The organism is Rossellomorea sp. NPDC077527, assembly GCF_044542955.1.
Lineage (GTDB): Bacteria > Bacillota > Bacilli > Bacillales > Bacillaceae_B > Rossellomorea > Rossellomorea aquimaris_E.
Genome location: NZ_JBITVL010000009.1, coordinates 35,276 through 88,222 on the forward strand (window position 1 = coordinate 35,276; position 52,947 = coordinate 88,222).

At 42.1% G+C, this 52,947-nt stretch carries 54 protein-coding genes and 1 other RNA gene; 5 read left to right on the forward strand and 50 right to left on the reverse strand.

Translation table 11 applies throughout. The annotated features are described in order from the left end of the window. Window positions 1-485: 485 nt before the first annotated feature. The 11 genes from ACIGG7_RS21540 to ACIGG7_RS21590 all read right to left on the reverse strand — a co-directional run bounded on the left by ACIGG7_RS21540 (window position 486) and on the right by ACIGG7_RS21590 (window position 12,294). Window positions 486-953, reverse strand: a complete 468-nt coding sequence (locus ACIGG7_RS21540; protein WP_397551000.1) for a GyrI-like domain-containing protein — start codon at window positions 951-953, stop codon at window positions 486-488. A 22-nt stretch (window positions 954-975) separates the two neighbouring features. Beyond that, complete coding sequence (locus ACIGG7_RS21545) at window positions 976-2,490, reverse strand: carboxypeptidase M32 (RefSeq protein WP_397551001.1); 1,515 nt, start codon at window positions 2,488-2,490, stop codon at window positions 976-978. A 221-nt stretch (window positions 2,491-2,711) separates the two neighbouring features. Continuing rightward, entirely contained in the window at window positions 2,712-4,637 is a 1,926-nt protein-coding gene (locus ACIGG7_RS21550; RefSeq protein WP_397551002.1) for an ATP-dependent DNA helicase, read from the reverse strand. Between the two features lie 197 nt (window positions 4,638-4,834). Then, window positions 4,835-5,008, reverse strand: a complete 174-nt coding sequence (locus tag ACIGG7_RS21555) for a hypothetical protein (RefSeq protein WP_224940424.1) — start codon at window positions 5,006-5,008, stop codon at window positions 4,835-4,837. A 97-nt stretch (window positions 5,009-5,105) separates the two neighbouring features. Continuing rightward, entirely contained in the window at window positions 5,106-6,242 is a 1,137-nt protein-coding gene (locus tag ACIGG7_RS21560; RefSeq protein ID WP_224940423.1) for a THUMP domain-containing class I SAM-dependent RNA methyltransferase, read from the reverse strand. 154 nt (window positions 6,243-6,396) lie between these two features. Beyond that, an RNA gene (rnpB, locus tag ACIGG7_RS21565) (RNase P RNA component class B) lies at window positions 6,397-6,782 on the reverse strand. A 60-nt stretch (window positions 6,783-6,842) separates the two neighbouring features. After that, on the reverse strand, window positions 6,843-7,151 hold the full coding sequence (gpsB, locus tag ACIGG7_RS21570; protein ID WP_224940422.1) for a cell division regulator GpsB: 309 nt from the start codon (window positions 7,149-7,151) through the stop codon (window positions 6,843-6,845). Window positions 7,152-7,264: 113 nt separating this feature from the next. Beyond that, window positions 7,265-7,846: an SLOG family protein gene (locus ACIGG7_RS21575; RefSeq protein WP_397551003.1), complete on the reverse strand. Its 582-nt coding sequence runs from the start codon at window positions 7,844-7,846 to the stop codon at window positions 7,265-7,267. Window positions 7,847-8,069: 223 nt separating this feature from the next. Beyond that, window positions 8,070-8,399 (reverse strand): CotD family spore coat protein, encoded by a 330-nt coding sequence (locus tag ACIGG7_RS21580; protein WP_224940420.1) that lies wholly within the window; start codon window positions 8,397-8,399, stop codon window positions 8,070-8,072. A 354-nt stretch (window positions 8,400-8,753) separates the two neighbouring features. Continuing rightward, window positions 8,754-10,010, reverse strand: coding sequence for a ribonuclease H-like domain-containing protein (locus ACIGG7_RS21585; protein ID WP_397551004.1), 1,257 nt, complete (start codon window positions 10,008-10,010; stop codon window positions 8,754-8,756). Between the two features lie 19 nt (window positions 10,011-10,029). Next, window positions 10,030-12,294, reverse strand: a complete 2,265-nt coding sequence (locus ACIGG7_RS21590; RefSeq protein WP_397551005.1) for a DEAD/DEAH box helicase — start codon at window positions 12,292-12,294, stop codon at window positions 10,030-10,032. A gap of 268 nt (window positions 12,295-12,562) precedes the next feature. Here ACIGG7_RS21590 and ACIGG7_RS21595 point away from each other — a divergent pair, with 268 nt between their 5' ends. Then, complete coding sequence (locus ACIGG7_RS21595) at window positions 12,563-13,015, forward strand: Hsp20/alpha crystallin family protein (protein ID WP_224940417.1); 453 nt, start codon at window positions 12,563-12,565, stop codon at window positions 13,013-13,015. 46 nt (window positions 13,016-13,061) lie between these two features. Here the strand turns inward: ACIGG7_RS21595 and ACIGG7_RS21600 are convergent, their stop codons facing one another. Continuing rightward, window positions 13,062-13,577 (reverse strand): YppG family protein, encoded by a 516-nt coding sequence (locus ACIGG7_RS21600; protein ID WP_397551006.1) that lies wholly within the window; start codon window positions 13,575-13,577, stop codon window positions 13,062-13,064. 212 nt (window positions 13,578-13,789) lie between these two features. Between ACIGG7_RS21600 and yppF the strand changes: the two genes are divergently transcribed. Further along, window positions 13,790-13,972 carry a YppF family protein gene (gene yppF, locus ACIGG7_RS21605; protein ID WP_224940415.1) on the forward strand — a complete coding sequence of 61 codons (183 nt, stop codon included), beginning with the start codon at window positions 13,790-13,792 and terminating at the stop codon, window positions 13,970-13,972. 27 nt (window positions 13,973-13,999) lie between these two features. On the opposite strand, the gene ACIGG7_RS21610 is transcribed toward yppF, so the two are convergent. From ACIGG7_RS21610 to ACIGG7_RS21620, 3 genes are all read right to left on the reverse strand, one after another. Next, window positions 14,000-14,356: a YppE family protein gene (locus ACIGG7_RS21610; protein ID WP_224940414.1), complete on the reverse strand. Its 357-nt coding sequence runs from the start codon at window positions 14,354-14,356 to the stop codon at window positions 14,000-14,002. Between the two features lie 72 nt (window positions 14,357-14,428). After that, entirely contained in the window at window positions 14,429-14,683 is a 255-nt protein-coding gene (locus tag ACIGG7_RS21615; RefSeq protein ID WP_224940413.1) for a hypothetical protein, read from the reverse strand. 479 nt (window positions 14,684-15,162) lie between these two features. After that, on the reverse strand, window positions 15,163-16,197 hold the full coding sequence (locus ACIGG7_RS21620) for a DUF2515 family protein (RefSeq protein ID WP_224940412.1): 1,035 nt from the start codon (window positions 16,195-16,197) through the stop codon (window positions 15,163-15,165). Window positions 16,198-16,311: 114 nt separating this feature from the next. On the opposite strand from ACIGG7_RS21620, the gene recU reads away from it, so the two are divergent. Together recU and ACIGG7_RS21630 are read left to right on the forward strand one after the other, a co-directional pair. Continuing rightward, entirely contained in the window at window positions 16,312-16,920 is a 609-nt protein-coding gene (gene recU / locus ACIGG7_RS21625) for a Holliday junction resolvase RecU (RefSeq protein WP_397551007.1), read from the forward strand. A 103-nt stretch (window positions 16,921-17,023) separates the two neighbouring features. Further along, window positions 17,024-19,711, forward strand: a complete 2,688-nt coding sequence (locus ACIGG7_RS21630) for a transglycosylase domain-containing protein (protein WP_397551008.1) — start codon at window positions 17,024-17,026, stop codon at window positions 19,709-19,711. A gap of 42 nt (window positions 19,712-19,753) precedes the next feature. Here ACIGG7_RS21630 and ACIGG7_RS21635 read toward each other — a convergent pair whose 3' ends face one another. The 19 genes from ACIGG7_RS21635 to ACIGG7_RS21725 all read right to left on the reverse strand — a co-directional run bounded on the left by ACIGG7_RS21635 (window position 19,754) and on the right by ACIGG7_RS21725 (window position 37,042). Further along, complete coding sequence (locus ACIGG7_RS21635; RefSeq protein ID WP_397551009.1) at window positions 19,754-20,269, reverse strand: YpoC family protein; 516 nt, start codon at window positions 20,267-20,269, stop codon at window positions 19,754-19,756. Further along, entirely contained in the window at window positions 20,266-20,922 is a 657-nt protein-coding gene (gene nth, locus ACIGG7_RS21640; RefSeq protein WP_224940408.1) for an endonuclease III, read from the reverse strand. Before nth ends, ACIGG7_RS21635 begins: the two co-directional genes overlap by 4 nt. Before the next feature lie 89 nt (window positions 20,923-21,011). Next, entirely contained in the window at window positions 21,012-21,722 is a 711-nt protein-coding gene (locus tag ACIGG7_RS21645; protein WP_397551010.1) for a DnaD domain-containing protein, read from the reverse strand. Between the two features lie 137 nt (window positions 21,723-21,859). Further along, window positions 21,860-23,152: an asparagine--tRNA ligase gene (gene asnS, locus ACIGG7_RS21650; RefSeq protein WP_224940406.1), complete on the reverse strand. Its 1,293-nt coding sequence runs from the start codon at window positions 23,150-23,152 to the stop codon at window positions 21,860-21,862. A gap of 130 nt (window positions 23,153-23,282) precedes the next feature. Next, complete coding sequence (locus ACIGG7_RS21655) at window positions 23,283-24,473, reverse strand: pyridoxal phosphate-dependent aminotransferase (protein ID WP_397551011.1); 1,191 nt, start codon at window positions 24,471-24,473, stop codon at window positions 23,283-23,285. Window positions 24,474-24,490: 17 nt separating this feature from the next. Continuing rightward, complete coding sequence (locus tag ACIGG7_RS21660) at window positions 24,491-24,967, reverse strand: cell wall elongation regulator TseB-like domain-containing protein (RefSeq protein ID WP_224940404.1); 477 nt, start codon at window positions 24,965-24,967, stop codon at window positions 24,491-24,493. Window positions 24,968-24,979: 12 nt separating this feature from the next. Next, window positions 24,980-25,150 carry a YpmA family protein gene (locus ACIGG7_RS21665; RefSeq protein WP_082051082.1) on the reverse strand — a complete coding sequence of 57 codons (171 nt, stop codon included), beginning with the start codon at window positions 25,148-25,150 and terminating at the stop codon, window positions 24,980-24,982. 146 nt (window positions 25,151-25,296) lie between these two features. Further along, window positions 25,297-26,130, reverse strand: a complete 834-nt coding sequence (locus tag ACIGG7_RS21670) for a hypothetical protein (RefSeq protein ID WP_397551012.1) — start codon at window positions 26,128-26,130, stop codon at window positions 25,297-25,299. A 76-nt stretch (window positions 26,131-26,206) separates the two neighbouring features. Beyond that, on the reverse strand, window positions 26,207-29,005 hold the full coding sequence (gene dinG / locus ACIGG7_RS21675) for an ATP-dependent DNA helicase DinG (protein ID WP_397551013.1): 2,799 nt from the start codon (window positions 29,003-29,005) through the stop codon (window positions 26,207-26,209). A 108-nt stretch (window positions 29,006-29,113) separates the two neighbouring features. Continuing rightward, complete coding sequence (panD, locus tag ACIGG7_RS21680) at window positions 29,114-29,497, reverse strand: aspartate 1-decarboxylase (protein ID WP_224940401.1); 384 nt, start codon at window positions 29,495-29,497, stop codon at window positions 29,114-29,116. Continuing rightward, entirely contained in the window at window positions 29,490-30,359 is an 870-nt protein-coding gene (gene panC, locus ACIGG7_RS21685; protein WP_224940400.1) for a pantoate--beta-alanine ligase, read from the reverse strand. Before panC ends, panD begins: the two co-directional genes overlap by 8 nt. Beyond that, on the reverse strand, window positions 30,356-31,195 hold the full coding sequence (gene panB / locus ACIGG7_RS21690; protein WP_224940399.1) for a 3-methyl-2-oxobutanoate hydroxymethyltransferase: 840 nt from the start codon (window positions 31,193-31,195) through the stop codon (window positions 30,356-30,358). Before panB ends, panC begins: the two co-directional genes overlap by 4 nt. Window positions 31,196-31,477: 282 nt before the next feature. After that, window positions 31,478-32,461 carry a biotin--[acetyl-CoA-carboxylase] ligase gene (locus ACIGG7_RS21695; RefSeq protein ID WP_224940398.1) on the reverse strand — a complete coding sequence of 328 codons (984 nt, stop codon included), beginning with the start codon at window positions 32,459-32,461 and terminating at the stop codon, window positions 31,478-31,480. Continuing rightward, window positions 32,446-33,636, reverse strand: coding sequence for a CCA tRNA nucleotidyltransferase (locus tag ACIGG7_RS21700; RefSeq protein WP_397551014.1), 1,191 nt, complete (start codon window positions 33,634-33,636; stop codon window positions 32,446-32,448). Before ACIGG7_RS21700 ends, ACIGG7_RS21695 begins: the two co-directional genes overlap by 16 nt. A 42-nt stretch (window positions 33,637-33,678) precedes the next feature. Next, window positions 33,679-34,803 (reverse strand): N-acetyl-alpha-D-glucosaminyl L-malate synthase BshA, encoded by a 1,125-nt coding sequence (gene bshA, locus ACIGG7_RS21705; protein WP_224940396.1) that lies wholly within the window; start codon window positions 34,801-34,803, stop codon window positions 33,679-33,681. 4 nt (window positions 34,804-34,807) lie between these two features. Next, the gene (gene bshB1 / locus ACIGG7_RS21710) at window positions 34,808-35,509 is read right to left on the reverse strand and encodes a bacillithiol biosynthesis deacetylase BshB1 (protein WP_224940395.1); all 702 of its coding nucleotides are present in this window, start codon (window positions 35,507-35,509) and stop codon (window positions 34,808-34,810) included. Between the two features lies 1 nt (window position 35,510). Further along, the gene (mgsA, locus tag ACIGG7_RS21715; RefSeq protein WP_224940394.1) at window positions 35,511-35,918 is read right to left on the reverse strand and encodes a methylglyoxal synthase; all 408 of its coding nucleotides are present in this window, start codon (window positions 35,916-35,918) and stop codon (window positions 35,511-35,513) included. 13 nt (window positions 35,919-35,931) lie between these two features. Next, a complete protein-coding gene (dapB, locus tag ACIGG7_RS21720; protein WP_224940393.1) occupies window positions 35,932-36,702 on the reverse strand; it encodes a 4-hydroxy-tetrahydrodipicolinate reductase in 771 nt (256 codons plus the stop codon). Next, on the reverse strand, window positions 36,689-37,042 hold the full coding sequence (locus ACIGG7_RS21725; protein ID WP_224941302.1) for a nucleotide pyrophosphohydrolase: 354 nt from the start codon (window positions 37,040-37,042) through the stop codon (window positions 36,689-36,691). The genes dapB and ACIGG7_RS21725 overlap by 14 nt, the downstream gene beginning before the upstream one ends. 161 nt (window positions 37,043-37,203) lie before the next feature. Between ACIGG7_RS21725 and ACIGG7_RS21730 the strand changes: the two genes are divergently transcribed. Beyond that, entirely contained in the window at window positions 37,204-38,073 is an 870-nt protein-coding gene (locus tag ACIGG7_RS21730) for a YitT family protein (RefSeq protein ID WP_224940392.1), read from the forward strand. Window positions 38,074-38,129: 56 nt separating this feature from the next. Here ACIGG7_RS21730 and ACIGG7_RS21735 read toward each other — a convergent pair whose 3' ends face one another. From ACIGG7_RS21735 to aroC, 16 genes are all read right to left on the reverse strand, one after another. Further along, on the reverse strand, window positions 38,130-38,810 hold the full coding sequence (locus ACIGG7_RS21735) for a zinc metallopeptidase (RefSeq protein WP_397551015.1): 681 nt from the start codon (window positions 38,808-38,810) through the stop codon (window positions 38,130-38,132). A gap of 60 nt (window positions 38,811-38,870) precedes the next feature. Next, a complete protein-coding gene (gene ypjB / locus ACIGG7_RS21740; protein ID WP_224940390.1) occupies window positions 38,871-39,662 on the reverse strand; it encodes a sporulation protein YpjB in 792 nt (263 codons plus the stop codon). 63 nt (window positions 39,663-39,725) lie between these two features. After that, window positions 39,726-40,325 (reverse strand): lipoprotein heptaprenylglyceryl N-acetyltransferase LhaT, encoded by a 600-nt coding sequence (lhaT, locus tag ACIGG7_RS21745; RefSeq protein WP_483880681.1) that lies wholly within the window; start codon window positions 40,323-40,325, stop codon window positions 39,726-39,728. Between the two features lie 59 nt (window positions 40,326-40,384). After that, window positions 40,385-41,155 carry a menaquinol-cytochrome c reductase cytochrome b/c subunit gene (locus tag ACIGG7_RS21750; RefSeq protein WP_224940388.1) on the reverse strand — a complete coding sequence of 257 codons (771 nt, stop codon included), beginning with the start codon at window positions 41,153-41,155 and terminating at the stop codon, window positions 40,385-40,387. A gap of 35 nt (window positions 41,156-41,190) precedes the next feature. Then, window positions 41,191-41,865 (reverse strand): menaquinol-cytochrome c reductase cytochrome b subunit, encoded by a 675-nt coding sequence (qcrB, locus tag ACIGG7_RS21755; protein WP_032087896.1) that lies wholly within the window; start codon window positions 41,863-41,865, stop codon window positions 41,191-41,193. Window positions 41,866-41,878: 13 nt separating this feature from the next. Then, window positions 41,879-42,388, reverse strand: coding sequence for a QcrA and Rieske domain-containing protein (locus tag ACIGG7_RS21760; protein ID WP_224940387.1), 510 nt, complete (start codon window positions 42,386-42,388; stop codon window positions 41,879-41,881). A 140-nt stretch (window positions 42,389-42,528) separates the two neighbouring features. Next, the gene (locus ACIGG7_RS21765; protein ID WP_224940386.1) at window positions 42,529-42,993 is read right to left on the reverse strand and encodes a YpiF family protein; all 465 of its coding nucleotides are present in this window, start codon (window positions 42,991-42,993) and stop codon (window positions 42,529-42,531) included. Between the two features lie 272 nt (window positions 42,994-43,265). Then, window positions 43,266-43,805, reverse strand: a complete 540-nt coding sequence (locus ACIGG7_RS21770; RefSeq protein ID WP_224940385.1) for a ReoY family proteolytic degradation factor — start codon at window positions 43,803-43,805, stop codon at window positions 43,266-43,268. A gap of 127 nt (window positions 43,806-43,932) precedes the next feature. Continuing rightward, window positions 43,933-45,192, reverse strand: coding sequence for a tetratricopeptide repeat protein (locus ACIGG7_RS21775; protein WP_224940384.1), 1,260 nt, complete (start codon window positions 45,190-45,192; stop codon window positions 43,933-43,935). A 35-nt stretch (window positions 45,193-45,227) separates the two neighbouring features. Continuing rightward, entirely contained in the window at window positions 45,228-45,683 is a 456-nt protein-coding gene (locus tag ACIGG7_RS21780; RefSeq protein ID WP_224940383.1) for a hypothetical protein, read from the reverse strand. 562 nt (window positions 45,684-46,245) lie between these two features. Continuing rightward, entirely contained in the window at window positions 46,246-47,541 is a 1,296-nt protein-coding gene (gene aroA, locus ACIGG7_RS21785; RefSeq protein WP_224940382.1) for a 3-phosphoshikimate 1-carboxyvinyltransferase, read from the reverse strand. Window positions 47,542-47,553: 12 nt separating this feature from the next. After that, the gene (locus ACIGG7_RS21790) at window positions 47,554-48,657 is read right to left on the reverse strand and encodes a prephenate dehydrogenase (protein WP_224940381.1); all 1,104 of its coding nucleotides are present in this window, start codon (window positions 48,655-48,657) and stop codon (window positions 47,554-47,556) included. A 64-nt stretch (window positions 48,658-48,721) separates the two neighbouring features. Then, window positions 48,722-49,822, reverse strand: a complete 1,101-nt coding sequence (hisC, locus tag ACIGG7_RS21795) for a histidinol-phosphate transaminase (RefSeq protein WP_224940380.1) — start codon at window positions 49,820-49,822, stop codon at window positions 48,722-48,724. Between the two features lie 42 nt (window positions 49,823-49,864). Continuing rightward, window positions 49,865-50,230: a chorismate mutase gene (gene aroH / locus ACIGG7_RS21800; protein ID WP_224940379.1), complete on the reverse strand. Its 366-nt coding sequence runs from the start codon at window positions 50,228-50,230 to the stop codon at window positions 49,865-49,867. Window positions 50,231-50,292: 62 nt separating this feature from the next. Then, the gene (gene aroB / locus ACIGG7_RS21805; RefSeq protein WP_397551016.1) at window positions 50,293-51,375 is read right to left on the reverse strand and encodes a 3-dehydroquinate synthase; all 1,083 of its coding nucleotides are present in this window, start codon (window positions 51,373-51,375) and stop codon (window positions 50,293-50,295) included. A 3-nt stretch (window positions 51,376-51,378) separates the two neighbouring features. After that, window positions 51,379-52,551: a chorismate synthase gene (aroC, locus tag ACIGG7_RS21810; protein WP_397551017.1), complete on the reverse strand. Its 1,173-nt coding sequence runs from the start codon at window positions 52,549-52,551 to the stop codon at window positions 51,379-51,381. Window positions 52,552-52,947 lie beyond the last annotated feature (396 nt).

Here is a 52,947-nt window from a genome sequence, read left to right on the forward strand (position 1 = left end):
ACCTCGAGCCTCTAGCCGCCGGAGCTGGACAACTCGAAAAGCGTAGGCGGCTCGTTCAGAGGCGACAAGCATAAGACGAACCAACCGGAAAGGCGCTCTTGGCCTTTTTGGTTGGTTTGACTTATGACCTCGAGCCTCTAGCCGCCGGAGCTGGACAACTCGAAAAGCGTAGGCGGCTCGTTCAGAGGCGACAAGCATAAGACGAACCAACCGGAAAGGCGCACTTGGCCTTTTTGGTTGGTTCGTCTTATGACCTCGAGCCTCTAGCCGCCGGAGCTGGACAACTCGAAAAGCGTAGGCGGCTCGTGCAGAGGCGACAAGCATAAGACGAACCAACCGGAAAGGCGCACTTGGCCTTTTTGGTTGGTTCGTCTTATGACCTCGAGCCTCTAGTCGCCGGAGCTAGACAACTCAAAAAGCGCAGGCGGCTCGCTCAGATGCGACATCACTAAAAAGAGGAGACTTCAACAGAAGCCTCCTCTTTACTATTTCTCTTTAATTGGGACAAACAACTCTAATTTCCGTTTATCTTCCGATTCGTTGATTTCCCTATCCTGAAATAAATATTTCTCTACACTCAATCTGGAGTAATCTTTTTCAAATCCATTTTCTTTAATCCAGTTGAAGATAGAGAAATAAGCTTGCTCTACTTCCGTTGACAATCCTTCATACAGGGCATGGGCATACTCACCTGCAGGCAGTGACAACTCAACCAACCCCGGGGGAAGCTTCTCGACCCAATCCACTTCTACGGTACAGTAATACGTAAAATCAGTCGCTCGATCATGAAAAGGTGCGTATAGGCATTCATCTCCATTGATGTGGTGAATGGATGGGATCATTTGTTGAAACTTCGTAAATAGTCTGGGGATCTCGCCCCCTCTTCCATAGGGACCTGTCCAACCAATTCCAACAAGGAGTTTATCCTCAAGTGACGCTACTTTAATTTCCATGATTTTGCCTCCAATATATTTGTTAATTCAAGGAATAGACCGTTGAATACTTCTCCAGTAAATAATCGGCTAAGTATTGGGCGTTTAGCCCTTCTCCAGTTACTTCCTTGATGATTTCCAGCGGTTTTTTCATTTTTCCCCACTGATGAACGTTTGTTGTTAACCATTCTTTAATAGGAGCTAGATCCCCTATTTCCAACAAATCCTCATAGTGTGGCAAATCCTTCAACATGGCACGTTTAAACTGGGCTGCATACATATATCCCAAAGCGTAAGATGGGAAGTAACCAAAACTCCCCCCTGCCCAGTGGACATCCTGAAGAACACCTTCCCCGTTATTGGAAGGGCGAATACCCAGATAGTCTTCATATTTTTGATTCCAGATTTCCGGGAGATCTTTCACTTCGAATTCATCATTAAATAATCCTTTCTCTATTTCGTAGCGGATGATGATATGAAGGGCGTAGGTTAATTCGTCCGCTTCAATCCGGATCAAGGAAGGCTTCGATTCATTGATCGCCCTGTAGAAATCGTCCAGTTCAATGGTATCAAACTGTCCTGTCGCATATTCCTTCAGTAATGAATAATTCTGTTTCCAGAAAGAATGATCTCTCCCGACAAAATTTTCATAGAACAATGATTGAGATTCATGAATGCCCATCGATGTTCCCGTACATAATGGAGTACCCACCAAATCCTTGGAGATATTCTGTTCGTACAGAGCATGACCACCTTCGTGAATTGTTCCAAAGACGGCTGTTCTCCAATCCTTCTCATCATACTTAGTTGTTACCCTCACATCACCAGGGTTTAAACCAATTGCAAAAGGATGGACCGTTTCATCTAACCTCCCTGAATCGAAATCATATCCCATTTGATTAAGGATTTTCAGACTAAACTCCTTTTGCTTATCCTTTGGAAAATGTTCAAAAAGGAAATCCGTATGTGGCTTATTATCCGATTCGGAAATTTTATGTACAAGTGGAACGATTTGATCCCTAAGGTCGCCAAATACTTTATCCAACACCTCAACGGTTACACCTGGCTCATACATATCAAGTAACGTATTATACTTGTTATCTTCGTAGCCCCAATAATCAATGAATCTCTTCGTAAATGCCACCAGCTTTTCTAAATAAGGCTGGAACATATCAAAATCAGCCTTCTCCTTCGCCTCTTCCCAGATGCCTTCAGCTTTCGACTGCAAAACCACATACTCCCTGTATTCAAAGGCTGGAATTTTTTTATTTCGATCATACTCTTTTTGACATTCTTCTAGTAATTTTTGTGTCATCTCATCCAATTGATCCACTTCTGGGGAAAGCTTCGCCAGATATGCGGCCATTTCATTTGAAGTGGACATTTCAAACATTTCAGATGATAGCATCCCGATTACTTCCGACCGTTGCTCGGCACCATTTTTTGGTGCACCTGTCCGTAAGTCCCAGAACATCAAAGCAAGCGCTTCGTTGTATGCAGACATTTTCTTTACATAATCCAGAAATCGATTTTTTGTCTCTGCAATTGATTCTTTCATTAAAAAAGCCCCCTTTTTAACATTCAATCTATTTTATCATATTTTTCTGGCAACTTGGTTCAGGAAAGATTGATTGGAGAGGGGATTTTATGAATGAAATGGTAACACGTAGCTTTTAATTATCGACTTCGATCAATATATTATCGACTCTGTATGTCACCACAGAAATCCTGTAATCTTTCAACCCAATAAAAAAACCGCCCATTCAGGCGGCTCTTTCTCTATACGTTCAACACTTCAATACCAACGGGTAGAACAGATTCTACCAAGTTTCTATATGATGTTTCATCTTCTGTCATAAGGACATGGACGCTCCCCTTGTCTTCACTCGTCCGAATCAGACGGCCGATTCCTTGCCTTAAGCGAAGCAGCATATAAGGAATATCTACTTCATCTTTAGGATTTACGGCATGATTACGTTTCGCATCAAATACCGGATCCTTCGGCGGGAATGGAAGCGAGTAGATCATCACCTGTGAAAGGGACTCTCCTGGGACGTCCAATCCTTCCCATAAGTGATACGAACATAGAACGGTGGACGTTTCCTCCTGGAATTGCTTTACGGTTTCACTGATTTCTCGGTCACCTTCATAAATAACATTCCACGCTTGTTCTCCCTGCTCCATTTGATAGGATCTAAAGGCGTTCATTTCATCTTTGGATGAAAAAAGTATCAACGATTTTCCTTGATTGCTCTTCAGTTTGTCCCATGCATACTTATTTTTCGAATGATTTCCGGACTCCAATGATGGAAGATACGCTTTCATCATCTCTTCATATTCATATGGAGATTCAACCGAGAATTTTTCATATTTTTCAATCCCCAGTGATTGAGACACATATGAGAAGTCTTTATTATATGAAAGGGTTGCCGAAGAAAAAATGAATGGGATTTGTTGAGAAAAAACGTGATCTCTAAGAATTTCCTCCACTAACCTCGGCATTACGACAAAGGTATGTTCCTCCTCAGTTGTTTCCAACCAGTAAATCCCTTTTTCATCATCTAAAAACAGTTTCAAAGAATATTGGATCTGTTCCAGGTATTCTTCTACTACTTTTAATAGATAATCATCCATGACATACATTTCAGACTCAAATACGAGCTCGTTCAACAGGCTTTCGATTCTTTCCGTTAGCAATTTGCCCTGCTCTAATATGGATTTCGAACGGGAGATATATTGACGTACTGAACCCGTCTCACCTATTGACTCCCTCTCCAGGAGTTCGAACCACTTTTCGTTATCCAACATGATATCCTCAATGATATAGAGGGTCTCCTCCCTCATGTCAGAAGCAGAAAGCTTTTCCAATAACCCTTCAAGTGTCTCCATCCTCATACGGTAGGTCATCGCTTTTTGAGAAGCGAATTCCAATAAGTGCCCCTCATCAAAGACTACTGAGCTTGCTTCCGGCAGGAGTGGCAGCTGCCCCTCTCGTTTTCTGCTATCTTTCGTCCAAATATGCTCCATATAAAAATCGTGGGAACAGATGATCAGGTCAGATGCATTCCGATAGTGTTCACGATGAAGAGTGAGACCGCAGCGATGACGATAAACACAGGACATGCAGTCCTGAAGGGAGTCCCATCCTACCTGATTCCACTCATCATCCGACAACCCGGCATACTCTTTACGATCACCGTAATGACTGAAACTTCTCATGGAAGAATTATCATGAACAAAGCCAGGCAACTCTTCCCACATATCTTGGAATACTTCACTTTCCGAAACATTCTCTTCTAATTTCTTTATGCATAGGTATTGCTCCCGTGACTTTGCCAAACGAACATCAATGTCTAAATCAAGGGCATGTTCAAGCTTCTTTATGTCCCCTTCTTTTTTCACAATCTGCTCGATGAGCGTTTCATCCGCACAAGCGATAATGGCAGGCTTACCGGTATATCTCGCATAGGAAAGGGCATATAAGAGATACACGAGAGTCTTTCCTGTCCCAACACCGGCTTCAGCAAACATGACCTGTTTATTCTTATAAGCCTGATTAAGCTGAAAGGCCATGAAGACCTGTTCATCCCGTAAATCAAAACCCTTTTCAGGCAATATATCATAAAAAACATCCCCGACCCAATCGGATAATGCTTCATAAAAGGATTGTTCCTTAGTAAGTTCGAATGGTAATTTTCTTCTCATGTGGACCTCCTGAGTAACACAATATTTCTAATTTACTAGAATTCTTTCTTATTGAAAAGAGAAAATTGATTATTCATTTCTCCATTTTCCTCGTATATAGACAAGCATTCCACAACCAAAAGAAAAGAGACTCTCCATACAATGGGTGAGTCTACCATTTGTATGGATGTCCCTGATCTCCCGAGAATAGAATGTACTCAGTCGTATATTCTCTTTTTTCTCAATAATTCATATTGAAATGCCTGATCGAGATTTTTTGCAGCTTCATGTAAATCTGGTTGAATGGCCGCCCCTTCTTCCCCAGATATTGAAGAAATAGAGCTTTGTATGGCCTGATAGATTTTATTGAAATCGATGAAAGAATGGTCCATCCTCTTTCACTCCTCTAAAAATGATAGAACTATTATACGCAGGAAGAGTGAGGGATATTCTGAACTTCTTCATCTTTTTTCATTCGTTCATAAAGAATCATTTTCTTGGCGGACGCGGTCCAAAGAATTGATAATAGTCCGTACGGATGAATCCATTGAACAATTTACGTTTCTTGGTGGCTTGCTTGCCATAGCACTGTTCAAAGTTTTCATGGGAAGTCATCATATATACAGACCAGGTATCGAGCTTTTCAAAGGCCCTTCCCATTTCCTGATACATTTTTTCTACTTCTTTACGTTCACCTAAACGTTCTCCATATGGAGGATTTCCAACGATGATTCCGTATTCTAATTGTGAAGTGAAGTCCCTGACTTGCATCTGCTTGAATTTCACAAGGTCTCCAAGTCCGGCTTCCAGGGCATTCTCTTTGGAAACTTCAATCATCCGGTGATCGATATCCGTGCCGAGTATTTCAAGAGGCTGATCATAGTTTGCCAAATCCTCTGCTTCAAGACGCGTTTTCTCCCATACTTCAGCAGGCATCATCGGCCAGTTCTCGGACAAAAATTCCCGGTTGAAGCCAGGCGCAATATTCTGCCCGATCAAAGCGGCTTCTATCGCAATGGTTCCAGACCCGCAGAACGGATCTACAAACGGACGGTCCGGGTTCCAGGTGGTCAATTGGATCAGAGCCGCTGCCAACGTTTCCTTTAATGGAGCCTCCCCCTGTCCAATTCTATATCCCCTTTTATGAAGACCTTGACCACTTGTATCCAATGTTATGCTTGCCACATCTTTGTGGATTGCAACCTCAATTTTAAAGAGCGGTCCGGTTTCATCCAGCCAGGAAGTTTTTTTATAAGCAGAACGTAGTCGTTCTACTATCGCTTTTTTCACGATGGCCTGACAGTCTGGCACACTATATAGTTTTGACTTAACGGATTTCCCCTGCACTGGAAACTCGGCATCAACAGGTAAGAAATCCTCCCATGGCAGCTTCTTAGTATTCTCAAATAACTCATCAAAGGAATACGCTTTAAATTCACCCACAAGAATCTTGATTCTGTCAGCAGTCCTCAGCCACATATTGGCCCGGGCAATCACTGTTTCATCACCCTTAAAGATGACCTTCCCGTTCTCGACCTGACATTCGTAACCCAGTTCCTTCACTTCTTTGGCAACGATCGATTCCAAACCCATCGCTGCTGTTGCAATTAATGTATATGTACCCATCTTTGTCACACTCCGTCTATAAATATCCATGTATCAATAGTATAGTCCTGTTGTCCGTAAAATAAAAAGGACTGATACAAAAGAGCAGTGTATTACCTGCATGTATCAGTCACTTGCATTATTTAATCCAGATTGCTCTTATCCCGTAATAGTGTTCTGTAAGCCATGTTTTGTTCCGTTGTACTGCAGGCGACTGTTCGTCTCGTACTCGGGCGGTAATCATCTATCTACAAAGGAGATTCCTTTGTCCCTCTCTTCGTTCAATTCCTCTGAGAGGATTCCCCTACCAAATTTGGGTTTCTCGCTCGTGGGGTTTACCTCGTTCCACTCCTGCCATTTCTAACAGGACTTCGTCACTGTGGCACTTTCAAAGTAGTCACACCATATCCCGGAAAGGACTTAGATGTTTTCCCTGCCGTCAGCTCGGGATGAGCTGCCCTAGCTTATGAATTGGCTAGGCACGAACACTACGTGCATCTCAGCACCGTGCGAGCATGGACTTTCCTCTACAACATGAAGTTGCAGCGATTACCCAAACACCATTAAGGATCAGCAATAATTCATTATACGTTATTCATACCAATAATTCAACTGGAAAAATCAGTCGTATAGTTTATTTCCAAAAACGTGTTTCTCTAAGTTAGATAGACGCTTTAGAATATCGAAATTCGTTGTCCCGGTTTGTTGCTGTGGTGCGGCAGAACGTTGCTTCGCAGCACCCTCGGCCTGCTTCTTCAACCGCAGGTTTTCCTGTTGCAGGTCTTCTATCTCTTGATGAAAGGTTTCATAATCTTTAATAATTAAATCTAAAAATTTATCCACATCTTCAGGCTTATATCCTCGCATTCCACTTTTGAACTCTTTTTCGAGAATATCCTTTGCCGTTAATTTCACTTTATCTGAAATCATTCTATTCACCTCTATATTTATCACTATCATTTTTTCAAATAACCTTCATTTTGTCAATCCTATTTCAAAGTACTATTCCAAAATGTTGGGTAAAAAACCAGTTTCTACATTCTTTACCACTGTTCTTCTTCGACGATCCATTGCAGATCTTGGAATCCAATCGCCCTCATATCAAAGGATGGATCACTTTCTTTCTTCCTCTTGGCTTCTTCATAGAAATACTTAGGAGAACCTTCTTTTTCCTCATCATATAAAATGATACATGAATGGCTCTTTTGTAAAAATAATTGGTTCTTATTCCGAAACTGCTGAGGGTTCTTATAAGGCTCTTTTGAAATGGTTTCGACAAAATCAGCTTGAGAAAGGATAAGCTCGTAGTATTCTTTATTTTGATCATTCCATTTCTCTTCCTGAGAGATAAATGGTGTCAAAACGGCCAGTTTAAGCTCAGGATAATCTTCCTGAAGGTCAAATACCACTTCTGCACCCCACAGTTCAACACCAAGCTGTCCGCTGATGATCACCCATTCCAATCCATCATCCAAGAGGGATTGGAGTTCTTTCTTCAGCGCTTGTTTTATGTAATAAACTGACTTGTCATCCTGTTTGAAAATTCCCAGTTCAAAGGATTTATATCCCGTTATGCATGAAACATTTCCCAAATGGAAAACCCCTTTAGTAAACTTTGGATACATCCGGCGCTCTTCATCCCTTAGTGTACCCTAATCCTTTACAGTCTATTGTATCATATTTCATCCGATTCTGAAGTCAAGGAGAACTAATTTGATCATGGACTTCAACATAAAAAGGAGGGACGGCTCTAGTAAGACCGGCAACTCTTTCGTAAGCGATACAATGCTTGAGCACAATAACGCTGAACCTAGTCTTCTAGAGGCATCCCCCCTTCAGGTCATTTAATTATCTTCCCATGCCATATGGTCCAAATGGTGGCCTCGGACGTGGTCCGAATCCTGGTCCTCCCGGGCCGCCTGGGCCTTGAGGTCCCTGAGGTCCGCCTGGGCCTCCAGGTCCGCCACCACAATTAAACTGTTGATGTGAAACACTGTCAACTTGTGATTGTGTTTGCGGGAAATAATGTTTATGTTGGTACATAACATTATTCACGTTTGTCGTGTGAGTTGGGTGGATATGAGGCACCTCATAGGTCGTCATGTTGTTATTCACACAACATTTAGTCGGGTGTACAACTGCAGGAAGTACTTGATTAGGTCTTGGTCTACAATACATACTAACGCTCTCCTTTCATCGCTTAGTTGTTACAATAATAGCCTATGAAATGAAGAGGGTACATGTACTAATGAAAATACCTATTTTTAGGGAGTTATTTTGTTATACTTACATGAAGCTATATAAACTTTGTGAATAATTGGTGAAAACAAAGGCTGTCAAACCAATGACAACAAAGAATAAAATTAAGATTGCACGGTTCATTTCCATCATTCCTTCTTCATTTTAAAAATTTTCAACACAATTAATTATTTTACAACTACTTTAGAAAATTCTCAATATAAAAATAAGAAGATGGAACCACTTTCATACTAAATAATTACAACCTTTTCCTGACTCTGATGGAGGTTCTATTTATTTGTCCATTTTCCTCTTTATCCTGTCCATTCGATGAATCAGATTTTCCGATACTGTAAAGTCCTTTTTACTACCTTCCTCCGTTTTGCCGATTAAAGCCATTAACTGTTCGCACCTCTCCATGGCAAGCTTTAGATCCTTTGTTTTGTGTTCATATAATTTAGCCAGTTCAAGCAATGCTGTCTTTCGGATGGAATCAGGTGCTCCTTCCTGGGTGCGCTCCCACAATTCAGTCGCCTTATCGGTTTGTTTTTCTCTCTTATACTGTAGAGCCAGCTGATGGATGGCATCATAATTTGGTGTTTTATCTTCTTTAATCAATGCCTCGTAGCGTTCCTTGGCAATCAACCTGTTACCGGTATATTCGAGCCATCTACCTACTTCAAACCTCTCTTCCCCGGTTGCCTGTTCGTGGACGTTCAGGAGTTGGAAGGTCAAGTGAGTATAGAGAGTAATGAGTGATAAGATATCCAGTTCATTATGGGTCATGACCTTGAAGATTCCTTCCGGGTCTTTACGATCGATGTAATCAAAATAGATCATAGGCGCAAGATAGCCTGGAACATCATCTACTCTATTAAAACCAAGGATATTCCGCTCTACATTAATGAGCTTTACAGATTCCAGTTTATGCTTAAAAAGCCTTCTGGAACCGTGGTATAAATCGAAATGCCCAAATGCAGGCAGTTTCGGTACATGATCTTTAATGAGAGTATGCCTTGTTTTAACTTGTGGCCAATCAAAGGCTTTCCCATTATAAGTCACCAGCGCATTGTAATCCACGTTGCTTAAAAAGCTGTGATATAAAGGAATTTCACTCCCTGGCTGTGGAAGAAAGTGCTGTGTTACGATGACTTCTGTATCTGTCACTTTTCCATGCCCCAGGAGGAAGATGGTATTACCAACCCCTCCACCGAGTCCGGTTGTTTCCGTATCGAAGAAAAACATTTCATCATGACTCATCCCTTTCGAAGACAAAGGATGTTCTCCTGTAAACCCTTGCCATGCGTCGACGGCTTTAATGAATTCCTTGAACGTATATTTGCCATGTTGATGATGGAGGGGGTAACGTTTTTCCCTCACCAGACAGAAATCATCATCAATGAAATAAAGAGTAGATCCGTTATCTTTCCATAAGTCAAGGAAAGGAAGGTCTACAGACACATCCTCAGCCGGAGGTTTTACAGACGAGCCCTCTCCCTCTTCCCGGATAATATGTTTTTTCATCCTCGTTAATTTATTTTTCAAAGACATGCTTGTTTACTTCCTTTCTTCATTGAAGGAAAAGATGTAGAAGCTTTAATGAATCGGTTTTGGCCGTGTCGAGTGAGTGCTCCATTCCGATACAGGACGGACAGCCACTTTGACATGGACATCGCTCAATCATGGCAGATGTCTCAAGGAGGACTTCCTCTATCTGGTCATATACCTTTTCACTAAGCCCGATCCCCCCAGGATACCGGTCGTATATAAAAATCGTCGGCCGTTCATTATGGGCAGCTTTTATTTGTGGGACAACAAAAATATCACTTGGATCACACATAACAAATAACGGAATGATCGATTTTATGCTTTGGGATACCCCGATAAGTCCCTCTTCAAGCCGTTCCTGACTGAAAGAACCATCATCCTTAAGTGAAATCCAGCTGGAATTTGTGTGAAGCTCCTCTTCTGGAAGGTGTATCGGGCCCGAACCGATATTCTCGTGCGTATCGAATTTGATTTTCTTAAAAATGGTTGCCATTGCTTGGACCGTTACATCTCCAAACGCAATTTCGAACATTTCTGATTCTCTTATTCTATCTGTTTCCAATACCCTTAATTGTACAGCGAGGTTGGCATCCGTAAAGTAATCCACATCTACCTCCCTTACATATGCCTTCTTTTCTTCCCAGTCCAGTTTCTCTACTTGAAACTGGACACCCTGATGTAAATAAATGGCTTCGTCATGCAATAATGTCATAGCAGAAAAACGGTCCATTTCACCGATCACTTTCACAGATGAAATGTCCGTTTGATCAATGATGATGACATTTTCCTGGGACGCTGAACGAAGGCTGATGTTATGAGCAGGGAACACATCATTCATCCAATACCATTTCGCCCCATTCTTATGGATAACCCGCTCCTCTACCAAAAATTCCAATATATCTTCTATTTCGTGGCTTCCAAATTGCTCTCCTTCTCTGAAGGGGAGTTCATAGGCGGCACACTTGATATGATCAATGAGGATGATTAAATTATCAGGATTGATCCTTGCCGTTTCAGGAGTCTGCTCAAAGAAATAATTCGGGTGTTCGATAATGAATTGATCTAGCGGGCTTGAACTCGCAACCATTATGACGAGAGATTCTCCATGTCGTCTTCCCGCTCTGCCTGCCTGCTGCCAAGCACTTGCAATCGTCCCTGGATAACCAGTCATGATACACACTTGTAATTGGCCAATATCGACACCCAGTTCAAGTGCATTCGTACTGACTACCCCATATATTTCTCCATTTCTCAATCCTTTTTCAATCTCTCTGCGCTGAGTCGGAAGATATCCCCCGCGGTAACCCCTGATGGATTTTGCACCTAGTTGACTTTTCACTAATTCTTGTAAATAGGTGAGGATAATTTCCACCCGTACCCTGCTTCTGGCAAAAATAATGGTTTGTACTTTATTCTTCAGTAGTTCTCCGGCAATCCTTCTCACTTCCAGGGTTGCGCTTCGGCGGATATTAAGTGGTTTATTGACGATGGGCGGATTGTAGAATACGAAATGTTTCTTGGCACTCGGTGCCCCGTTATTGTCGATTAATTTCATTTCCTCGCCGGTCAGGTGCTCTGCCAGTTCTTTAGGATTGGCTATCGTTGCAGATGTACAGATAAATACTGGGGAAGCACCATAGAATTCACAGATTCGCTTCAATCTCCGTATCACATTACTGACGTGTGATCCGAACACGCCTCTATATATATGAAGTTCATCGATTATGACATACTTTAAGTTTTCGAATAATGACACCCATTTTGTATGATGTGGAAGAATCGCTGAGTGAAGCATATCGGGGTTTGTGATGACGATATGCCCGGCTTTTCGTACTTTTTGACGGATATTGGCTGAAGTATCCCCATCATATGTATAACTATTAATAGACACCTCGGCCTCAGCAATGATCTCGTTCAATTCACTCTTTTGATCCTGGGCCAGTGCCTTAGTTGGGAAAATGTATAGTGCCCTCGAGTCAGGATTATCCATAATCGTTTGTAATACGGGGAGGTTGTAACAAAGCGTCTTCCCTGAAGCGGTTGGCGTGACGGCTGTGAAGCTTTGCCCCTCCATGGCCAGCTTAAAAGCTGTGTATTGATGGGTATATAGCCTTTCTACCCCTCTTTTTTGCAACGCACGTTCGATTCTATCGTCTAATTCATTTGGCATATCCACCAATTGTGCCGGTTTTTCTTCTATGGTATGCCAATGAACAATCTGCTTATTAAAATCTTCATCTCTCTTAAAATGTTCAATTATCTGTTGAAGGTTATTTTTCTTAAACAAATCTATCACCTCTCTTACTCATTTTACCGAATCTATGTTCGAAACTAAAGGATAAAAATCATCTCTCCACTTCCACTCTTCCCCATACAGGAAATAGATTTAATAAGGGTCCACTATTCACTTTTTCAAAAGCAAGAATAAATAAAAGAACAGCCTGGCATAAAGTGCCTTCAGACCAGGCGACTTTTTTAGGGTATAGGTCATATGCACATTATTGTAAGAGATCCATACACTAGTATGAATACGTTTGCCTGAAAGGGGAATACCTATGTCCAATGATTCTTCAAACAGAAAAGGTTTCGGTGACCTGATGAATTCCATGAACGAGTTCTTTCATGAAAAACCGATGAAAGGAATGCTACAAAGCATCGATGAGTTCTTTGCATCCTCTTCCAATCCTTTTGGCTCATTTCCGGTTGAATTGTCTGAAACCGATGATCATTATGTAGTCAGCGCAGAACTTCCCGGCGTAACAAAAGAGCAAATACAACTGGATGTGTACCCTCAGTCCATCACTATTTCAGTGACAAATAAGGAAACATACTCAGAAGAAAGTGAAAAGCATCAAACCATTAAACGGAAACAATCTTTGAGAAAGAGTAGCCGGACCATCTCCTTTCCAAGGGTTGTTAACGAAAAGAAAGTGAAAGCATCTTATAAAGATGGGTTATTAACGGTGAAAGTGAACAAAGAGTCCGGAAACCGAATTCAAATTGACTAAATGAAAAGGAGCTGCGTCATTTGCAGCTCCTTTATTTCATCATATTTTAAAATTTAAATATCCCGCCTAGACCTTTTACAAGAGAAGATACTTGATTGACGGCCCCCATCATTTGTCCTGTTGTATTCATCATTTTGTTGAAATCCAATGAACCGTCCTGCGACTTAAAGGATTTCATGATGCCACTTACCCCACTTGAAGAGGGTTTCGCCATAAATGATGCTTTCGGATAAGGATTGGCGTATGACTGTTGTTCCATTGCCTTCACCTGGTAAGGATTGTATTCTTTCTGTTGAAGAGGATTTTCAAAATATGGATTCATTTGCTGAGGCTGATTCATCTGCTGATATTGATTCATCTGCTGATATTGATTCATCTGACTCCCTGCTACTGTATAAGGTCCATCCGGCTGTGGTAAATAATTCGGGAGATACGGTCCATAATTCGGCGGCCTCATCCCCTGTACAGGATAGTTCATCATTGGCCCCATATTCCCAGGCTGAAAATGGTGATTAGGATATGGTTGATATTGCATCTGTCTCGAATAAGGTGAAGAATTCATATTTAGCCCCCCTACTTTTTATGGTTACTATACTTTATGTATTGACTGTAAAATTGGTGAAACCACCCATAAAGATCTTTCGACAATCTTCAAGAAGAATGTCGGAAGTTACACTATTCTTAAAACTTAAAGAAAGGGTTTTCTATGATAGGATAAAAATAGATGAAAGCGATCATCATTCTTAAGAAATATAAGTATTGGGAGGAATCAAGATGGACCTTAACGAATTGCTGAAAAGATATGAAAGCAGTAAACAATATCAAGCAACCGATCAACAAGAACTTCTTACGCTGGCCAAAAAACTTTATATTTCAAATGAGATTACTTTTCACCACTATAAAGAATTAGCGAAGCAGATTAATACTTCAGAAGAAAGTGCCCTTACAACTCCATAACAAAGAGGCTGCCAAAACGGCAGCCTCTTATTTTTCTTTCAATTCATCCAACTGAGTCCCTAAAACATAGGAGATAGATTGGTAATGACTGATGAAACGGTTATAACTCGACTCTGGAAAAAAACAATGGACCGACAGCATTTCAATATTGTCAAAAGTGTTTATGATTTGAGGTAAATGAAGGTGTTTCGGCCTATATTCTTGAATCCAGTTCATGGAAAGTTCTTTCCATGCATCATTTTTCTCTTTCACTTCGTCAGCAAAAGGTTTTACTTCAGAGTAAAAATCCCCTTTCTCACCAGATTCACGCCTCTTTTTATATTCATTCATCATCTTCTCCACCAGTACGAGAAGGTCCCCTGTTAATTGATTCAATTGTTCCAAAAAATAGCCCTCCATGCAAATATCTAGACAAAAAATAAAAGTAGCACGATGCTACTTTCTTATAAAGTCAGTTTAAGACGTCTTAAAGGATAATTCAAGTTTTTGTAAGACGTAGGACTTTTCTCTATTTTTCATAAGAACGGATTTTGAGGCTGTATGTCTTTCTACAGAGCTTAATTGACAATCCATCTTCTGTATTTGATCCGATAACGTACTCAATCCTTCCTGCTCTTCAACTGAGATGCGATCATGCAGACTTTGTTCCAACTGATTGAGGCTTTCTTCAATTTCCGCTAATTTTAACATGATATCTTGTTTTGGAAGCATGTGAATTCTCCCACCTTTTTTTTGGATTAATACAGTAATTCTCCGTCCTTATTCCTTTCCCTCCCCCCCTGACAAAACTAGAAGCGTTTCGTCAAAGAAAGTGCAAAACGGACATTCACCCAATGATGTTTCGACAGTCCCCCCTGAATAAAAAGAAACAAAAACTCAAAATACTAAGGGTGGAGGTGTTTATAATGAAAAATCAAAAAAATAAACAAACCAAACAACAACCAGCCCAAACCAAAGCATCAAAAGGAAACCCTAAACTAGAAGGCGAAAACAAACCAGCGACATAACAAAGCGGAGGCGGCTTGATCAGACCCGACAAGCATAAGATGAATGGGCCGGGAAGGCGCTCTTTGCCTTCTTGGTCCATTTATCTTATGACCTCGAGGGTCTAGCCGCCGGAGCTGGACTACTCAAAAGCGGAGGCGGCTCGTTCAGACCATTATTAAAAAAAAGAAGCGGACATTTTTGAACTATGTCCGCTTCTTTTTTTCCTTTCTTCCCGGCAATATCCATTTACAGGCTTCTTTTAAAACTGCCAATTTCCTCAGCTGTCTTTGCTTATTCAGATACCAGTCCGTCAAAATGATATCATCCGGTAGTGGTTGATGATAGTACCAGTCTTCTTTGATCTTTACGTTCCTGGACCAATCATCGTGTTCTTTCCAATCGTGTGAGATCACACGGTAGGCTTGTTCTAAATATGGTGTTTTCGTACCCTCTACACCTCGGCAATATGTCTCATAATCTACCCTCGAACCAGTAGGTTTAACGTTTAGAGCAAATTCAAGGAAATAACGATGATAATCAGGATGAAATAAAATCTCGAATAAGATATTACCCAGCTTGATTCTATTCACAACCTTACGAAAACCGTGTACGCTTGCTCCATAAAGCTCTCCGTGTAACATAGGGAATAGTACGGAACTGAAATGCAAGTGATCTTCTAAAAAGAAAAGACCTGTGCCGAACACCTTTCTCTTATAGAGGTCCTGCTCGATGACCGGCCCTTGTATAAGATGCTGCTCATTAATGATGAGCGACTGAACCAATCTCTTCTCATCTTTCTCTTCCCAAAACCTGTTCCATTCCCCTTCCATAAACTTTGAGATATGAAAGTCCTTGAACAAGTGAAACATTTTCTTCTTATAGATCGTCGAATAGTGATAGAGAAGGAGTTGTGGAAAGGCATCCTGAAAAATACTCCAATTCGCTCTCTCATATGTCATAAAAAGGAGATGGCATGTATCCACACATAAAATCTTTGGGAAGATATCCCCCTTCAAATCCGTCATATTCCATCCAGCATTGCGTGAAACCATAGAAGCCAGGAACGACCACTTTATCTCAGGATGCAAAAGATAGAATGTTTGATAAGCTTCCGTTCGCGTTATATTATCTTGATTGTATCTATTTACAAGTTGATTAACTTCTTCTATCCATTCATATTTACGTTTAGGTTCAGGTATATAGGGTAAAAAGCGATAAGTATTGCCGAATTTTTTCATCTCTTTTTCCCCCTTTCTCCATTAACACTAGAATGAGGAGATTTGTAAACAATTATTCACACAAAATGGAGTGGTTTCTGTTATGATATAGATTAGTCTGCGAGGTGAATTACCATGAAATTCCATTATCCCAATGGAAAGAAATATGTGGAAGCTACACTACCCTCAAAAAAAACAAAGGCAAAACCGAAACAACTATCGTATAGCAACAGAGGGATGACACTGGAAGAAGATATCAATGAAACGAATCAATATTATTTGACGTTTCATAAAGCGGTTATTCATAAAAAGCCGACACCTGTGCAAATCGTCGATGTCCATTATCCATCAAGGAGTGCCGCTGTCATTAAAGAAGCGTATTTTAAGCAGCCGTCAACGACAGACTATAACGGAGTCTACAAAGGAAGATATATTGATTTTGAAGCGAAGGAAACGAAAAACAAGACGTCCTTCCCTCTTCAAAACTTTCATGAGCACCAGATTCATCATATGGAAACCGTCCATAAACAGGAAGGGATCACATTTGTACTAATTAGGTTTTCAGTTTCAGATGAGGTGTTCTTACTCCCCTACGAGGCACTGCGGAATTATTGGGACCGCATGGTCGCTGGAGGGAGAAAATCGATCAAAAGGGAGGAAATGGAAGAGAAAGGTTTTTCCATTCCACTAGGCCTGCATCCCAGGGTCGATTATTTAAAAATAGTCCATCAGTTATATTTTTAGTTTAAGAAAAATGCGTTAATCTATATTTTATCTCATTATGAGTAGTATATTTTTAATCTTAGACAATACTAAAAACACAGAAGATTGAAAGTGAGGAAACAATATGGCTGGTCAATATAAGTCAAGGGAAGAAAAACGCCTGGCCCAACAGAAGTCTAAATCCAATAAGGGCAAGAAAAAAGGCTCTTTGGTTAAGCGCGTCATTATATCATTATTTATCATAGGGATCATCGGGATGCTTGCCGGTGCAGGGTTATTCGCCTATTATGCATCCAGTGCCCCAAAGCTTGATGAAAAATTACTAAAAGATCCGATTGCATCCGAAATTTATGATATGAACGGAGACCTAATCACCTCTGTAGGAAAAGAAAATCGTGAGTACGCCAACTTCGATGATATTCCTCAAGTCATGCAGGACGCAGTCATTGCAACGGAGGATAATCGTTTCTATAAACATAACGGTCTTGACCTTATCCGTTTAGGCGGGGCCGTCATCGCCAATGTGACAGGCGGTTTCGGTTCAGAGGGTGCTTCTACGATCACTCAGCAGGTCATCAAGGGGTCCTTCTTGAGTCCAGAAAAAACCCTTAAGAGAAAAGCCCAGGAAGCATGGCTCGCCTTGAAGCTCGAGCAGGAATATACCAAGGAAGAAATATTTGAGATGTACTTTAATAAGGTATATATGTCCGGCGGAATCAACGGTATGGCGACAGCAGCGGATTATTACTATGGGAAAGACATTAAAGACATCAAACTGAATGAAGCGGCTTTAATTGCCGGATTGCCACAAAGTCCAAACAATTATAACCCCTTCAAACATCCTGAAAGTGCTGAGAAGAGAAGAAATATCGTTCTTTCTCTAATGGCACAACATGGTAAGATTACCGAAAAAGAAAAGAAAGAAGCTCAGGCAATCCCGATTACTGAAGGCTTGATATCTGAAGAAGATTTAGAAGCAAAAAAACAGGAAAAGTATCCTGCGTTCGTGGATGCCGTCATTGATGAAGTACAAAAAATGGGAGACTATAACCTTTACTCTGATGGATTAAAAGTATATACGACAGTCGACCCGAATGCCCAAAAGCGTTTGGAAGAAATACTAGCAGGGGAAAACATCAGCTTTAGTTACCCTGAAGCTGCAGAAGAACCGATGCAGGCCGGAGTAACACTCCTTGATACGAAAACAGGTGAAGTACGGGCGATCGGTGGTGGAAGGGAACAAGATCCTAATGTGAAGCGTGGATTCAATTTTGCCATTGACTCCAAGCGTCAGCCGGGATCAACCATAAAGCCTTTACTTGATTATGCTCCTGCTATTGAACATTTAAAATGGTCTACGTACCATATTTTAAAAGACGAACCTTATGAATACTCAAACGGTACTGAAATTAATAACTATGACGGACAGTTTAAAGGACCAATCACAATTCGAGAAGGACTGTGGGATTCCCGGAATATTACAGCACTCAAAGCCTTCCAGGCAGTCGGTGCTGAGAAAGCAGCAGATTTCGTCAACGGACTGGGACTGAAGTTTGATCATTACTATGAATCAGCATCTATCGGAGGGGTATCCCCTGGAGTAAATACGCTCCAAATGGCAGGTGCATATGCTGCCTTCGGTAATGAAGGGGTTTATAATAAACCGCATACTGTCACGAAAGTAGTCCTTCGTGACGGTGAAACAGAAATCAAAAATGATAATAAACCTAAGCCTGCAATGAAGGAATATACGGCTTATATGATTTCCGATATGCTCAAGAGCGTCATCGATCATCCCCAGGGGACTGGTAAATATGCTAAAGTTCCTGGACTTAAGATGGCAGGGAAATCAGGTACGACCAACTATTCTCAAAAAGAACGCGACAAATACGGTATCGCTAAATCTGGCGCGCCTGATTCATGGTTTGTTGGATATACAACAAATTATACGGCCGCCGTTTGGACTGGATATAAGACACAATCCATCCCGCTTTCACCTACCGATCGCCATGTCGCTCAATACATCGTCAGTGATCTGATGAGTTATATTCATGATGATGTTGATACACCTGACTTTAACAAGCCTGACAGCGTAGTAGAGTCCAAAGTGGAGATTGGAAGCGACCCGGCAAGGCTGCCTAGTGATTATACGCCTGATGACAGAATCATCACTGAGCTGTTTGTACGAGGAACGGAACCTTCCAAGGTTTCCAAGGAATACGATAAAATTGATGCTCCTTCCAAACTGAAGGGTAAATTCAATAAGAAGGATAAAACCATCACCCTTGCATGGGACTACGGTAAAGACAAAGACGTACAGTTCGAAGTTTCCGTATCCATCAATGGTGAAGGGAAACAAGTACTGACGACGACCGATAAAAAAGGGTTAAATGTTGAAAACATTCAATCCGAAGGCACCTTCACTTTCGAAGTTGTAGCCATTTCGGGTGATCAACGAAGTAACCCTGCATCCGTGAATGTAGATGTAAAAGCGGATAAAAAGGATTCAGAAGATGACAACGAAAATAACAACGGAAATGGTCAAGGTAATGGAAACGACCAAGGTAACGGTAACGGCAACGGTCAGGACAACGGAAATGAAGATAACTCCGGAAATGATGGTAATACAGGAGGAAATGATGGCACCACCACTCCTCCTGAAGGAGACGGAACCGGAGACGGAGGAACTGGTGGTGACACTGGCACCGGGGATGGTGGAACCGGAGATGGCACCGGAGACACTGGTAGCGGAGACGGAACCGGTGCTGGGACCGGCACCGGGGATGGCACAGGTACACCAGCCACTCAATAGAAAAATATAAAAATAAGGCAATGAGAGAAGTCTCTCATTGCCTTATTTTTTTGCTGATTGATTCAATGCCTGATACTTGGCAAACTGTTTCTGTTGTTCCTCAAAAAGTTGAGCCAGTTGGATATAGGAATGGTAGAGTGCCGGATTATCCATGATGAAGCTCAATCTTTCTACGGTATTGATAGGCTTTACGGAAAGACCTTCAACTGAAGATCTCCACCCCTGAAGGTTTACAGGTTGTTTATTGCTCCAAAACAAAAGCATATAAAACATCCCGATACCTTTCTTCATTGACTGTAATGCATCTTTTGACCGGCTTTTAAATAACGTTTTAAGATGGTTCTCTTCTTCTTTCCAAGCCCCGATGATGTCTTTTATCCATATTCCTTGTATCAACCAAGGTATGGAATGTGCTTTCACCCCATTGTAATGAAGCAGCTCAAATGCGAACAATGGATTACATGGTTCAATTTCAACAACATGCATTCTGATTTTTTCATCGGAAAAGAAAAAAGGGTCTTTCAGTTCAGTTGGGATGTTAAAAACCGTTTCGCTCATATGTGACCCTTTTTCTTCAATCTTTTTTGTCCTTCCCTACACAGGTCTACTAAGGGACAAACTTCGCATTGAGGGGATTGTGCTTTACAATGATACCTTCCGAAGAAAATGAGTCGGTGATGTGTTTCGGACCATTCCTCCCGTGGAATTTTCTTCATTAATGTCTTTTCCACTTCCAACACGCTGTCTTTCCACCTGCAGATCCCTAGCCTTTTACTTACCCTTTCAACATGTGTATCAACAGCTAAAGCAGGCTCACCAAAGGCGACTGAAACAACTACGTTCGCCGTCTTCCTTCCCACACCCGGTAGCTTCACCAATTCTTCATGACTTCTGGGTACCTCTCCCCCGTGCTCAGTAAGGAGGATCTCACACAATTTGCGGATATTTTTTGCTTTGTTCCTATATAAGCCGATGGATCGAATATCTTGTTGAAGTTCTTCCAATGTGACCAAGATATAATCTTCAGGTTTCTTATATTTTTTGAATAAGCCTTCTGTTACCTTATTTACCAGGACATCCGTACACTGTGCCGATAGAAGTACCGCAATGACAAGCTCGAAAGGATTGTCGTGGCGAAGCTCGCAATGTGCATCTGGAAACATTTCTCTCATTTCATCCAGGCATATATGTATTTGTTTTTTATTTAACATGTCTTTTACTACCTCCTACAAAGGAATGATATGTATCAATGTAAAGGGACCAACCCCCAAGCATCTGAGAGTCAGTCCCCATTCGTCGTCTATTGCTCAAGCCAATTGTAAAATGGTACTGATTTTCGTTTGGGAGAAGATGCTGGTTCATTTGAAGCAGCAGGCTTCTGATGGGACCTGAAGCGTTGACTTTGACTTCTTGCATCTTCAATGGTTTTGACACCATTTTTCTTCCATTCAAATAGAATCCTGTCAATGTATCTGAAATTCAGTTTACCTGAAATGACCGCTTCCCTCAGTGCGGCTTTGATGATGGTTGCATTGTGATCATCCTGATCCAGCCACATAGCAAGGGTTTCGCATTCCAACGGAGAAAGGGGTCGGCCGAATTCTTGTTCAAAAGTCGTGTAGATATCCGCTTCTTCTTCCATGGATTGCTGCATTTGTTTCATCTTGGAATCTTGTATGACGAATTCCGCCATTTTTTCCCAAAGTGGGTTCAGGGAGTACTTCTCAAAGAGAATACCATCTACAGATGACCCTTCTTCTATCGATAAAAATTGCTGTTGAATGAGTTTTCTTAATAAGGATGAACAATATTCACCGGAAATGCTCATCGGGCGTGAAAGTTCTTCCGGAGTCGGAAAATAGTTGCCCTTTTCCAAATGGCCGTAAATATGCAATAGTAATACAAATTCTGATTCATTCAAACCCAGTGTATGGTAATTTGATAATAATAATTGCGGGATGTTCAGTGTCCCCTCTTCTATCCAGGACACCATTAAACGTTTATAATCCATATTCAGTACACCTCACTCTTTAGTATATCATGATTCAATATATGTGGACATGGTTACGGATTAGAAGAAAGATGGAAAAAACAAAAGAACTGGCGAGGATTGCTTAAACAATCCTGCCAGCTCTCAGTTTTGGTTTATTATGGATACAAACGATTCAATAAACGCGGGAATGGGATGGTTTCCCTTACGTGTTCGACTCCGCTGATCCAGGCTACTGTTCTTTCAAGTCCGAGACCGAATCCTGAATGAGGAACAGATCCATATTCTCTTAATTCAAGGTACCACTTGTACGCATCTGTCGCCAACTCGTGCTCTTCAATGCGCTGCTTCATCAATTCTGCATCGTGGATACGTTCTGAGCCGCCTATGATTTCTCCATATCCTTCAGGAGCAATTAAGTCAGCACATAATACCACATCATCACGATCCGGATCCGGCTGCATGTAGAAAGGCTTGAGAGTAGTCGGATAATGTGTGATGAATACTGGCTTGTCATAGCTTTCTGCAATGGCAGTCTCATGAGGTGCACCGAAATCATCGCCCCACTCGATATCATCAAAACCTTTTTCATGCAGTAGCTTTAATGCATCATCATATGTGATGCGTGGGAATGGCGCTTTGATTTGCTCTAATTTAGATGTATCCCTGCCTAATCGGTCTAACTCGAGCTTGCAATTTTTCAAAACGGATTGAACGATGTATGAAACGTATTGTTCCTGAACTTCCAGATTATCTTTGAAATCATAGAAGGCCATCTCAGGCTCAATCATCCAAAATTCGATTAAATGACGACGGGTTTTCGACTTTTCAGCTCTGAATGTTGGTCCGAAAGAGAATACTTTTCCTAAAGCCATGGCTGCCGCTTCCATATAAAGCTGACCACTCTGGGAAAGATAAGCATCTTCTTCGAAATACTTAGTAGCAAATAACTCTGTCGTTCCTTCTGGTGCGCTTCCAGTAAGAATCGGTGGATCTACCTTCACAAACCCTTCCTGGTTAAAGAATTCATAGGTTGCGCGGATGATTTCATTACGGACTTTCATCACAGCATGCTGTTTGCGTGATCGTAGCCAAAGGTGACGATGGTCCATCAGGAATTCTGTTCCGTGTTCTTTTGGCGTAATAGGATAATCCACAGCTTCATGGATGACTTCCACATTCTTCACCTGAAGTTCGTATCCGAACGGAGAACGTGAATCTTCAGAAACTGTTCCTGTCACATATAAGGACGTTTCTTGAGTTAATGATTTTGCTTTTTGAAAGATCTCTTCTTCGACTTCACTTTTGACGACAACCCCCTGGATGAATCCAGTACCGTCACGAAGCTGAAGAAAAGCAATTTTTCCACTTGAACGTTTGTTGGCTAACCATGCTCCGATGGTTACTTCTTCTCCAACGAACTTACTTACTTGAGATATAGTAGTTTTCACGATTTTTCCCTCCAAAAAAACTAAAACGCTTATGTATCGTTCTTTATTATACATTTACCATAATCCTGTCGCAATAGATAGGATGGTTTTAAGGAAAAAGCAGACCGCCTTACGGTCTGCAACCCTTTGATTATTTGCTGTTATTTACAACGAACTCATGCATACGCCCGATTGCTTTTTCCAGGCTGTCGAGGCTTGTGGCATAAGAAAGACGGATATTGTTTTCCGACCCGAAGCCTGATCCCGGTATGACCGCTACCTTTGCCTCTTCCAATAAGGCACCCGTAAATTCATCGACATTCTTGTAGCCTGTTTTCTTTGCCGCTTCTACTACATTAGGGAAAAGATAGAAAGCTCCTTGAGGCTTCAAGCAATGGAATCCAGGAATATCGTTCAGCTTATCGAACACGATGTTTAGTCGTTCTTCGAAAGAACTTCTCATATCCTCAACCGGCTGCTGACTTCCTAAATACGCAGCAACGGCACCATATTGTGAAGTCGTAGTAGGATTAGAGGTGGAATGACTGGCAAGATTGGTCATGGCCTTGATGACCGATTCATTTCCTGCTGCATATCCAATTCTCCAACCCGTCATGGAGTGAGATTTTGATACTCCGTTAATGATGATTGTTTGCTCCTTCAGTTCTGGTGACAATTCTGCAATGGAAGTATGCGTATTTCCTCCATAAACCAGTTTTTCATAAATTTCATCTGACACAATCAGGATACCCTTTTCTAAGCAAACATCCCCGATAGCCTGCAGCTCTTCACGGGAATAAAGCATACCTGTAGGGTTACTTGGCGTGTTGAGAATGACTGCTTTGGTTTTTGAAGTGATCGATTTTTCCAGCTGTTGTGGTGTGATTTTGTATTCATTCTCTTCTTTCCCTTCCACAATCACCGGGGCACCACCGGCAAGCTTCACTTGCTCTGGGTAACTGACCCAGTATGGAGTGGGGATGACGACTTCATCACCTTCGTTTAGTAGGACCTGAAACAATGTATAAAGGGCATGTTTCGCACCGCTTGTCACGATGATTTCTGAAGGTTTGTAAGTCAGCTTTTGATCTGTTTCGAATTTATGGATGATAGCCTCTTTCAGCTTCGCCATTCCACCGGATGGAGTATATTTTGTGTGCCCTTCCGTCATGGACTCATAGGCAGCCTGGATGATATGCTCAGGTGTATTAAAGTCAGGTTCACCAGCACCCAATCCGATGACATCAATCCCTTGTGCCTTCATTTCCTTCGCTTTAGCCGTGATGGCCAAAGTCGTTGATGGTGTTAATGCACTGACTCTATCTGCTAACGTGAATTTCATTGACGTGTTCCCCCTGATCATAGATTTTCGATTTTTCTCCACCATTCCCCTGTAGAGAACAGCAGATAATAATAATTTAAATTGTCTTGCTGATCTAAGTAGGTTAATTCCCATACTGGACCGACGGATTCATACCCTAAACGGACAGACAGTAATTCTTTCGGTTTCTTTTCATCATTCAGTTTATTGATCGCCTGATCTTTTGTAATACCATCCGCCCATTTTTTTTCAATTATTTTTCCTTTTTTATTGGGGATCCAAGCGACCAACTTTTCCTGTTGCTCATTCTCTCCCGTTACGACAACATAGGATTTTGAGCCATTATAAAAGCTCGTATTCTCTACTTTCACTATGGCCGTTTCGTCTTCCACCCTGTTCAGGGCTTGATCTCTCTGTTGGTCTAAGGGACCCCTTGAAACTTTATACAATAGGACGGATGCGGTTACGCCAATGACGATGAACGATATTACGATTATGGTTATCCATTTTTTCATTACAATCACTCTTTATGTACGATAAATTGTTAGAACTGCCTGATTTTGATCTTCCGGATCTAAAGCTAAACCAAACATATAATCATCTTTTTTTAACGTTCTATTTAGTGTATCAACCACTTTATATAAATTATCCGTATATTCAATACGAACGGTGGAAAGAATTTCGATTCGACTTTCCATGTTGCTCCTCCTTTTATCCATTACCCTATTAAAAGTAAAAAACTCTACACATATTATAACAACATTAGTGGCCACCATGGTAGGGGGTAGGATAAAAACGATTGGAAAATGTAACGGGGGGCCTGAAATATCAGCCTCCCGTCCGTCTACCCTTCATCCTTAAGCACATCTTCTTGATCAAAGGTAAGCACTTCGTAATTTCTCTTGTTAAACTTCACTGAAATCAGCCCATGTTGACCTGTTAAATAAAGATCAATCCACGCTTCGTTGATCGCCTCAAGCATATCCCCATTAAGAAGTCTTTCTTTAGACCGGTAAAGGATGGCAGTTTGAGGATCGACATGCTCCAGAAGGCGATGAGAAATGCTTTCTGATTTAGAATGGACAGGGATCTTTACAATATTGACATTCTTTAGTGGTTTACTCATTAGCACCTCTTCAGAATGTGATGATTGAGAGCTCAACCATAGAAAATGATGGTGAAAAAACGTGATGGAAAAGTCCAGGCCTTCCCTTCTCTCATTCCCCTCATGGACAGCCCTCATCACTAAATCATCTGAAAATGTATAGGATTCCTCCTCCTGAATGGTATGAATGATTCCGGAAACTTGCTTCGGCATGGACGGCTCTAGTGATTTTCCTACGACTATCTCTTCTATGCCGAATTTTTTCACTAGTTCAGCAATCATTACACTATCCACTTCACTTTTTTCAGTGATGATCAAGCCCTTTATGTTGTTAATATGCATTTGATTAAAGTAATAATAAAGCTGATTTCGTTCCTTAAAGGATCCTGTGTTGACCAAATAATGATTCCCCGAAGCTAAATGCAGCACTGCTACCTCTCCTATTTGAACCGGGAGGAAGCTGATTGCATACTCCTCTTGGGATACACGTAAATCCACTTTAGGCACTTTCATTCCATAGGCATTTGAACATACCAAGAGAGACGACAGCACTACCGATAGAATCACTCTCATTTACAATCCTCCAGTTTAACATCTCATCTTTAGGTTGTGTTAAAGAGAAGATTTTATCACTGAAGTTCATGCTGTTTTAGAGCCAGTCTTCGATCCATGAAACCAAATCATACAGGTCGCCTTCTTTGACTTCCATGGAAGGGATGGATTGCAAGAACGCTTTTCCATACCTTGTGGTCATGATTCTGCGGTCGTACACAATGACGACACCCCTATCGCTGCTTCTTCTGATCAGCCTTCCCACTCCTTGCTTGAAGCGAATGATGGCTTCAGGTAAAGAATGTGAAGAAAAAGGATTCTTTCCCTCTGCTTTCAGTATATCTGATTTTGCCTGATTGACCGGCTCATCAGGCGGCGAAAATGGGAGTCTCACCATGGCAAGGCAGGACAAATCCTCTCCAGGGATGTCCACCCCTTCCCAGAAACTGCTCGTACCGAAAAGAATCGCCTTATCAAAGCGTTGAAAATTTTTTGTCAACCGGGTACGACTACCCGAAGTGATTCCCTGGGCCATCAACACATATTCTTCCAATAACCCACTTTCTTTCATGAGCTCATATGTTTTTCTCAACATATCATAGGATGTGAATAGAATGAGCATCCTGCCCTTAGTCGCCTGTGCCACCCCTATTAAATGGGAGCTGATGGCTTCAATATATTCTTCGTTATGGACCTGCTGGATCTCAGGTACATCCGTCGGTACAAAAAGTCTGGAAACCTCATGATAGTCAAAAGGTGAGGAAAGCTGGAGCTTTTTCACACCCTGGTCAATAAGTCCTATCTCATTTAAGAAATAGTTGAATGATCCGCTGACGGTCAAAGTGGCAGATGTCAGCACCACACTTTTCTTCTTAGCAAAAATCTCGTCCTGGAGGTTTCGGTCGACGGTAATAGGCTGAGCCTGGATCGATAGACTGTTTGGAAGTGATCTCGTGTCCCCATCCAGCCATAGAACGTGATTGTTCATTTCCTTTAAGAACACTGTTTGAAAATTCGCCTTCAATTCTGTCCAATCCACTAAAAAGCTATAAAATTCTTCAATCAGTGCCTTCTCTTTATCAAGGAGTTTGATTTTCTTTTCCTTGATGGTATCCAGTATCTGTTGAAATTCCCTTTCTACAATGTTCATTCCTGAAATCACTCGTTCCATCGACATGATGATGGGCTGCCAGTAACTGCTCTTTTTCATTTCTTCTGTAATGCGAAGCTGGATTTTTTGTATTCCTGTCCTCTTTTTGGCCTTCTTATAGAATACGCTGGTTAAAACAGAAATTGCTTCTTCCAAATCCATATAAAACTGTGTAATTTTTGCATCCAGTTCGAATGGATGTATATTCGAATCAACCGAATGACTGGAGAGGAGCTGGTCCAGCCGGTAAAATAGCTGTTTTTGGTCCAATGTCCCCAATTGTGAGGTGCTAAACTTAATGGAGAGGTAATCCATGACTACCCCAAGATGCTGCCTTGCTGACTTTTCCAGATGATGTGCTTCATCAATCACTAAATAATCATAAGCAGGCAGCATGCTGCTTTCCCTTACCATATCCGTTAAGAGCATAGAGTGATTGGTAATGATGATATCTGCTTCCTGTGCCTTCTTTCTCGCAGATAGATAAAAATCCTTCCCAATCCACGGATCTTTCGTCTCTGTAAGATGCCATCCATCGTGTTTTAAGCGATTCCAGAACAATTGTCCCCCTGAAGTGAGATTCAATTCATCCATGTCCCCGGACTCGGTTCGTGTCAGCCAAACAAGAATCTGCATCTTTGTCAGGACAACATCGTATTGAGACTCATCTTCCCTGAGAGCCTGCTCGAATTTAAAAAGATTTATGTAATGGTTCTTTCCTTTTAAGAGAACGGTCTTGAATGGGACAGGGCAGATCTTCTCTAATAACTTAATTTCTTTATGAAGCAATTGCTCCTGTAACTGAATGGTAAATGTACTGATAACCACCTTTTCATGGGCACGCTTACTAAACATGACGGCTGGCCATAAGTAACCAAGTGACTTACCAACCCCGGTCCCTGCTTCGATGACGACATGATGAGATCCACGAAAAGCATCGGAGATCTCGTTCATCATCTCCAGCTGTTGCTCTCTTTTTTCGTAGAAAGGTACTTCATTCGCAAGATGCTCCTCAAAATCGGGTTCATAAAAATGAGTACTCTCTTCGGGATCATCACTCGAGGAATGATTCTTCTTTCTCAGGGCAATCCCCCGATACACCTCTAATTCTTCCGAAAGATCCTCAACATGCCTTTGTTTCTCGGTCACGATGCTGTCAAACAACAAATCAAGGTCACTTTTTAAGTGTCTCGAAAGCTTGTAAAGCTTTTCAAGGGTGACCAAAGGGAGATGTGAAAGTTTTTCAATAAAGTATAGGAGTATTTCAGCTGTCACGTAAGCATCACTGTCAGCTTGGTGAGGTCTTACATGACTCAACTTCAAAGAATTGGAGAGCTCCGTTAGTTTAAAGCTGTCCGCAGATGGCAAAGCCACCTTAGCGAGCTCCACGGTATCAAAGGCAGGTCCCGTGAATGGGTTGTATCCCGCTTCTTCCAGTTCTGCTTGAAGAAATGAAAGGTCAAATTGAACGTTATGTGCTACAAAAATACCATGGTCCAATAGTTCAAGGATTTTCGGTGCAATTTCATGAAAGGCTGGAGCGTTTTTCACCATGTCATCATTGATCCCCGTTAATTCCTCAATAAACGCAGGAATGGGTTTTCCAGGTGAAACGAAGGACGTAAATTGATCAATGATTTTTCCGCCTTCTATGATGACCGCTGATAGTTGAATGATTTTTTCTCCTTTTTTCGGAGAATTTCCTGTTGTTTCTAAGTCGATGACAACTAATTTAAATGGGTACATATTATTCACTGCCTTTATATAGATCCTACTCTTATGATTTTCTAAATAAGTGTACCATAAACAAAAAAGCAAGTCTCCTATTCCTAAATCAGGAGACTTGCCCATCGTTTATAGTATTGTCGCTTCAGGTTCTGTACCGATCATATCGACCACCCGGTTATGTTCACCCATGATCGCCACTCTTGGAGTATGGTTATGGACCATTTCTTCAGCTACCATTTTATAGGATATGATGATGACGATGTCACCTTTTTGTACGAGTCTTGCCGCCGCTCCGTTCAAACAGATGACGCCGCTACCCCTTTCACCGGGAATGATATACGTCTCGAGTCGAGCTCCGTTATTGTTATTGACAATCTGAACTTTTTCATTCGGAAGCATTCCGACAACATCCAGAATATCCTCGTCGATGGTAATGCTTCCGACATAATCAAGGTTTGCTTCTGTTACAGTCGCTCTATGAATTTTACCACTCATCATTGTTCTATACATTTAATTTCTCCTCCGGTTCTACACTGATGATTATATTATCGATTAATCTCGCTTGTTTAAATTGTACCGCTACCGCTATAATGATCTCCCCTTCGAGTCTGTTCAGCTCGTAAAGCTCAGGGTAGGAATACAGTTCCACGTAATCGATTTTCCCTGAAGTGTGTTCCTGGATCATATCGCAGATGTTCCTCATAATAACAGAAGGATCCTGCTCACCACCCATTATACTTTCTCTTGCTTTTTTCAAACTTTGATAGAGTATAGGGGCTTCTCTTCTTTCCTGTTGAGAAAGATAGACATTTCTCGAGCTCTTCGCCAGCCCATCCTCTTCCCTGACTGTCGGGACTCTGACGATCTTAATAGGAAAGAAATAATCTTTAACCAATCCATCAACAACCGCAACTTGTTGAGCATCTTTTTGTCCGAAATATGCCCTGGTCGGCTGGACAAGATGAAACAACTTTGTCAGGACTGTCACTACTCCGTCAAAATGACCTTCCCGCTTCCGCCCACACAGTACATCTACACGCTCTTTCACACTCATGGTGACGGATTGCTTTCCCCTGTAGACGTCATCCGTATTGGGAATAAAAAGGATATCAACTCCGGCGTTCCTTGCTAATGCTGTATCTCTTTCAACATCACGGGGATATCGGTCAAAATCCTCATTTGGACCAAATTGCAGGGGATTCACAAATATACTCATCACGACGACTTCATTGTGATCCCTCGCTTCTTTCGCCAAGGTCAAATGCCCCTCATGGAGGTAACCCATTGTTGGGACGAATCCGATCGTGGTAACCGATTTTTTCAAACTCTCTATATTCGATTGCAATTCATGAATAGTAGTGATGACCTTCATTTTTTTAACCCGCCATAGAGAGAATCTAGTTCTTCATCCCGCATCGTAAAGGAATGCTCCTCTGCTGGGAAGAGCTCCCCTTTCACTTCTTCTATATAGGTTTTGATACTGTTATGCATGACATCGGATGCATTTCCATATTGTTTGACAAACTTAGGTACACGGTTTACACCATAAGTAACAAGGTCATGGAAGACCAGGACCTGTCCATCGGTTTCAACGCCCGCACCGATTCCTATCGTCGGTATCGATAACGCTTCCGAGATCTCCCTTGCGATTTGCTTTGGCACACATTCAAGCACGAGAGCAAAGGCACCAGCCTGTTCACATTTTATGCTGTCGTCAATCAATTTCCTGGCGGTATCTGCCGTTTTCCCTTGTACTTTATACCCTCCAAGGACACCTACTGATTGAGGAGTCAATCCTAAGTGAGCTACTACAGGAATTCCCGCACTTGTTAAGTCCTGAATTCGATCGATGACATGGGCGCCACCTTCCACCTTCACAGCATGTGCTCCTCCTTTTTGGAGAATATCTGCAGCTGTTTTCAAAGTCTCTTCCCTCGACAAGTGGTACGACATAAATGGCATATCCGTGATGATAAACGTGTTTTTTGCCCCTCTTTTTACAGCTTTGGTGTGATGAATCATATCATCGACCGTCACAGGCACTGTTGAATCATACCCTAATACAACCATACCGAGACTATCACCTACGAGGATGACATCGATTCCCGCTTCCTCTGCCGCTTTGGCGCTTGGATAATCATAAGCCGTAATCATGGAAATCTTTTCTTTTTCACTCTTCATCTTTAAAAAATCTGTTGTTTGTTTCATGTTATCCTCCTTCTTTTCAGTCAGAGGTGACGAAACTTAGATTGAAAGCACTTTCATAAGAAAATAAAAAAACCTCCTGTAAAAAATGACAGAAGGATCATAAGTGTTTGATATCATGGTTTCGACCCTCTGTCCCAGTCCGCAATGGATCAAGGCAGAAATAGTATTGAATGCTTGTTATTCATGTAACAGCAGGTGCAGTTCGAATGATACTGCCCAATGAGATTATACCATAAATAAGCGGGATGGATATACTGATTTCAGCCTCCACCCCGCTCTTCATTAAACATTCACTTCAATATCCGCAGAGTAAATCTGATGGATCGTTCCATGGGCATCCTCAATCTTCAGGACCCCTTCCTCTGTAATCCCAAGTGCCCTGCCTTCAATGGTACCATTAATGGTTCTTGCCCGGATTTTCTTTCCGATACTGATGGCATAGCTCTCCCATAATAGTTTTATGGGAGTGAACCCCTCTTTCATATATAGGGAATACAACGCCTCTATTCGTTCGAGCAGCCTTTGCACAATGAGCGATCTCGACAAGGTTTTCCCCTCCTCGATGGAAAGAGAGGTGGCGATCTTTTGAATCTCATCTGGAAAATGTTCCTTCGTCTGATTGACATTCATCCCGATGCCGATAATGATGGAGTTGATTTTGTCCGATTCCGCTTGTAGTTCAGTCAGGATCCCCGTCACCTTTTTCCCATCAATGAGTATATCATTCGGCCATTTGATTTGGGGATTGAGTTCAGACACTTCCTCGATAGCCTGAACCACTGCAACTGCTGTAATCAGGGTGAATTGAGGAGCTTTTTGCGGCGGCAGGAGCGGTTTTAAGATTAAGCTCATCCAAATGCCCGTCCCTTTGGATGAGTGCCACTCTCTCATCAATCTGCCCCTACCTGCAGTCTGTTCGTCCGCAATCACTAACGTACCTTCTACTGCACCGTCACTTGCCAGGGTGTGAGCGATTCTCTGAGTACTGGGAACAGATTCTTCATAGTGAATAACAGTACCTAACGTGTGAGTTTGCAATCCTAAACGTATTTTACTTTCCGTTACACTATCAGGCGTTTCAATGATCCGATAACCTTTCTTTCTTACCGCTTCCAAGACGAAGCCTTCCTTACGAAGTTCTTCTATATGTTTCCAGATAGCCGTCCTTGAACATCCAGCAATATCTGCAAGGGCTTGTCCCGATAAAAATTCCTGATTCGATTCAAATAATGCCTTAAGAACTTTTTTTCTTATAGTCGATTGCATGCTTTCAGCCACCTCCTAATCTCTTCTTTTTCATTGGTGAGTGTTTCATTAATGATCGCCGTTTCAACTTCATATAATATTTCTTTTACCCATGGGCCTCCCTTTTTGTCTGCCCATGCCATTAAATCCGAACCTGTTACATCAAGCTGTTGTCTGGAGAATATAGCAAGTTTATGGTAGTGCTCTCTTATGTTCTCCTCATCCGCTTGTGGATTCAAACATCCATATACCTTTTCTACATTGAGTGCAGCCTCAAGACCTGCACGAAACAGTAATGGCTTTGTCCACCCCGATGCCTTTCTTTCTTTCAGAATATCCAATTCTTTGGCACGGTACTTGATCATTTTGGTAGGAAGCCGCCAGCCTTTCAGAAAAACACCTCTTTCTTCCTCCCTTATATATGTCAGAAGAAGTAACCATGTCTGTTCCTTTGTTAAATTATCCAAGCCAGAAAGACTCGCTGCCTCTTGTAGCTGTTGGTGATAGTTGATTAAATGTGGAAGTTCCTTATATAAGCCGGTTCGGATAAGAAGGTTCAGCCCTTCTTGCTTCCAGGTACTGTCCAGTATTTTTTCAAACTCCATTGTTTTTCTTTCAACAGCTATATGCTGAAGCAGCTTCGAGTGCTCTTCCAATGCAGTGAGTGTAGACGCCTCCAGCTCAAATCCAAGTTGACTGACAAACCGTACTGCCCTCATCATGCGCAGGGCGTCCTCTGAAAACCTTAATTCCGGTGAGCCCACGGTACGGATCAATTTGTTATGTATATCTTTCTTGCCCTGGAAAGGATCTCGTACCCGACCCTCTCCATCCATGGCCATACTGTTCATAGTGAAATCCCTACGTTTTAAATCCTCTTCGAGGGAACGGATGAACTCCACCTTATCCGGTCTCCTAAAATCAGCATAAGAAGATTCGGTTCTAAACGTCGTGATTTCATACTCTCTTTCGCCCTCCAAGACGAGGACCGTCCCATGATCAATCCCGATATCAATCGTCTTTTGGAAAATCCTTTTCACTTCTTCCGGATAGGCAGACGTAGCAATATCCACATCATTGATTGTCCTGCCGAGGATAAAGTCCCTCACAGATCCTCCAACGAAGTATGCTTCGAATCCTGCCTTCTCAAGCTTTTTTAATACGGGAACCGCTTGTTGGAATATGGTTGGCAACATTTATAACACCTGCTTTACTTAAATCCTAATCACCAAGATCGTTCACAGTAGATCCCTGTAGATTCCTTCATATTGCTCGACAATCTTGCTTGAGTGGAATTTTGTCCGGGCGGTTTGAAGAGCATTCCTTGAAACTTCTTTATGGAGTTGAACATCCCTTAGCAATTGCAGAGACTTCGCGGCCACCTGTTTGACGTTCCCGATTTCGCAAATAAAGCCGTTGTAGCCATCCTCAATCACTTCGGGAATTCCTCCCACATTCGTTCCGATACTTGGAACACCACACGCCATTGCTTCAAGGGCAACCAGGCCGAAACTCTCTTTTTCTGAAAGTAACAGTTTGATATCGCTGATAGAATAGAGCTCTTCAAGATTATCCTGTTTGCCAAGGAACAAGACACGATCCTCTAGCCCCAGGTCCCTTACCTGTTTACATATGAGAGTCATTTCAGGTCCGTCCCCCACAAGAAGTAGCTTGGATGGGATTTCCCTTTGAATCAGGTCGAAAGAATCTACGACATCTGTGACCCTTTTCACACCACGGAAGTTCGATACATGAATGATCACTTTTTCATGATCCTTAATTCCATATTCTTTTCTAAGATGACGAGAATCCACTGCCTTATATACCCGCTCATCTATAAAATTATAAACCGTTTGTATTTCTTTATCCGGTTGAATCAAATCATAGGTCTGTTTCACCAGGGCGCTAGAAACAGCCGTCACGACATCCGACTTCTCGATGCCGAATCGGATGGCACCGGTCAAAGATGGATCATACCCTAGCACAGTGATATCAGTGCCGTGAAGAGTGGTGACGATCTTGACATCTTTCCCTGACATTTGTTTCCCCAATATGGCACATACAGCATGGGGGATTGCATAATGAACATGCAAGATGTCCAGATTCTCACGTTCCGTTATTTCCGCCATTTTATTCGCCAGTGCCAGGTCATATGGAGGATATTGAAATACGGAATACTGACTCACTTCCACTTGGTGAAAGTAGATATTGTGATACATTTTGTTCAACCTGAATGGGATGCTCGAGGTAATAAAATGTATTTCATGCCCTTTCTCAGCCAGTAGTTTCCCAAGCTCCGTTGCCACTACACCGGAGCCACCGACTGTAGGATAGCATGTTATGCCTATTTTCAACTTCTTCATACCATTAATCTCCTAACAAATCTTGATGCAAAATGAGTGGGTTATAGGAAAAGAATCCTTCCGCATAGCGTAGTCCCGCATCTTTCCCCATTATCCTCTCCCTTGCTTCCACCGCTTCGATATATCCCTCTGTCAGAGGAGTCGCTACTCCACCCACCCCTTGAGTGAATTGACTTCCATATGCTTGTAAGCTCTCTACCTTTGTTTGAATATAAGGTTCGATATCAACTACAAATTGAGGTTTATGAAACCCGTTTATCATATAAAAGTAAAGGTGTTGGGCTTTGTGCGCAGAAATGTCCGGATCAAACTTCCGGATCCCCGCGGAGAAAAATGCTTCCTTGACCAGTCGCGAAGCATTCCCGTGGTCAGGATGGCGATCTTGATCATAGGGAGCAAAGATCGCTTTCGGTTGATACGTCCTTATTACCTTCACGATTTTCCCAATGTTTTCATCTGTTATGTAAATTCCTCTATCCGGTATATCAAGGGTCACCCTTTTCAATGCCCCTAAAATGGTTGCTGCTTTCAAAGCTTCCTCTTTCCTGTCAGAAACCGTTCCATTGGAAGATAGTTCTGCCGTTGTCATGTCACATATAACAATCTTCTTTCCCTCAGCAGCATACTTCGCAAGTGTCCCACCCATTCCGATTTCCACATCGTCGGCATGGGCACCGAAAGCCAGGATATCAATTTGTTGACTCACACTATTCCTCCTTATCCCTCACTACACTCCTCCACTCTATGTCTCCCCTTTCGAGACCTCTCACCAGCACCTCAGCCGTGCCCATATTGGTTGCAAGCGGTACGGCGTATACATCACACAGCCTGATCAGTGCCGATACATCTGGTTCATGGGGCTGTGCTGTCAGGGGATCCCTGAAGAACAGGACAAGGTCCATTTTATCATTGGCAATATAAGATCCGATTTCCTGATCTCCTCCAAGAGGTCCTGACCTAAAGCGATGGATGGGTAAACCTGTTTCTTCCCCGATCCTTTTTCCCGTTGTCCCTGTGGCAAAAAGGGTGTGTTTCTCTATGATGGACTTATATGCAAGTACGAAACGAATAAGATCATCTTTTTTCTTATCATGAGCAATCAGCGCAATATTCATTTACACTCACCCTTTAGTCTAGTATATTTTCGAGTCCATAAACCAATGTATCCAGTTTCATGACCGTATCTACGGACACTTTTACACCCGACATGAAGCTTCCACGGTTAAAGGAATCATGGCGGATTGTCAATGTCTGTCCCTCGGCCCCAAGCATCACCTGTTGATGGGCAATGAGTCCTGGAAGTCGAATACTGTGGATATGCATCCCATCTACATCCGCTCCCCTTGCACCGGGATGCGTTTCTTTCTCATTAGGGTGCCCCTGTTTCTTCGTTTCCCTCACTTCTCTGATCATTTCAGCGGTTTTCAAAGCCGTACCTGAAGGTGCATCCAGCTTTTGATCGTGATGCAATTCTATGATTTCCACATCATTAAAGTATTTTGCTGCCATTTGAGAGAACTTCATCATGAGCACGGCTCCGATGGCAAAGTTGGGAGCTATGATGCACCCAAGCGATTTCGATTCTGCGAGTTCCTTCAATTCATTCAGCTCTTCTTTCGAGAAACCTGTTGTACCGACAACTGGTCTGACCCCATACTGGAGTGCTGTCTTTGTATGATGGTACCCGACTTCTGGTGTTGTTAAGTCAATCAGCACATGTGGCGTACGATTCTGAAAACATTCTTCAATATCCACATACACCGGTACATCAAGATCGACTTCCTTTTTGTGGTCGATGACACTTATGAGCGTAAAGTGTTCGGTTTCTTTCACCAATTGAACAGCTTCTTTCCCCATTCTCCCTCTTGGTCCTGCAATCGTGACGTTAATTTGTTCCATCTTCATCCCCACCTTCAATTCTCGTCCAGCGATCTTTATCTCTGGTATTAAACTTGTGCATCACCCGGTTGTGGGCCTCTTCAAGGCTGATATCAAGGGAATTAGCCAGGCAGATGACGACAAACAAAAGATCGCCGAGCTCCTCTTCAATCGTATTTTCTTCTTCCGTGCTTTTTTTAGGCTTTTCTCCATGGCGGTGATTAACTTCTCTCGCTAATTCACCAAGCTCCTCGGTAAGACGAGCTACCATGGCCAATGGACTGAAATATCCTTCTTTGAATTGACTTATGTATTCGTCCACTTCTGTTTGTAATTGTTTCATCGTTTTATCCTTTGTCATAAGAAGCTTCACTCCTTCATTATCTCCTATCATGTTAGCTAAATCCTTCCCGTTTGACAAATATAACGTTTGATTTCATAACTCTTCATTGCCAGTTTGTTTTTCTTCTTATATAATGTCTCTGTCAACGAGATAATACTAATAAAAGGAGGGAATCACAGATGTTGGGATTGCGTGTTAAGAATATATTGTTCATCTTATTGGGTTCCGCTATATTTGCTTTTGGTCTAGTACACTTCAATATTCAAAATAAACTGGCTGAAGGTGGTTTCACGGGCATCACACTTATTCTTTATTTCCTATTTGATATTGACCCTTCGTACTCCAACCTTGCCTTAAATATACCCCTATTCTTCCTGGGATGGAAGCTCCTCGGAAAGAAAGCCTTCTATTATACGGTGATCGGAACGGTTGCCCTTTCGGTATTTCTATGGATCTTCCAGAGGTACCAAATGACCATCGACCTGGAAGGGGATCTATTCCTGGCTGCCCTGTTCGCAGGCATATTTATCGGAATTGGTCTAGGAATCATATTCAGGTACGGAGGTACAACTGGCGGTGTCGATATTATCGCCCGGCTAGCCCACAAATACGTAGGCTGGAGCATGGGGAAAACCATGTTCATGTTCGATGCTGTCGTCATCGGTATTTCACTCATTACATATTTGGAGTACAGGCAAGCGATGTACACCCTCGTTGCTGTCTTTGTTGCAGCAAGAGTCATCGACTTCATGCAGGAAGGGGCATATTCTGCCAGGGGTGCCATGATCATATCCGAGAGCCATGAAGAAATCGCAAGTGTCATCAATGAGAAAATGGACCGTGGAGTAACCGTCTTAAGGGGCCACGGCTCGTTTACGAAGCAAGATCGAGAAGTCCTTTATTGCGTGGTCGGAAAGAATGAAATCGTACGACTTAAGAATATCATCACCAGTGTCGATCCTCATGCCTTTGTATCCGTCACCGTCGTACACGACGTCCTCGGCGAAGGATTCACACTTGACGCAGACAAGAACCCCCTGCATGATTAATGTATAACCTAAAAAAGCTAGACTCCGCGTTGAGTCTAGCTTTTTCATTTATGGAGTTAATCGTCACCATTCATACCGGTGAAGATCAATACTAATCTCAATAGTTCGATGATTGCCACTGCTGCGGCCGCTACATACGTCATCGCTGCTGCGTTCAGTACTTTTCTGGCATGTCGCTCTTCTTCGTTGCGGATCAATCCTAGTGAAACGATTTGATCCATTGCTCTTGATGAAGCGTTAAACTCAACTGGAAGAGTGATCAATTGAAATACCACCCCTGCAGCCATCAGAATGATACCGAGCAGGAACATTCCAGATAATTGAGTGAATATACCGATCATCAAGAAGATCCAAGACATATTTGAGCCAATATTCGCAACGGGAACGAGAGCATGCCGGAACCTGAGAAATGCATAGCTTTCAGCGTCTTGTATTGCATGACCGACTTCATGGGCAGCAACAGCCGCTCCAGCTACCGAATGTCCATGATAATTATCAGGCGACAATGCAACTGTTTTAGTCATTGGATTATAGTGATCACTCAAAAACCCTCTGCCTTCGACTACTTTAACATTGTGCAACCCGTTTTCATCTAGGATTCTTCTGGCCATTTCCCTTCCGGTCATACCGGAAGTAGTGGCTACTCGTGAATATTTCTTAAAGGTACTCTTTACGCGCATCTGAGCTCCAATTGGAATAAGAGCTATCAGTAAAAAGTAAATCAAAAATCCTGCCATTATCGCATTAACCTCCAGATGTATAGATTACCTAAATTTTATAGCGCAAAAAGGGCGGTGTCAATTTTTTTGCCGTTCTGATTTTTTCACTTCACTTTGTCCCTTATATTTTCTCCAACCTACATAAGATAATGTAGAAACGATGATACTGCCTGTCGATATGATGACCCACCAAAGGGAAGGATCCGCTTCGTCTTCTGTCATATTCTCAAATAGCTTGTGTAGATCTGTTTCCAAAGCTGCCAGCTCACTCATCGTTTCTGTACTTTCCAACACGTCCTGTCGATAATGGTCCAAGTAAGATATCCTTGCATCCAACACTTGAGCCCGCTCAACAGGGATGTCTAATTTGATACTCGGCTGAATGATATTATATTTGGACAAAAAAACATTCAATGTCATTTGATAATCATCTGCGTTTCCATTTTCAGCTGCAATCTTCACACCATTGAAGGCTTCCATGATCGGGTCTTCCATCTCAACCCATAATGGTTGGTGCTGACTGTTTAATGCATCCATCACAAGTCTGAACTTGGTAACGGCGTTCACCTTCTGTTCCTGGTCAAGAGATGTTTGATTGATACTTTCCACCGCCAAATTATGAGAGATGGTTAAGATCCTCAACTCATCCATAGAAAAAGACTCCTGAGCACTCAAAGAAGCGAATTCATCGGAGAAATACACTAAAAGATGCTTTGCTTCTTCATATCGTCCTGCCTTTGTCATCTGTAAGGCCTGATCTGAAATTTCATCAAGCTCGTTCATTGGAGACGTTGACTCTACTGCGATTAATGGTTGAGGCACTAAAATGAGAAATAAGAAAGCGGTAATAATAAATTGGATGAATTTCATACTTGTCCCCCCTAAAACTACTAATAAAGTTTATGAGTGGGAGGACAAGAGTAGACCACAAAATCACATCACCTTGTTGTGGATATCTAATCGATTCGTTTTTTGAGTGAAGTAATAGGCGATAGCGATGGAAACGATGCTGAGCCAGAATGTAAAATACCCTATATTCTGAATATACATATATAGTTTGGAGTATATAGGGAACTGCATATATACATAGTCAATGATATCATTATGGATGGTCCAAACGGCACCGACAATGATATGCCACCATTTCACCCTGTAAAATGAGGAATACAAGATGCCTTGAACGGCCATTGCCCCGTGTGAAGCCATCAGCATATATCCCTCCCACGGCAAATCACCCGAAACCCAAAGAGTCAGCAGATTCATGACCACCGCCCAGACCCCATATTTAAACAGTGTAATGATTGCTAGCACTTCGAAAATAGGCCAGTTTCGATTCAGTAAAAATGCAATTAATACAAAACAAAAAAACAAGCTGGCTGTCGGACTATCCGGAACAAATAATAAAAATTGTGAAGGTGTATTTCGAAGTTGAGGCATATACCATATATACCCATATATAGTGCCGAAAAGATTCACAATTAGTAGTAACCATAAAAACATTTTATTTCTCAATATTGTCATGATCCAAAGCATCCGTTACACCTCGCTTTCAAATTAAAAAAAGGGCCAACATAAGCTGGCCCCTCTTATCATTATTCTTCTAAACCAGAGATGAATTCAGATAGTTTCTTTAACTCTTCGTCTGTCCCTTTAAATAAACCTGCTGGCATGCCAGGTGGTTTACCGTTTTTAGCGATTTTTGCAATTTCTTCAGGTGCAAGACCCGTTCCGATTAAAGAAGGACCTGCTCCCCCTTGCAGATTTTCACCATGACAGTTGATACAACCATTCTTCTGGTCAGAAAAGATTTTGTATCCTTCAGATTCCTTATCGATATCCACTTCAGCACGGATCTTCCCTTGTTCCTTCGCTGCTTCCCAGTCATGAGTTGCAACAGATTCCCAAGTAAGGAAGTACGTAGCTGCGAGTGCCAATATCATGAATCCTACTGCAAGCGGACGTTTTGTTGGACGGCGTTCAGGTCCTTTGTCGATGAATGGTGCAAGTAGAAGTGCTCCAAATGCGATTCCAGGAATAACGAACGCTCCGATAACATTATAAGGTCCAGATGCATATGTGTACTTAAGTAATTGGTATAAAAATAAGAAATACCAGTCAGGTAATGGAATATATCCAGTATCCGTCGGATCGGCAATACGTTCTAACGGTGATGGATGAGCAACCGTTAAACATAGGTAACCGATAAGGAAAACAGCACCTACCAGCCACTCTTTTAATAAGAAGTTTGGCCAGAAAGCTTCTGTTTTACCAGGGAACTCCGAATAGTCTTTCGGTATATTCGGCTTTCTGTCTGCAGGAACCCGGGAGTCCCCTACAAACTTCATCCCTTTTCCTCGATGCATAGTGTCCCCCTCCTTTTATTAGGTTAATAAATATCTTACAACGGTCCTGAAATACCTTGCTTACGGATCATCAGGAAGTGAGCTCCCATTAATCCAAGTAAAGCAGCAGGCAAGAAGAATACGTGAATGGCGAAGAATCGTGTCAAAGTCTGTGCTCCGACGATATGAGCATCACCAGCTAATAACATTTTCACTTGATCTCCAATAAATGGAGTAGCTCCTGCAATTTCAAGACCTACTTTCGTCGCGAATAGCGCTTTCATATCCCACGGTAGTAAATAACCGGTGAAGCCCAGCCCTAACATAACGAAGAAAATAAGAACCCCAACAACCCAGTTCAATTCACGAGGTTTTTTGTATGCACCTTGGAAGAAAACGCGTAGTGTATGTAAGAACATCATTACGATAACCAAACTTGCTCCCCAGTGATGCATTCCACGGACAATTTGTCCAAATGCCACTTCATTTTGCAGATAATACACAGATTCCCAAGCGTTCTTAATATCAGGAACATAGTACATCGTTAAGAACATTCCTGATAGAATTTGAATTACGGTTACGAAGAAAGTCAACCCTCCGAAGCAGTAAACAAACGCAGAAAAATGATGCGCAGGGTTTACATGTTCAGGTACTTCGTGATCCGCGATATCGCGCCACAAAGGCGTAATGTCTAAACGCTCGTCAACCCAATCATAGATCTTGTTCAGCACAGATTACGCCCCCTTACTTAACAAATTTATTTGGTTCTGGTTGTCCAAGATATAAAATCCCGTCTTTTTCTTTTGTTGGATATGAATCCAACGGTGCTGTCGGTGGTGTACCGGGTACATTCTTACCATTTTTGTGGTACATTCCACCATGACATGGGCAATAGAACATTTCTTTATGATCCGGATTCCCATTCCAGTTTACTGTACAACCAAGGTGTTTACAAACCGGTGAAAGAGCAATGATTTTGCCTTCTTTGTTCTTATAAACCCAAGCGGTCTGTGTCACTTCTGATGTGTACCATGCATCTTTTTGCTCGTAAGAGAAATCGACACGTACTGGTTCATTCGTTAATTCTGAAACCTTTTGCTTTGTCGCTTTAAAATCTCCCGCAGCTTCCGTTTTCAAAACGGGATCCACTGCGAAGCGAACCATCGGCATTAACATTCCCGCCGCCATGAAACCGCCTACACCCGTAAGTGTATAGTTAAGGAATTGACGTCTAGATACACGATGTTTGCTCATCCTTTTCCCCCCTCTATCGTAAGGTAAGTCCGTCGGACATATTTCGCACAAATATAAAACTAGGACATAACTATGATATATTAAACTCTATACAAGGTCAATAACTCTCTAATCTAAAAGATGGAAACAATGTGAAGTTTTTATGAATTTTTTTGCCATTTTTGTACAATCACATTCAACAGTTGCTTCACCTGATCTTCCATGATGGAGTGCTTATACTGTTCATCCAGATCCTCAAGGGGGATGGAAGGTACCCAGATCAAGCGGTCACCTAATTGATCTTCGATTTTTTTCCACCCGCTGTCCGAGGTTAAAAAGAAGATATGCTTCACTCCGCTGGCACTTAATTCTTCTGCCCAATCGGATAACCTCTCCACCTCGCTATCAATCAAAGAAGACATTCGATACGTAAATGACGGCGTCATCATCATTCTTCCCTTGAACTGCCTTTCAAGATGCATGGTGAGTAGATTGATAAACTCTGATTGTGCAGCTGAGACTCTTATATCCTTCCCGAAATCAACAGGGACCATCGGAATGACTGCCGTATCTATGTATGTTTTTTCAGCTTCAAACACTTCAATATCTTTTACGTTCCAATTCATGTGTAACCCTCACTTTTTTTCTTTCATTTTTCACATCCCATCATATCACTTTATCTCCTTCTATTTAAAGCGATTTCACTTTTAAACTTTACCTGTTTCCCATGAATGTTTGCATTGCCTTCACTGAAATACTCACCCGGCTTTGTTAACCGGTCATTCAGCCAGGGCTGTGAATAGAGCCTCGATACTAGTATGCTCCATTCTTAATCTTCCTATCTAAAAAAGGCAATAAAAAATCGAATGAAGAGAAATGTATCTCTTCATTCGATTCATCAGGTCAGGTTATTCAATTCTTTAGTCAATCGATTAAATGCCTTTTTGTCCCCGCTGTCCAACGCTTGGTCAATCGCCTTCAATAAATGATCTCTCCTGAAAGTCTGCAAGCTGTCGTTCAGGAACTGCTCCGCTACCATTCTGTCTTTTTCATTGATCAGAAGGTACTTCGGCATAAACGGATTTTCTTCAAGTACGGCTGCAAATTGGTAACTTGAATTTGCTTTACTGAAGTTTAGCTGAATGTAAATATCTTCATCTTTGTTCAAGCGGATATCATGAAACGATTTTTCTGCGTCCGTCGTCATGATATTCTCCTTGTAGAAGCGGAATGGAACATCCTCGACACAATGTGTCGACATCACCAGTCCCCTTGGACAGTATTGGGATTCTTCGACAAAATGAACCTTTTTCATTAACTGGTCATGACTCATCAGATAATTCAAGATCCACACACATTCTCTTCGTTTTAGTTGGTATCGGTTCAAAAACCAGCGGATAAATTCTTTCTTCTCGTTGACAGAAACAGGGGTGGTCATGGTTTTCCCTCCTCTGCAGAATCCTTTTTTATAAGGTCCGTTTTCTTTTCGCGATAAAGTTCAGTCATGTTCACAATCCTTCGTTTCACTCTTATCCTTCAGTCAATCCCTTAACCCACCGCCGTCGTCAGTCTTGTAATCTTTCAATCAAATCCTGCCACTCATCATTTGAAGGATCCATTTCAATCAGGTGTTTATATACTTCTACTGCTTCACCCCTGAGTCCTTCCTCTACTAGAAATTGTCCGAACTCTAGCAAAAACTCTTGATGATTCTTAAAGTAAGTATATGCAACACGGTATTGTTTTAATGCATGATTATATTGTTCAAGCCCTTCATAAGCCTTTGCAAGATCCCATTTCATTTGGGGCTCCTCTTCTCCTTCTACCGTCAGCATCCGTGCGATCTCCAGGACATCGTCAAATCGGTCCTGTGTAAAGAACAATTTGTTGATGATCAGAGCTGCCTCCACATAGCCGGGATCGAGTACCAAGGCTTCTCGAAGGAATGCTTCTGCTTCATTTTCAAGTCCAAGCTTCAGGGAAACTTTCCCCCCGAATAAATTCAGCTCTTTATTAAATTCATCCTGCTTTACTCCTTCTTGAACCGTCTCCAGGCTTTCCTGAAGCTTCTCTTCACGTTCATATGATTTAGCGAGTAATAAGTACACAGAATGATATTCCGGATCCAGTTCTTTGACAGAAGCAAATTTTTCAATCGCTTTTTCGTAGTATCCCGCCTGATAGGCGGTAAATGCGTAGCCGAAAAGGGTATTAATCTCTAGATGGTCTTGAAGGGCTTTTTCATAATGTGTTAGAGCCTCTTCAAATGCCCCTCCGACACTATAGGCCTCAGCCAATCTTTGGTGGACATTCGTTCCTCCGAGTTCAGTCGTTCCCTTCTCTATGAGAGCCTGATAGTGCCTGATTGCTTCAAGGAACCTTCCAGTCTCGGAATAAAGTTCCCCCAACCCGAAATCAATGACCGGTTCTTCAGGTAATAGCTTCTTGGCTTGAAGAAGCTTCTGTTCACTTACTTCGAACAACCCCTGCATTTGGTATAGATCTGCTAACAGAAGCAGTGCCCTGGGATAGATGGGGTCACCCTCATCCAACTCTGCGAGGGTTTCGATGGCTTCTTCTTCCTTGTCCATCTCCACCAGCACTTCTGCCAGTTCAACAAGTAGTTCACCTTCACCCGGATAATATTGAAGGAGAATGCCGTACAGCTCTTTCGCTTCATCCAGAAATCCCAAATGATGCAGTTCTTCGGCCAGGCTGAACTTTTCTTCGTGGCTTCCAAACTTCAATACCTGGCTATAATATTTCTTTGCTTCTTCTAAATTCCCTTCCTCCAAGGAAGATAACATTTGTTCAGCGTATGACATGGTCAATCCCTTTCTATAAAAAAGCTTGTATTGAGTTAAGTAAAATACCCTGGTGTTCGGATGATCAGTTCTTCACCTGCTCCAGGATGAAAGTACCCTCTATTATTCACGTAATGATATTTCCCCTTATTCATTGTACATTTTAGCACATGATGATCATAATGAAATGATAATGGCTCAATAGCTGTGTCATCTCGTTTCATATAGAGGTTATAACTTATTTCTCCACCCACCAAAAAATTTCCTCTAAGAGGATATATTCCAATTTTTTTCAATACATTTAATTTCAGCGGTTCTTTTTGGGGGATCTCATCGGGGAAATGGGGAATACCCTCGCTTTCCATCGAATTCTGCCACATTTTAAGATGCTTTATTTTTGTTTTATTGTCTAGGTTTGTCGTAAAAAAAGGGACAAAAGTAATAGGGTAATCATATAATAACCCTTTGATCCACCCCCAGGGAATATTTCTAAATGCATCTGTCCCATCCATCTCGATCCATATCACGGGGACTTTATGCCGCTTGCATGATCGTATGATGCTCGGGGTCACCAGATTCGGGGTTGTTTTTAATCCTATTGTGTAATCCAGAGGACAGTTTATCAATGAGATTTTCCGCTCATGTAATTCTTTCAGGAATTCATATTCATACCGTATTGAAAATGATGTCAGGACTGTCGTACAGCCTCTGTTAATAAATTCACTAAGATAATAATTCTTCACGGAGACAAAATCGCTACCTTTTGGCACCTCTGTATCACACATGACATGCCCTGGTGTCATGAGAAAACGTGAGACATCCATTCGCATGTACCTATAATACCGAAAGTTATCCCTGATGGCTGAAACCCTGCCATCTTCGATCAAAAGGGATGTGTGAGTAAGTTTAGTTTCCTTCACCCAATTTGCATTTTCAATGATATATGTGCTCAACCATTCATCACCTTCCTTTATAGACAAGCTATGACGGAAAGGATGAATTCATGTCACCACTTATAAAAAGGGGAAGCGGATGGACATCCTCCGTCCACCCGCCTCAAAGAAAAAAATTCTATTACTCATGTTCCAACAGTTGATTTATATGCTCAAAGAAATCGGGATACGATATCTTCACTGCCTCTGCATCCTCTAAATAGACATCAGATTCAGTCAGCAATGAGGCTACAGCAAGAGTCATTCCAATCCGGTGATCTCCCCATGAATGAACCTCTCCTCCGTGTAACGGAGTTTTACCCTCAATGACCATTCCATCTTCTGTTCCTTGAATGTTCGCACCAAGCTTGCCAAGCTCTTTCACGACTGCATCGATACGATTGGTTTCCTTTACCTTTAATTCTTCTGCGTCCCTGATGACCGTCTTCCCTTTCGCTTGTGTGGCTAATAGGGCAATGACCGGAATTTCATCAATTAATGAAGGAATCAGGTCTCCACCGATTTCAATCCCTGTAAGCTCCGAAGATTGAACAAGAATGTCTCCGATCGGTTCCCCCGCTTTGGAATGCTCCACTATTTCTATAGATGCACCCATTTTCTTCATGACTTCCACTATCCCAATACGGGTTTCATTAAGACCTACATTCTTTAACAGTACTTTACTATGGGGAACAATGGCGGCAGCCACCATAAAGAAGGCTGCTGATGAGATATCTCCTGGAACATAAATTTCTGTTCCTTTTAGTACTTGCCCGCCTTGGACCTTAATGGTATCTCCATGTTTTTCAATCTTCCCGCCAAACTCGAGAATCATCTTTTCCGTATGGTTTCTCGTCTGCTGCGGCTCAACTATTTCAGTCACTCCATCCGCCTGGAGCCCCGCCAATATGAGGGCGGACTTTACTTGGGCACTTGCAACAGGTAATGAATAATGAATGCCTTTCAGATTTCCACCCCTGATGGATAGCGGAGTGAAATTGCCTTCAGAACGGCCATCTATCACGGTACCGAATTTCTTCAGCGGCTCTGTCACCCTCTTCATCGGTCGCTTGGCGATGGAGGAATCCCCAATAAGAACCGAATGAAATGGTCTTCCTGCCAGAATCCCCATGATAAGACGGGTAGTAGTCCCCGAATTCCCTACATCCAGAATATCCACCGGTTCTTTTAGGTGATCCCACCCGTTACCATATACAATCACTTCATCTTGTGTGACCGTAATCTCCACACCTAACTTACGAAAGCAGGAAATGGTGCTTAAACAATCCTCTCCCATAAGAAAATTATGTATAACCGTTTTGCCTTCAGCAACCGATCCAAACATGATCGATCGATGGGAAATCGATTTATCCCCCGGTACTTGCAGCTCTCCATTCAAACCTTTATTTGGATTTGACAGTCTTTTCTTTGCTTTCATCCGTATCACCCTTTATCCCAAGAATAATTCATAATTCGTCTGATTACTTAAACAGTGAAGAGCTCTCTCCCTGTCTTCCAATGTTTGAAAGCTGATCACTAATACTCCATATATATCTTCTCTCGTTTCCATGATCCTGATATTCGTTAAACTGATCTTTTCCTGTGCAAGATAGCCCGTCACTTCAGAGATTACTCCTGGATAGTCGGGTACATCTACAAATAGATCGTAGAACGAAGGAATCGCCCCTTTTTCAAGAATCGGTAGATCATCCCTAAATATCTTTGCATCTTGAAAGTAATTGAATATCTTCTCAGTATCATTCATACTGACAAAGGAAACAACTTCCTCCATTTCAGCCTTCCACTCCTCAAGAAGAGCAAGCAAGACCTTCCTGTTTTGAATGGTAATGTCCTTCCACATTGTAGGATTGGAAGAGGCGATCCGGGTTATATCACGAAATCCGCCTGCAGCAAGCCTTCTCAAATATGGGTGCGAAGCCGAAGAAACCTTCGCCCGGTGAACCAGGGAAGCTGCAATGATATGAGGAAAATGACTGATTATGCCCGTCAGTTCATCATGTTCCCGCGGTTCTACCATCAAGAATTTAGCATGTGTCCCTTTCAGCCACTCCTGAAGCTCGGTCACGTTTTCCTCTCGAGCGCTGGGACTCGGAGTGAGCATATAGAAAGCATTTTCAAACAAAATTTCTTTCGCAGCGGCAATTCCACTCTTGTGTGAGCCTGCCATCGGGTGCCCCCCGATAAATTGGATTCCTCTTCTTGACATCCAGTCCGATTTCTTCATGATTGATTCTTTTGTACTGCCGGTATCTGTAATCAATACGTTTTCTTTCAATGAAAATGATTTAAATTGCTCGATGATCTTCTCGGTTTGGAAAACAGGGGTAGAAATAATGATGAGATCCGCTTGTTCTGCAGCATGCTGTAATGAAAGAGACATTTCATCGATTATACCTAAGGAACTGCCAAGTCTTAATTCTTTATGATTCACATCATGCCCAATGATTTTCGCATTGGGATGTTCTTTTTTTATACAGATGGCAAGAGACCCACCAATCAACCCCATGCCTATGATTAACACTGTTCCATTCATCGTTGTCCCTCCATCATCCTATTTGAAAAAAGCCGGAAAGGGCACACGCCCACCCGACCTCACTTCATACACTTCTTTGAAGGGCTAGAAATTCCTTCATTTTGTCAATGACTTCTTCATTTTGTTCATGGGATCCAACCGTCACCCTTACAGATTGAGGGAATCCTAAGGCAACTCCTGAGCGGACGATATATCCTTTACTCATTAAATATTGAAACACTTCGTCACCGCTAACTCCGAAATCAATTAATACGAAGTTCGCTTGTGAAGGGAAATAATCCAGACCTTGTTCCTCACAGAACTGGTAATACTGCTCCAGTCCTTTTCGATTATGGTCCCTGCATTCCTGTATAAATGCCTGATCATCGATGGCCGCTGAAGCCGTTCCTTGAGCAAGTGTATTATTATTGAAAGGTTCACGGATTGGTTCGAGTTTCCCGATCACGTCATCTCTACCTATCCCGAATCCTACTCTGAATCCTGCTAAACCGTAGGCTTTCGAAAAGGTCCGTGTGATCAATAATTGAGGATAGGACTTCAATAATTCTAAAGAATCATAATAATCCTCCGCCACCACATACTCGTAATAGGCTTCGTCCAATACAACGAGAACATGTGGAGGGACAGCATCTAAAAAGGAAATGAGTTCCCCGTTACGAATATATTCCCCCGTGGGATTATTAGGTGAACACAACCAGACAACCGAAGTGGTGTCATCGATCTCTTTAAGCATTTTGTCCAATTGATGCCTTCCCGCTGAATCCAGTGGGACCTCACGGATTTCTGCCCCTTCTACAATCGCATTGTGTTTATATTGGGGAAAGGTCGGTGTTGCCATTACAGTGCTTTTCCCAACACCCAATAAAGCCCTGGAGATGATTTCTATGACTTCATCTGATCCATTTCCAAATAGTAATTGTCCAGGTTCCACAGATAAGTATCCTGCCACCTTGAGGCGTAATTCTTTCGCATAACCATCAGGATAGATTGCATGAGAAAGTGCATTCGTTTTAAGAAACGTCTCAACGCTCTTTGAACAGCCGAATGGGTTTTCATTCGATGCAAGCTTCACCACTTTCTCAAGATTGAATAACTCTTTCACATCATCCATCGTTTTTCCGGGCTGGTATGCTTTTAAATTCTGAATCTGGGGTTTCCACTTCATGTTTAACTTCCTTTCAGTCTTTTTCATCTCTTCCAAAGATGGCTAATCCTTTTTCAAGTCAGGACGGAGGCTGACTGCATTTTCCATATAAATATGTTGGATATCCCTTTGAGGTGTTGACGTATGGTAATGAATCATCACTCTAATGCACAAAGGCAGTCCATGAGGTATATCTAACTCCTGCATGCACATGACAGGGACATATTTCCAATCCTCAAACCCCCTTAATGCTTTGGCAGGGAAAACGCTCTTGATATCATTTGTCGCAGAAATGAAAACAGATGCGACCTTATCTGCCTTTATATCATTATGTAAGATCATTTCCTTTAAGAGACTTTCGGTTGAAAGGAGAATTTCCTTTTCATCATCATGATCTGCTGTGGTGGCACCTCGAATTCCCCTGATCATTCTTCCACTCTCCCTTTATTCTCACTTTTTTATACTCTATCTCTTCCCTTTAAGGGAAGGTTTTACAACTTCCGAATGAATTCATCCGCTTGTTTCAGATCCTCTTTCTTCACGTCTTCTATCAAAGGGTCACCGATATCCTTTAATAAAATGAAAACGGGCTGGCCGTTTAAGGACTTCTTATCACGTTTCATTCCTTCGTATAATGTATCAAAATCGATGCTTGATGGAACCGTCAGATTATAACCGAGTGACTTGACCCACTGGATAAACGACTCCAAGTCAAATGGCAGGCCGCTGTAACGTTCACTAAGATATAAAGCGAAGACCATTCCGATCATGACCGACTCACCATGAGTCCGATTTCCATAGCCGCTTGCACTTTCAACAGCATGACCATAAGTGTGTCCGAAATTCAAGAATGCCCGGATATTCGACTCTCTCTCATCCTTTGATACAATTGCCCCTTTCACCTTAATGCCTTTAACCAGGCAATCTGTCAGAAAGTCCTTATCGAGATTTTCTGCAGATCGGAATGAGTGCATTAGATCATTTATAAATCCCTTATCTGATAACAATGCATGTTTGATTACCTCAGCGAAGCCGGACAGCACTTCATGTTTTGGTAGAGTAAAAAAATAATCCAAATCGAAGAATACACCTTCGGGTTGATAAAATTGCCCCACCATATTCTTACCTAATGGATGATTGATTGCCACTTTCCCTCCCACTGCGCTGTCATGGGCAAGGATTGTCGTCGGAACGCTGATGAAAGGGATTCCCCTCATATACGTAGACGCGATGAAGCCGGCTAGATCACCTATGGCTCCGCCACCGAAGGCAATCACAATAGATTTACGATCCACATGATGCTGAAGGCCGTGTGTTATCGCCTCTTCATAGGCGGAAAAGCTTTTCGCCTTCTCCCCTTTAGGAGCTTGATAAGTGGTTACTTCGAAAAACTGGCCGATAGCATTAGAGAAAGCTTCCCCATGAAGGTTGTATACTGATTCATCGGCTATGATCCACACCTTTGATACATCTTTAAACGCCTTCTTAATAAAAGAAACGATTTCATTGGTCATTCCCACTCCAATCTTTACATCGTATGTCTTTGAAGCGGTTTGAATGGTTACCTGTTCCATTTATTAATACTCCTTTGATTCTTGACGATGTCTATCGATATCTTGACGGAGCTTTTCAAATTGGTCACTATTGAACTGTTCGACGATGGCAGAGGCAAGCTCCCAGGCCACAACGGCTTCCGCCACTACACTTGCTGCAGGCACTGCACAACTATCTGACCTCTCAATGCTAGCTTTGAATGGTTCCTTCGTTTCGATGTCAACACTTTGAAGAGGTTTATAAAGGGTTGGGATCGGCTTCATGACTCCCTTGACTGAAATTGGCATACCTGTTGTCATACCCCCTTCAAAACCGCCTAATCGATTCGTCTTCCGGAAGTACCCTTTTTCTTCACTCCATGCAATTTCATCATGGACTTCACTTCCCGGTTTTCTGGCCATTTCAAAGCCCAGACCGAATTCGACTCCTTTGAAGGCATTGATACTCATGACTGCCATGGCGATTTTCGCATCCAGTTTACGGTCATAATGAACATAACTGCCAACCCCTGATGGCATTCCTTCAACGATGACCTCTACTACACCGCCTATTGAATCCCCATTTTTCTTAGCTTCATCTATCAGGTTCATCATCTTCTGGCTGGCTTCTTCATCAAGACAGCGTACAGGCGATGCTTCCGTCACATCCCTCAGTTCATTTATGGAATCATAATGAAGCTTTCCTGATTTAATGCCTCCGATTTCAAGGACATGTCCGACTACTTCAATCCCCAGTAACTTCAATAACTTCTTGGCAACGGCCCCTGCTGCGACCCTAACCGTCGTCTCCCTTGCAGAGGACCTTTCCAGTACGTTTCTAAGATCTCTATGTCCATATTTCATTCCGCCTACGAGGTCTGCATGTCCAGGTCTTGGACGCGAAATTTTTCTTTTGATTTCTTCCTCCACACCATCTTCCAGAGGTTCGATCCCCATTACCTTAGTCCAGTGAGTCCAATCTTTGTTCTCGACAACCAACCCGAGTGGAGATCCGAGGGTGTGCCCATGTCTTACGCCTCCTACAATCGATGCTCGGTCCGTCTCAATTTGCATTCTCCGTCCACGTCCATGGCCTTTCTGCCTTCTTGCCAGGTTCTCATTTATATCTTCAGCTTCTAAAGGCATCCCTGCCGGAAGCCCTTCAATGATGGTCGTTAACTGTGGTCCATGTGATTCTCCAGATGTTAAGTATCTCATTTCACTTTCCCCCTTCAACTCGTTAAAGAATTATGTACCAATATAACATAGAATTATTATTCTTTCCTAGCCCTTAAGTTTAAATAATTTTCTAAAATCTATTTTCCCCTGTAGAGGCTCTTTTTATAGCAGTGGTTGCTATTGGAAGAGAGTTTAGTCACCCACTTAAGTTCTTTTATAAGATTGCTGTGATTTTCACACAGACTATGGTAGTCCAATACTCTGTCAATAAGTATGTGCTTCAGGGTGAGGGGAACTGCTCCGCTTTCCACGGACATTCGGCCGAGTCTCCTCAGCAAAGTTGAGCTGCACCCCTATTGTTGGACACCCCAATCAACAATAGGAGGTGCCCGCACCAATGGCCAAGTTTACACAGGAACATAAACTTTACGTTGC

What these genes read in the sequence shown, in the direction of transcription:
- ACIGG7_RS21545 (WP_397551001.1), bottom strand. Translation starts at nt 2,490, where the DNA reads ATGAAAGAATCAATTGCAGAGACAAAAAATCGATTTCTGGATTATGTA.
- ACIGG7_RS21635 (WP_397551009.1), bottom strand. Translation starts at nt 20,269, where the DNA reads ATGAGCGAAACGGTTTTTAACATCCCAACTGAACTGAAAGACCCTTTT.
- aroC (WP_397551017.1), bottom strand. Translation starts at nt 52,551, where the DNA reads ATGAGATACTTAACATCTGGAGAATCACATGGACCACAGTTAACGACC.
- ACIGG7_RS21780 (WP_224940383.1), bottom strand. Translation starts at nt 45,683, where the DNA reads ATGGATGGGACAGATGCATTTAGAAATATTCCCTGGGGGTGGATCAAA.
- ACIGG7_RS21775 (WP_224940384.1), bottom strand. Translation starts at nt 45,192, where the DNA reads ATGTCATACGCTGAACAAATGTTATCTTCCTTGGAGGAAGGGAATTTA.
- ACIGG7_RS21540 (WP_397551000.1), bottom strand. Translation starts at nt 953, where the DNA reads ATGGAAATTAAAGTAGCGTCACTTGAGGATAAACTCCTTGTTGGAATT.
- ACIGG7_RS21595 (WP_224940417.1), top strand. Translation starts at nt 12,563, where the DNA reads ATGTCCAATGATTCTTCAAACAGAAAAGGTTTCGGTGACCTGATGAAT.
- ACIGG7_RS21725 (WP_224941302.1), bottom strand. Translation starts at nt 37,042, where the DNA reads ATGACAAAGGATAAAACGATGAAACAATTACAAACAGAAGTGGACGAA.
- ACIGG7_RS21660 (WP_224940404.1), bottom strand. Translation starts at nt 24,967, where the DNA reads ATGAAAAAATGGATAACCATAATCGTAATATCGTTCATCGTCATTGGC.
- ACIGG7_RS21600 (WP_397551006.1), bottom strand. Translation starts at nt 13,577, where the DNA reads ATGAATTCTTCACCTTATTCGAGACAGATGCAATATCAACCATATCCT.
- ACIGG7_RS21560 (WP_224940423.1), bottom strand. Translation starts at nt 6,242, where the DNA reads ATGGGTACATATACATTAATTGCAACAGCAGCGATGGGTTTGGAATCG.
- yppF (WP_224940415.1), top strand. Translation starts at nt 13,790, where the DNA reads ATGGACCTTAACGAATTGCTGAAAAGATATGAAAGCAGTAAACAATAT.
- ACIGG7_RS21615 (WP_224940413.1), bottom strand. Translation starts at nt 14,683, where the DNA reads ATGCTTCCAAAACAAGATATCATGTTAAAATTAGCGGAAATTGAAGAA.
- hisC (WP_224940380.1), bottom strand. Translation starts at nt 49,822, where the DNA reads ATGAAGTGGAAACCCCAGATTCAGAATTTAAAAGCATACCAGCCCGGA.
- ACIGG7_RS21670 (WP_397551012.1), bottom strand. Translation starts at nt 26,130, where the DNA reads ATGAGAGTGATTCTATCGGTAGTGCTGTCGTCTCTCTTGGTATGTTCA.
- panD (WP_224940401.1), bottom strand. Translation starts at nt 29,497, where the DNA reads ATGTATAGAACAATGATGAGTGGTAAAATTCATAGAGCGACTGTAACA.
- ACIGG7_RS21665 (WP_082051082.1), bottom strand. Translation starts at nt 25,150, where the DNA reads ATGGAAAGTCGAATCGAAATTCTTTCCACCGTTCGTATTGAATATACG.
- mgsA (WP_224940394.1), bottom strand. Translation starts at nt 35,918, where the DNA reads ATGAATATTGCGCTGATTGCTCATGATAAGAAAAAAGATGATCTTATT.
- aroH (WP_224940379.1), bottom strand. Translation starts at nt 50,230, where the DNA reads ATGATCAGGGGAATTCGAGGTGCCACCACAGCAGATCATGATGATGAA.
- ACIGG7_RS21555 (WP_224940424.1), bottom strand. Translation starts at nt 5,008, where the DNA reads ATGGACCATTCTTTCATCGATTTCAATAAAATCTATCAGGCCATACAA.
- ACIGG7_RS21760 (WP_224940387.1), bottom strand. Translation starts at nt 42,388, where the DNA reads ATGAGCAAACATCGTGTATCTAGACGTCAATTCCTTAACTATACACTT.
- dinG (WP_397551013.1), bottom strand. Translation starts at nt 29,005, where the DNA reads ATGTACCCATTTAAATTAGTTGTCATCGACTTAGAAACAACAGGAAAT.
- ACIGG7_RS21765 (WP_224940386.1), bottom strand. Translation starts at nt 42,993, where the DNA reads ATGAATTGGAACGTAAAAGATATTGAAGTGTTTGAAGCTGAAAAAACA.
- panC (WP_224940400.1), bottom strand. Translation starts at nt 30,359, where the DNA reads ATGAAGGTCATCACTACTATTCATGAATTGCAATCGAATATAGAGAGT.
- ACIGG7_RS21550 (WP_397551002.1), bottom strand. Translation starts at nt 4,637, where the DNA reads ATGAGAAGAAAATTACCATTCGAACTTACTAAGGAACAATCCTTTTAT.
- ACIGG7_RS21630 (WP_397551008.1), top strand. Translation starts at nt 17,024, where the DNA reads ATGGCTGGTCAATATAAGTCAAGGGAAGAAAAACGCCTGGCCCAACAG.
- lhaT (WP_483880681.1), bottom strand. Translation starts at nt 40,325, where the DNA reads ATGCTTTGGATCATGACAATATTGAGAAATAAAATGTTTTTATGGTTA.
- ACIGG7_RS21580 (WP_224940420.1), bottom strand. Translation starts at nt 8,399, where the DNA reads ATGTATTGTAGACCAAGACCTAATCAAGTACTTCCTGCAGTTGTACAC.
- aroA (WP_224940382.1), bottom strand. Translation starts at nt 47,541, where the DNA reads ATGAAAGCAAAGAAAAGACTGTCAAATCCAAATAAAGGTTTGAATGGA.
- aroB (WP_397551016.1), bottom strand. Translation starts at nt 51,375, where the DNA reads ATGGAACAGGTAACCATTCAAACCGCTTCAAAGACATACGATGTAAAG.
- ACIGG7_RS21575 (WP_397551003.1), bottom strand. Translation starts at nt 7,846, where the DNA reads ATGTATCCAAAGTTTACTAAAGGGGTTTTCCATTTGGGAAATGTTTCA.
- ACIGG7_RS21645 (WP_397551010.1), bottom strand. Translation starts at nt 21,722, where the DNA reads ATGGATTATAAACGTTTAATGGTGTCCTGGATAGAAGAGGGGACACTG.
- ACIGG7_RS21585 (WP_397551004.1), bottom strand. Translation starts at nt 10,010, where the DNA reads ATGTCTTTGAAAAATAAATTAACGAGGATGAAAAAACATATTATCCGG.
- ACIGG7_RS21790 (WP_224940381.1), bottom strand. Translation starts at nt 48,657, where the DNA reads ATGAATGGAACAGTGTTAATCATAGGCATGGGGTTGATTGGTGGGTCT.
- bshA (WP_224940396.1), bottom strand. Translation starts at nt 34,803, where the DNA reads ATGAAGAAGTTGAAAATAGGCATAACATGCTATCCTACAGTCGGTGGC.
- ypjB (WP_224940390.1), bottom strand. Translation starts at nt 39,662, where the DNA reads ATGAAATTCATCCAATTTATTATTACCGCTTTCTTATTTCTCATTTTA.
- ACIGG7_RS21735 (WP_397551015.1), bottom strand. Translation starts at nt 38,810, where the DNA reads ATGGCAGGATTTTTGATTTACTTTTTACTGATAGCTCTTATTCCAATT.
- ACIGG7_RS21750 (WP_224940388.1), bottom strand. Translation starts at nt 41,155, where the DNA reads ATGCATCGAGGAAAAGGGATGAAGTTTGTAGGGGACTCCCGGGTTCCT.
- nth (WP_224940408.1), bottom strand. Translation starts at nt 20,922, where the DNA reads ATGTTAAATAAAAAACAAATACATATATGCCTGGATGAAATGAGAGAA.
- ACIGG7_RS21695 (WP_224940398.1), bottom strand. Translation starts at nt 32,461, where the DNA reads ATGCAATCGACTATAAGAAAAAAAGTTCTTAAGGCATTATTTGAATCG.
- ACIGG7_RS21730 (WP_224940392.1), top strand. Translation starts at nt 37,204, where the DNA reads ATGTTGGGATTGCGTGTTAAGAATATATTGTTCATCTTATTGGGTTCC.
- panB (WP_224940399.1), bottom strand. Translation starts at nt 31,195, where the DNA reads ATGAAACAAACAACAGATTTTTTAAAGATGAAGAGTGAAAAAGAAAAG.
- recU (WP_397551007.1), top strand. Translation starts at nt 16,312, where the DNA reads ATGAAATTCCATTATCCCAATGGAAAGAAATATGTGGAAGCTACACTA.
- ACIGG7_RS21620 (WP_224940412.1), bottom strand. Translation starts at nt 16,197, where the DNA reads ATGAAAAAATTCGGCAATACTTATCGCTTTTTACCCTATATACCTGAA.
- ACIGG7_RS21700 (WP_397551014.1), bottom strand. Translation starts at nt 33,636, where the DNA reads ATGTTGCCAACCATATTCCAACAAGCGGTTCCCGTATTAAAAAAGCTT.
- ACIGG7_RS21655 (WP_397551011.1), bottom strand. Translation starts at nt 24,473, where the DNA reads ATGAAATTCACGTTAGCAGATAGAGTCAGTGCATTAACACCATCAACG.
- gpsB (WP_224940422.1), bottom strand. Translation starts at nt 7,151, where the DNA reads ATGATTTCAGATAAAGTGAAATTAACGGCAAAGGATATTCTCGAAAAA.
- ACIGG7_RS21770 (WP_224940385.1), bottom strand. Translation starts at nt 43,805, where the DNA reads ATGACCACCCCTGTTTCTGTCAACGAGAAGAAAGAATTTATCCGCTGG.
- dapB (WP_224940393.1), bottom strand. Translation starts at nt 36,702, where the DNA reads ATGGAACAAATTAACGTCACGATTGCAGGACCAAGAGGGAGAATGGGG.